The organism is Mesorhizobium escarrei, assembly GCF_935825525.1.
GTDB lineage: Bacteria > Pseudomonadota > Alphaproteobacteria > Rhizobiales > Rhizobiaceae > Mesorhizobium > Mesorhizobium escarrei.
In genome coordinates, this window is record NZ_CAKXZT010000140.1 from 155,600 (window position 1) to 213,270 (window position 57,671).

48 protein-coding genes and 1 pseudogene (1 of these 49 cut by a window edge) are annotated in these 57,671 nt (G+C 63.2%); 22 read left to right on the top strand and 27 right to left on the bottom strand.

Annotated elements, in window-relative coordinates:
• Nucleotides 1-3,234 (top strand): coiled-coil domain-containing protein (locus NMG80_RS37930; protein WP_495664011.1); only part of this gene is annotated, 3,234 nt, incomplete at its 5' end.
• Between the two features lie 147 nt (nt 3,235-3,381).
• On the opposite strand, the gene NMG80_RS22830 is transcribed toward NMG80_RS37930, so the two are convergent.
• From NMG80_RS22830 to NMG80_RS22845, 4 genes are all read right to left on the bottom strand, one after another.
• Entirely contained in the window at nt 3,382-3,996 is a 615-nt protein-coding gene (locus NMG80_RS22830; RefSeq protein ID WP_436798654.1) for an ABC-type transport auxiliary lipoprotein family protein, read from the bottom strand.
• Nucleotides 3,997-4,096: 100 nt separating this feature from the next.
• The gene (locus NMG80_RS22835; protein WP_254020199.1) at nt 4,097-5,470 is read right to left on the bottom strand and encodes an MlaD family protein; all 1,374 of its coding nucleotides are present in this window, start codon (nt 5,468-5,470) and stop codon (nt 4,097-4,099) included.
• A gap of 14 nt (nt 5,471-5,484) precedes the next feature.
• A complete protein-coding gene (locus tag NMG80_RS22840; RefSeq protein ID WP_254020200.1) occupies nt 5,485-6,303 on the bottom strand; it encodes an ABC transporter ATP-binding protein in 819 nt (272 codons plus the stop codon).
• Between the two features lies 1 nt (nt 6,304).
• Nucleotides 6,305-7,492, bottom strand: coding sequence for an MlaE family ABC transporter permease (locus tag NMG80_RS22845; RefSeq protein WP_254020249.1), 1,188 nt, complete (start codon nt 7,490-7,492; stop codon nt 6,305-6,307).
• Nucleotides 7,493-7,592: 100 nt separating this feature from the next.
• Between NMG80_RS22845 and dgcA the strand changes: the two genes are divergently transcribed.
• Entirely contained in the window at nt 7,593-8,576 is a 984-nt protein-coding gene (dgcA, locus tag NMG80_RS22850; protein ID WP_254020201.1) for an N-acetyl-D-Glu racemase DgcA, read from the top strand.
• On the opposite strand, the gene NMG80_RS22855 is transcribed toward dgcA, so the two are convergent.
• Both NMG80_RS22855 and NMG80_RS22860 read right to left on the bottom strand, forming a co-directional pair.
• The gene (locus NMG80_RS22855; RefSeq protein WP_254020202.1) at nt 8,547-9,764 is read right to left on the bottom strand and encodes an MFS transporter; all 1,218 of its coding nucleotides are present in this window, start codon (nt 9,762-9,764) and stop codon (nt 8,547-8,549) included. The two genes, dgcA and NMG80_RS22855, sit on opposite strands and share 30 nt — an antisense overlap.
• 110 nt (nt 9,765-9,874) lie before the next feature.
• Nucleotides 9,875-10,705, bottom strand: coding sequence for a UDP-2,3-diacylglucosamine diphosphatase (locus tag NMG80_RS22860; protein WP_254020203.1), 831 nt, complete (start codon nt 10,703-10,705; stop codon nt 9,875-9,877).
• Between the two features lie 119 nt (nt 10,706-10,824).
• On the opposite strand from NMG80_RS22860, the gene NMG80_RS22865 reads away from it, so the two are divergent.
• A complete protein-coding gene (locus tag NMG80_RS22865) occupies nt 10,825-11,604 on the top strand; it encodes an SDR family oxidoreductase (protein ID WP_254020204.1) in 780 nt (259 codons plus the stop codon).
• Nucleotides 11,605-11,722: 118 nt separating this feature from the next.
• Here the strand turns inward: NMG80_RS22865 and NMG80_RS22870 are convergent, their stop codons facing one another.
• The gene (locus tag NMG80_RS22870) at nt 11,723-12,691 is read right to left on the bottom strand and encodes an MBL fold metallo-hydrolase (protein ID WP_254020205.1); all 969 of its coding nucleotides are present in this window, start codon (nt 12,689-12,691) and stop codon (nt 11,723-11,725) included.
• A gap of 143 nt (nt 12,692-12,834) precedes the next feature.
• On the opposite strand from NMG80_RS22870, the gene NMG80_RS22875 reads away from it, so the two are divergent.
• Entirely contained in the window at nt 12,835-13,839 is a 1,005-nt protein-coding gene (locus NMG80_RS22875; RefSeq protein ID WP_254020206.1) for a LysR family transcriptional regulator, read from the top strand.
• A gap of 94 nt (nt 13,840-13,933) precedes the next feature.
• Here the strand turns inward: NMG80_RS22875 and NMG80_RS22880 are convergent, their stop codons facing one another.
• Nucleotides 13,934-15,007 carry an alpha/beta fold hydrolase gene (locus tag NMG80_RS22880; protein WP_254020207.1) on the bottom strand — a complete coding sequence of 358 codons (1,074 nt, stop codon included), beginning with the start codon at nt 15,005-15,007 and terminating at the stop codon, nt 13,934-13,936.
• A gap of 111 nt (nt 15,008-15,118) precedes the next feature.
• Between NMG80_RS22880 and NMG80_RS22885 the strand changes: the two genes are divergently transcribed.
• The 3 genes from NMG80_RS22885 (at nt 15,119) to NMG80_RS22895 (ending at nt 19,988) form a co-directional block, all read left to right on the top strand.
• On the top strand, nt 15,119-15,988 hold the full coding sequence (locus NMG80_RS22885; RefSeq protein ID WP_254020208.1) for a LysR family transcriptional regulator: 870 nt from the start codon (nt 15,119-15,121) through the stop codon (nt 15,986-15,988).
• Between the two features lie 212 nt (nt 15,989-16,200).
• On the top strand, nt 16,201-18,543 hold the full coding sequence (locus NMG80_RS22890; RefSeq protein WP_254020209.1) for an NADP-dependent malic enzyme: 2,343 nt from the start codon (nt 16,201-16,203) through the stop codon (nt 18,541-18,543).
• Nucleotides 18,544-18,608: 65 nt separating this feature from the next.
• Nucleotides 18,609-19,988, top strand: coding sequence for a DUF2865 domain-containing protein (locus tag NMG80_RS22895; RefSeq protein WP_254020210.1), 1,380 nt, complete (start codon nt 18,609-18,611; stop codon nt 19,986-19,988).
• On the opposite strand, the gene gltX is transcribed toward NMG80_RS22895, so the two are convergent.
• From gltX to NMG80_RS22915, 4 genes and pseudogenes are all read right to left on the bottom strand, one after another.
• On the bottom strand, nt 19,906-21,279 hold the full coding sequence (gltX, locus tag NMG80_RS22900) for a glutamate--tRNA ligase (protein ID WP_254020211.1): 1,374 nt from the start codon (nt 21,277-21,279) through the stop codon (nt 19,906-19,908). The two genes, NMG80_RS22895 and gltX, sit on opposite strands and share 83 nt — an antisense overlap.
• Before the next feature lie 309 nt (nt 21,280-21,588).
• A pseudogene (locus NMG80_RS22905) lies at nt 21,589-23,395 on the bottom strand (ABC transporter ATP-binding protein).
• A 522-nt stretch (nt 23,396-23,917) separates the two neighbouring features.
• On the bottom strand, nt 23,918-25,663 hold the full coding sequence (locus NMG80_RS22910; protein ID WP_254020212.1) for an NAD+ synthase: 1,746 nt from the start codon (nt 25,661-25,663) through the stop codon (nt 23,918-23,920).
• 148 nt (nt 25,664-25,811) lie between these two features.
• The gene (locus NMG80_RS22915; RefSeq protein ID WP_254020213.1) at nt 25,812-26,525 is read right to left on the bottom strand and encodes a DNA-3-methyladenine glycosylase I; all 714 of its coding nucleotides are present in this window, start codon (nt 26,523-26,525) and stop codon (nt 25,812-25,814) included.
• An 84-nt stretch (nt 26,526-26,609) separates the two neighbouring features.
• Here NMG80_RS22915 and NMG80_RS22920 point away from each other — a divergent pair, with 84 nt between their 5' ends.
• On the top strand, nt 26,610-27,173 hold the full coding sequence (locus NMG80_RS22920) for a DUF1003 domain-containing protein (RefSeq protein ID WP_254020214.1): 564 nt from the start codon (nt 26,610-26,612) through the stop codon (nt 27,171-27,173).
• On the top strand, nt 27,170-27,766 hold the full coding sequence (locus NMG80_RS22925; RefSeq protein WP_254020215.1) for a DedA family protein: 597 nt from the start codon (nt 27,170-27,172) through the stop codon (nt 27,764-27,766). The genes NMG80_RS22920 and NMG80_RS22925 overlap by 4 nt, the downstream gene beginning before the upstream one ends.
• 3 nt (nt 27,767-27,769) lie before the next feature.
• Here NMG80_RS22925 and NMG80_RS22930 read toward each other — a convergent pair whose 3' ends face one another.
• The 3 genes from NMG80_RS22930 to NMG80_RS22940 all read right to left on the bottom strand — a co-directional run bounded on the left by NMG80_RS22930 (nt 27,770) and on the right by NMG80_RS22940 (nt 29,323).
• Entirely contained in the window at nt 27,770-28,348 is a 579-nt protein-coding gene (locus NMG80_RS22930; RefSeq protein WP_254020216.1) for a hemerythrin domain-containing protein, read from the bottom strand.
• Nucleotides 28,349-28,446: 98 nt separating this feature from the next.
• Nucleotides 28,447-28,806 carry a diacylglycerol kinase gene (locus tag NMG80_RS22935; RefSeq protein ID WP_254020217.1) on the bottom strand — a complete coding sequence of 120 codons (360 nt, stop codon included), beginning with the start codon at nt 28,804-28,806 and terminating at the stop codon, nt 28,447-28,449.
• 100 nt (nt 28,807-28,906) lie between these two features.
• Complete coding sequence (locus NMG80_RS22940) at nt 28,907-29,323, bottom strand: GFA family protein (protein ID WP_254020218.1); 417 nt, start codon at nt 29,321-29,323, stop codon at nt 28,907-28,909.
• Between the two features lie 230 nt (nt 29,324-29,553).
• Between NMG80_RS22940 and NMG80_RS22945 the strand changes: the two genes are divergently transcribed.
• The 3 genes from NMG80_RS22945 (at nt 29,554) to NMG80_RS22955 (ending at nt 31,162) form a co-directional block, all read left to right on the top strand.
• Nucleotides 29,554-29,937, top strand: a complete 384-nt coding sequence (locus NMG80_RS22945) for an antitoxin Xre/MbcA/ParS toxin-binding domain-containing protein (protein ID WP_436798655.1) — start codon at nt 29,554-29,556, stop codon at nt 29,935-29,937.
• Nucleotides 29,897-30,685 (top strand): RES family NAD+ phosphorylase, encoded by a 789-nt coding sequence (locus NMG80_RS22950; RefSeq protein WP_254020220.1) that lies wholly within the window; start codon nt 29,897-29,899, stop codon nt 30,683-30,685. The genes NMG80_RS22945 and NMG80_RS22950 overlap by 41 nt, the downstream gene beginning before the upstream one ends.
• A 225-nt stretch (nt 30,686-30,910) precedes the next feature.
• Nucleotides 30,911-31,162: a type II toxin-antitoxin system ParD family antitoxin gene (locus NMG80_RS22955; protein ID WP_254020221.1), complete on the top strand. Its 252-nt coding sequence runs from the start codon at nt 30,911-30,913 to the stop codon at nt 31,160-31,162.
• Nucleotides 31,163-31,406: 244 nt separating this feature from the next.
• On the opposite strand, the gene NMG80_RS22960 is transcribed toward NMG80_RS22955, so the two are convergent.
• From NMG80_RS22960 to NMG80_RS22970, 3 genes are all read right to left on the bottom strand, one after another.
• On the bottom strand, nt 31,407-32,780 hold the full coding sequence (locus tag NMG80_RS22960; RefSeq protein WP_254020222.1) for a class II 3-deoxy-7-phosphoheptulonate synthase: 1,374 nt from the start codon (nt 32,778-32,780) through the stop codon (nt 31,407-31,409).
• Nucleotides 32,781-32,964: 184 nt separating this feature from the next.
• On the bottom strand, nt 32,965-36,462 hold the full coding sequence (gene mfd / locus NMG80_RS22965; protein ID WP_254020223.1) for a transcription-repair coupling factor: 3,498 nt from the start codon (nt 36,460-36,462) through the stop codon (nt 32,965-32,967).
• Between the two features lie 14 nt (nt 36,463-36,476).
• A complete protein-coding gene (locus NMG80_RS22970; protein WP_254020224.1) occupies nt 36,477-36,764 on the bottom strand; it encodes an FAD assembly factor SdhE in 288 nt (95 codons plus the stop codon).
• A 326-nt stretch (nt 36,765-37,090) separates the two neighbouring features.
• Between NMG80_RS22970 and recG the strand changes: the two genes are divergently transcribed.
• The gene (gene recG, locus NMG80_RS22975) at nt 37,091-39,199 is read left to right on the top strand and encodes an ATP-dependent DNA helicase RecG (RefSeq protein ID WP_254020225.1); all 2,109 of its coding nucleotides are present in this window, start codon (nt 37,091-37,093) and stop codon (nt 39,197-39,199) included.
• Here recG and NMG80_RS22980 read toward each other — a convergent pair.
• From NMG80_RS22980 to NMG80_RS23005, 6 genes are all read right to left on the bottom strand, one after another.
• Entirely contained in the window at nt 39,151-39,909 is a 759-nt protein-coding gene (locus NMG80_RS22980) for a DUF502 domain-containing protein (protein WP_254020226.1), read from the bottom strand. The two genes, recG and NMG80_RS22980, sit on opposite strands and share 49 nt — an antisense overlap.
• A gap of 80 nt (nt 39,910-39,989) precedes the next feature.
• Nucleotides 39,990-40,289: a HigA family addiction module antitoxin gene (locus NMG80_RS22985; protein ID WP_077383967.1), complete on the bottom strand. Its 300-nt coding sequence runs from the start codon at nt 40,287-40,289 to the stop codon at nt 39,990-39,992.
• A 38-nt stretch (nt 40,290-40,327) separates the two neighbouring features.
• On the bottom strand, nt 40,328-40,609 hold the full coding sequence (locus NMG80_RS22990) for a type II toxin-antitoxin system RelE/ParE family toxin (RefSeq protein ID WP_254020250.1): 282 nt from the start codon (nt 40,607-40,609) through the stop codon (nt 40,328-40,330).
• A gap of 121 nt (nt 40,610-40,730) precedes the next feature.
• The gene (gene glmS / locus NMG80_RS22995; RefSeq protein WP_254020227.1) at nt 40,731-42,554 is read right to left on the bottom strand and encodes a glutamine--fructose-6-phosphate transaminase (isomerizing); all 1,824 of its coding nucleotides are present in this window, start codon (nt 42,552-42,554) and stop codon (nt 40,731-40,733) included.
• Between the two features lie 157 nt (nt 42,555-42,711).
• Nucleotides 42,712-44,073: a bifunctional UDP-N-acetylglucosamine diphosphorylase/glucosamine-1-phosphate N-acetyltransferase GlmU gene (glmU, locus tag NMG80_RS23000; protein ID WP_254020228.1), complete on the bottom strand. Its 1,362-nt coding sequence runs from the start codon at nt 44,071-44,073 to the stop codon at nt 42,712-42,714.
• A 184-nt stretch (nt 44,074-44,257) separates the two neighbouring features.
• A complete protein-coding gene (locus tag NMG80_RS23005; protein ID WP_254020251.1) occupies nt 44,258-45,004 on the bottom strand; it encodes a cytochrome c biogenesis CcdA family protein in 747 nt (248 codons plus the stop codon).
• Between the two features lie 174 nt (nt 45,005-45,178).
• Between NMG80_RS23005 and NMG80_RS23010 the strand changes: the two genes are divergently transcribed.
• From NMG80_RS23010 to rpmG, 8 genes are all read left to right on the top strand, one after another.
• Nucleotides 45,179-45,556 (top strand): COG4315 family predicted lipoprotein, encoded by a 378-nt coding sequence (locus NMG80_RS23010; RefSeq protein ID WP_254020229.1) that lies wholly within the window; start codon nt 45,179-45,181, stop codon nt 45,554-45,556.
• Nucleotides 45,557-46,008: 452 nt separating this feature from the next.
• On the top strand, nt 46,009-48,648 hold the full coding sequence (gene topA / locus NMG80_RS23015) for a type I DNA topoisomerase (RefSeq protein ID WP_254020230.1): 2,640 nt from the start codon (nt 46,009-46,011) through the stop codon (nt 48,646-48,648).
• Nucleotides 48,649-48,654: 6 nt separating this feature from the next.
• Nucleotides 48,655-50,961, top strand: a complete 2,307-nt coding sequence (rnr, locus tag NMG80_RS23020) for a ribonuclease R (RefSeq protein ID WP_436798656.1) — start codon at nt 48,655-48,657, stop codon at nt 50,959-50,961.
• A complete protein-coding gene (locus NMG80_RS23025) occupies nt 50,961-51,413 on the top strand; it encodes a DUF983 domain-containing protein (protein ID WP_254020231.1) in 453 nt (150 codons plus the stop codon). The genes rnr and NMG80_RS23025 overlap by 1 nt, the downstream gene beginning before the upstream one ends.
• Before the next feature lie 73 nt (nt 51,414-51,486).
• Nucleotides 51,487-52,221, top strand: a complete 735-nt coding sequence (locus tag NMG80_RS23030) for an NUDIX hydrolase (protein WP_254020232.1) — start codon at nt 51,487-51,489, stop codon at nt 52,219-52,221.
• Between the two features lie 21 nt (nt 52,222-52,242).
• A complete protein-coding gene (locus NMG80_RS23035; protein WP_254020233.1) occupies nt 52,243-53,418 on the top strand; it encodes an MFS transporter in 1,176 nt (391 codons plus the stop codon).
• Nucleotides 53,419-53,523: 105 nt separating this feature from the next.
• Nucleotides 53,524-53,979, top strand: a complete 456-nt coding sequence (locus tag NMG80_RS23040; RefSeq protein ID WP_254020234.1) for a YqfO family protein — start codon at nt 53,524-53,526, stop codon at nt 53,977-53,979.
• 413 nt (nt 53,980-54,392) lie between these two features.
• Entirely contained in the window at nt 54,393-54,560 is a 168-nt protein-coding gene (gene rpmG / locus NMG80_RS23045; protein WP_006201775.1) for a 50S ribosomal protein L33, read from the top strand.
• 388 nt (nt 54,561-54,948) lie between these two features.
• On the opposite strand, the gene NMG80_RS23050 is transcribed toward rpmG, so the two are convergent.
• Together NMG80_RS23050 and NMG80_RS23055 are read right to left on the bottom strand one after the other, a co-directional pair.
• Complete coding sequence (locus NMG80_RS23050; RefSeq protein ID WP_254020235.1) at nt 54,949-56,322, bottom strand: PleD family two-component system response regulator; 1,374 nt, start codon at nt 56,320-56,322, stop codon at nt 54,949-54,951.
• A 33-nt stretch (nt 56,323-56,355) separates the two neighbouring features.
• Nucleotides 56,356-56,712: a response regulator gene (locus tag NMG80_RS23055; RefSeq protein ID WP_281035461.1), complete on the bottom strand. Its 357-nt coding sequence runs from the start codon at nt 56,710-56,712 to the stop codon at nt 56,356-56,358.
• A gap of 248 nt (nt 56,713-56,960) precedes the next feature.
• Between NMG80_RS23055 and NMG80_RS23060 the strand changes: the two genes are divergently transcribed.
• Complete coding sequence (locus tag NMG80_RS23060) at nt 56,961-57,260, top strand: DUF3572 domain-containing protein (protein WP_254020236.1); 300 nt, start codon at nt 56,961-56,963, stop codon at nt 57,258-57,260.
• A 24-nt stretch (nt 57,261-57,284) separates the two neighbouring features.
• Here NMG80_RS23060 and NMG80_RS23065 read toward each other — a convergent pair whose 3' ends face one another.
• A protein-coding gene (locus NMG80_RS23065; protein ID WP_367185991.1) for a hypothetical protein crosses the window boundary here: on the bottom strand, nt 57,285-57,671 show its end. 1,110 nt of this gene lie beyond the right edge of the window; only the last 387 of its 1,497 coding nucleotides appear in the window; its start codon lies beyond the right edge, outside the window; the stop codon is at nt 57,285-57,287.

Below are 57,671 nucleotides of genomic sequence, written 5' to 3' on the forward strand. Positions count from 1 at the left end.
CGCGCAGAGATTGAGCGGGCGCTGGAGACCGATCTCGGCAGCGTCAACGGTCTTGTAAACAGCCACGCCGCGAAGCTCATCCAGGACCGCTCGATCCTGTCCAAGGCGCTTGAAGACGATCTCGCCAAGTTGGCGGAAAGCCGGTCGAGCATCGACGGGCTGGTTGCCGGCCAGGTCGAGAAGCTGGCCGAGGGCCGCGACATTCTCAGACGTGCGCTGGAAGCAGACCTGCAGAAAATTGCGGCGAGCCGCAGCGACATAGACGACATCATCGCCGGGCACGTCGGCAAGCTGGCCGAAGGCCGCGACGCGCTGACCCGTGCGCTGGAGGACGATCTCTCCAGGCTCGCCGATACGCGCAAGGAAGTCGACCGGTCCCTGTCCGGCCATATCGACCAGATCGCCGCCAGAAGCACCGACATCTCGGACGCCATTGCCGCCGACGTCGAAAAGATCGAGCAGGCGTTCAGCCGCCAGACCGGCATCATCGAGGAGCGCGCCGGGACCATGGAGCGCGCGCTGTCGACCGGTGTCGACAACGTCCGCAACGTGCTCGAAAAGAGCGCCGTCTTCGTTGCCGGAGCGTTGCGCGAAAAAGTCATGGAAGTCACCAGTGCGCTGCATGAGCAGGCGGGTGCTGCGTTCAGCGACGCCGATCGCCAGATCGCCGAACGCGCCGAGCAGACCTCTGCTGCGCTGCTCGCCAGGGCGGAGGATATCGCACGCACCTTCGAGGAAGCGGATCGCCGCCTCGCCGCACGTGCCGAAGACACGTCGAGCGCGCTCGTTGCCCGCGCCGAGGATACATCGAGCGCAATCATGGCCCGCGTCGACGACACCTCGAACTCGTTGCTGGCGCGCGCCCAGGAAACGGCCGACCAACTGGCTGCCCGTGCCAGCGAGATCGCCGGTACATTCGATGCGGCGGACCAGAAGCTGGTTGCCCGCGCGGTCGAAACGGCGCAGTCGCTGGCGGCACGCGCCGGCGACATCCTGCGCAATTTCGAAGGCGCCGACGAACAGCTCAGCGTGCGCATCGGCGAATCGGCCGAAGCGCTCGCAGCGCGGGCATCGGACCTTGGCCGCATTTTCGATGCCGCCGACCAACAGCTGATCTCGCGCATCGCCGAAGGTTCGGAAGCGCTGTCGGCCCGCGCGTCCGAGATCGGCCGTATTTTCGAGGAGGCGGATCACCGCCTGGTGTCCCGTATCGCCGACAGCACGTCGACGATCGGAGAACATGCCGACAACATCGTCGGGGCGTTTGCCAGCACCGAGCAGCGGGTTGCCGAACGTGCGAGGCAGACCGGTCAGGAATTGGCCGTCCACGCCCGTGAAATCGAGCAGGCGCTCGCCGGCGCCGACGAGCGCCTGGCCTCCAGCGCGGCGGCTGCGGCGGCTCGCGTCGAGGAGCAGGTTGCCGGCGTCGAAAACCGTCTGGTCTACACCACCGAAACGATAGGCCAGAAGCTCAACGAGCAGGTTTCGAGTGCCGAGGCGCAGCTCATTTCGCGCGCCAACTCGATCGCCGAAACCTTCACTGCCGTCGGCCAGCATATCGGCCAGAGCACCAACGACGCGGCGAAGACCATCGGCACCAACACCCGCGAGCTCAACACCATGCTTGCGGCACGTTCGGCCGAGATCTCGAAAATCCTCGACGAAACGGCACGGCCTCTGGTCGAGCGCTTCGCCCTGGGCGGCTCGGAACTGCAAAAGAGCATGGAAGAGATGACCGAACGCGCCACCGAGAAGCTGCGCAGCGAAAACGCCGCACTGGTCGACGCGCTCGCCAGCCGCACGGCCGAAACATTGTCGGCCGTCGAAGGGGCGCGCTCGACGCTCGCCGACAGCGTCGCCGACCTCATCGGCCGCATGAGCACCTCGAGCGCACAGCTCGGCCAGCTTATCGAACAGGCGGCGGCCAATCTCGGCCAGGTCGACGAACGCCTGACCGGCAGCACGCAAAGCTTTGCGGCGACAACGGAAAAAGCCGCGCAGACGTTCGCCAGCTCGGCGCGTCTGGTCGATTCGAACACGACGCGGCTTACCGAGCTGTCATCCTCGACCTTGCGCGAGGTTGCCTCGATCGCCACCAAGTTCGACGAGCACAGCCGATTGCTGTCCAGTGCTTCGGACCTGTTGAGCTCGGCCCAGAGCAACCTCGAACACACGCTGGAAAGGCAGTCGTCGCTGGAGGACCTCGCCGTCGGCCTGGTCAAGAAGTCGGAGGATCTCGAAAAAGTCATGCGCTCGTTCGAGGATCTGGTCGGCCAGACGTTGCAGAACGCCGAAGGCAAGACGCTGGAGTCGGCGGACAAGATCCGAACCTCCATTGCCGACGTCGTCGATTCGGCAACCAAGCGCTTTGCCGACGCGACCGAGGAGATGCGACGCACCGCCAGCTCGATCAAGAGCGAACTCGACCTTACCCGCGCCGAGCTCAAGAAGGGTGTCATCGAGATGCCGGAAGAGGCAAAGGAGTCGACCACGGCCATCCGCCGTGCCGTTTCCGAGCAGATCAACGCGCTGAAGGAACTCTCTGAAATCGTTGCGAAATCTGGCCGCAGCACCGACTCCTCCGAGCCGCGCAACCTGCGTCCGGCACAGCAAACGCCTGCCCCGCGCGCCACTGAGCCGCTGCGTCGTCCTCCGGCCCCGGAACCGCTTGCCCCGCAGGCGCCGCCGGGTGACACCGCACTGCGCGGCACGCTCGACCTGGAACGCCCTTCGGAGACGGCGCCGCGCCAGCGCGACCCTAATGGCCGTACGCCGCAGGGCGGCTGGGTGCGCGATCTCTTGACCGGGGCGTCGCGCGAAGAGGCAGCCAAGCCCGCGGCACCTTCGGAAGCGCCACGCTCGGCGGCCCCTGCCCAGCGCTCGCCCCTTCATGTCGTGGAGTCGCTCAACTCGCTTTCCGTCGACATCGCCCGTGCCATCGATCACGACGCCTCGATCGAGTTGTGGAACCGCTACCGGAGCGGCGAGCGTGACGTGTTCACCCGGCGTCTCTACACGCTGAAGGGCCAGCAGACGTTCGACGAGATTCGCCGCAAATATCAGATGGAGGCGGAATTCCGCGCCGCCGTCGACCGTTACTGCGATGACTTCGAAAAGCTGCTCAAGGACGTGTCGCGCAACGATCGCGACAACATGATGGCGCAGACCTACCTGACGTCGGACACCGGCAAGGTCTATACGATGCTTGCCCATGCCAGTGGCCGCCTGCATTGATCAGCGTTGGCACTGCCCCTCACCCGCCTGCCACACCTTCTCCCCGTATAATGACAGTCACTATACGGGGAGAAATGCCCGGCAGGGCGATGAGGGGCAGCGCCGGCTGCGACAATTGAGTGCCGCGCCCGGCCGCTCCGGCTGTGGTCAGATCACCGAATCGGTCCAGCGGACGATGTCCTTGGCGGCAACGCCGAACGCCCTGTCGAGCGCGCCGACATAGGCCTGATTGCCGCTGCCCGAGACCGGTGCGGTCGCGGTAAAGCTCTTGGAGGCGCGCACCTCGCCATTGCGGTCGTTCAATATCCGCACGAACAGCTCGACTTCGGCATGTTCGCCACCGTCGACGCGGACTTCGAAGGAACGGACCTCGACGATCACCTGATAGTCGATCGCCAGGCCCTCGCCCGGCTTGCCGACGCCGGCGAAACTGCCCGAGCGCTGGAATGTCTCGGCCAACCGCGCCTGCACGATCAGCGGCAGCCGGTCGGCCCATTGCGCTCCCTTGAGGTACTGGATCGAGCGCACCGAAGGTTTGATGACGATGTTCTGGCTGTCCAGCGCCTTGAGCGCGGAAGGCTGGGCGATGAGGATCTGTTGGCGGCCGCGGCCGCGCGCGTCGAGCGACGGCGCCGACAGTTCGAATGTGTCCAGGGGCGCCGGGCCGCCGCCCGGCAAAAACGCGCAACCGGCCAGCGAAAGCGCAAGAAATGCCACACCCGCTTTGAGCCCGCCCGATTTGACCCCGCCCAATTTAAGCACGACCGACTTCACACGCGATCCCCGTTGTCCCCGAATCGAATGAGCAAATCGCGTCCGCAGCGTACTTGCCTGCCGTTCTTGGGGCCGGCGAAAGCCGAAGTCAACGCCGCACCCTGCCATCGAATTGCCGAACCTCGCCTTCGCCGCCTGACAGGATTCGCTGCGGATTGCGGCTGAGATCCGTCACCGCCTCTTCGATGCGGTTGATCGAACGACGGCTGTCCTGGACCAGCGCTTCGACGTCCTGCAGGCCCTGGCCGGAGAATCGCGCCAGATTGTCGGTGATGGTGCCGAGGCGGGCGTTCAGCGTGTCGGCGACCTGCTTGAACGATTTCAGTGTATTCCTGGCATCGGCTATCATGCCGTCGGCCTGGCCTGAGCCGAGCAATGTATCGACCTTGACGAGGATGCCGTCGACACGCACCGAAGCGTCGTTGAGGCGCTCCGCGAGCTGCTGCGCGTCCTTGATCGTCTGGTCGATATCGTCGGCCCGGTTGGCGAATTTGTTGGTCACCTTGGCGATGTCGGCGGCAGCCTCGTTGGCGTTTTCGCTGGCCTTCTGGATGTTGGCCAGCGCCGTGCGGACCTGTGCCGGATCGATGCCGTCGAGAACGCCGTCGACCTTGGCCAGCGTGCCTTGCGTCCGTTGCGCGAAATCGTTGATCGACCCCACCGCGGTGTCGACATTCCTGACGACCCTGTCGAACTGCTTGCTGGTTTCCTTCAGGTTCGTGGTCACGGTATCGACATTGGCGACGATGCTCTTGATCTGATCCTTGTCGACGGCGTTGAGCAGCCCTTCCGCCGCCTTCAGCGTGCCGTCGAGCTTGCCCGAGACGCCCCTCAGCTCCTCCGACAGCGAACTGACGCTGGCGAGGAATTTGTCGATGCCGTCGGAATTCTTGGCCAGCGCGTCGGAGAAGGTCTGCACATTGTTGACGGTCTGCGTCAGCGGCCCGCGAACGTCCCTGGTGAAGCCTTCGAGCTGGGTGAGAACCGTATCGGCGCGGGTGAAGATGTTTTGCGCCGTCTGCAACAGGTTGGTGACCGCCGACGGGTTGGCGACGATCTCGGCGACGCGGCCCTCCTGCTCCGCCTGGTCGAGAAGGTTTACCTCCTTGGGGTCAGCGCCCCTAAGTTCGATATTGGCCTGACCGGTGAGGGTAGCAAGGCCGATATCGGCCTGCGTCGATTTGGTGATCGGCGTGTTCCTGCCTATTTCGGCTTCGGCTATGGCGTCGTTCGGATTGGCGGGGTCGATATAGACGCGCCTGACATCCCCGACCCTGACGCCATTGAACAGCACGAAACTGCCGCGGCCGAGGCCGGAAGCCGATCCCGGAATGCGCACCTGCAGCATCGCCGTCTCACCCCTGTCGCCGATCGCGGCCGTCCAATAGACGAACGCGAATGCTGCCAGGATCGCGGCCAGCGTGAAAATGCCGACAATAACGTAGTTGGCTCTGGTTTCCATTTACCCACTTATGGCTATGCGCGGGCTGCAAGATCAAGTTGCCGCGCACGTTTTCCGCGAAAATAGGATTTCACCCAGGGTTCCTCGCTTTTGAGCATGTCGTCGATCGTGCCTTCGACCAGCACTTTCTTGTTGCCAAGCACGGCCACCCGGTCACAAGCGGTGAACAGCGTGTCGAGATCGTGCGTGACCATGTACACGGTCAGATCCATGGTATCGCGCAGTTTGACGACCAGTTCGTCGAACTCAGCCGCGCTGATCGGATCGAGGCCGGATGTCGGCTCGTCGAGGAACACGATGTCGGGGTCGAGCGCCAGCGCGCGCGCCAGCGCCGCACGCTTGATCATGCCGCCGGAAAGCTCGGACGGGAATTTCTGCGCCGCATCCGGCGGCAACCCGACCAGTTCGACCTTGAGCATGGCCAGCTCGTCCATCAGCTTTTTCGGCAGATCGAGATATTCGCGCATCGGCACCTGCACGTTTTCGAGGACCGTGAGCGCCGAGAAGAGCGCGCCGTGCTGAAACAGGACGCCAAGCCGCATGTCGATGCGAAGACGCTCCCTCTCGCTCGCCTTCTCGACATCGACGCCGAACAGCTTGATCGTCCCCGACTGCTTGTGCACCAGCCCGAGGATGGTGCGCAGGAGAACCGACTTGCCGGCGCCCGAGGCGCCGACGAAGCCGAGAATTTCGCCACGCCTTATATGGAGCGACAATTTGTCGAGAATGACCTTGTCGCCGAAGGAGACGGTGATGTCGTGCGCGGAAAGCACGATCTCGTCCTCTTCGGCCGTTTGCGTAGTCTTGGTCGGCTTTGTGCCAAGCAGCGCCATGTCAGAACTCGATCGCTGCATAGAACATTGCGAAAAGCCCGTCGAGAATGATCACCACGAAGATCGACTTCACCACCGAAGCAGTCACGTGCTGCCCGAGCGATTCGGCGCTGCCGCCGACCTTCATGCCTTCGACGGAGGCGATCGTGCCGATGATCATGGCCATGAACGGCGCCTTGATCAGCCCGGCAAAGATGGTGCTGAGATCGATGGCAACGCGCAGCCGGTCGATGAAGGCGGCCGGTGCGATGTCGGAATAGAGCCATGCCGCCGCGATGCCGCCGCCAAGTGCGGCGAAATTGGCGATGATCGTCAGGCAAGGCAGTGCGATCACCAGCGCGACCAGCCGCGGAAACACCAGAACGCCGATTGGATTAAGCCCGATGACCTTCAGCGCGTCGACCTCCTCGCGCATTTTCATCGAGCCGATTTCAGCCGTGATGGCGCTGCCCGAACGGCCGGCGATCATGATCGCAGTCATCAGCACGCCGAGCTCGCGCAGGATCAGCACGCCGACAAGGTCGACGACGAAGATATCGGCACCGAAATAGCTGAGCTGATAGGCGCCTTGCTGAGCGACGATCGCCCCAACGATGGCCGACATCAGCACGACCACCGGGATGGCGCCGACGCCCATGCGGTCCATCTGGTTGAAGATCGCTGCCGGATTGACCGCATGGCCGCGGCCAAGCTTCATCTGCGCGCCGCGTATCGTGGCGCCCAGTATGTTCATCGCGGCCAGGAAATCGTCACGCATCTCATAGACGCGCCGGCCAACCGCCTCGAGCCCGCGAATGACGATGTTCGGCGGCCCAACGCTGCCGGAATCAGGTTCGCGTCGAACGGCGTCACCCACAGCGCCGAGCAGGATCGAGGCAATCTCGCTTTGCCCCTGCATCGTGATTTTCACACCCTGCTTTTCGAAGGCGCTGACCAGACGGTCGATCACCCAGGCCCCGGCGGTATCCATCTTCTCGATATGCGAAAGGTCGAGCGCCAGCGTCTGAAAGCCGCTGCGTTGCTCGATCTTGCGCATCTCGGCATCGACGAGCGCCACGGTGCGTGTCGTCCAGGTCCCGGAGAAAGCGCAGCCGAGGACGCCGCCATCCTCGCCGACCACAACGCGCGGCTGGTGGTCGGCCTCCTTGGCGGTCGTGCCGCTTGCGTCGCGTTTGCGGATCGTCAACATGGCGTCCTGTTTAGCCTGACGGGCCAATCTGTTTACCCTGACAGAACCCACCTGTCGATTTGCCGACAAGTTAGTTGTCGCACAGCCGGAGCAGAAAAATATGGCGCGTGTCATTTCGGTCGAGTCCGAGCGCTTTCCCATCGCGGGTACCTTCACCATCTCGCGCGGTTCGAAAACCGAAGCCGAGGTCATCACAGTGACGATCCGCGAGGACGGCCAGAGCGGGCGCGGCGAATGCGTCCCCTACAAACGCTATGACGAAACCATCGACGGTGTGCGGGACGCGATCGGGGCGATGCGGGAGCAGATTCAAGGCGGCATCAGCCGGGCCGCGCTGCTCGACGCCATGCCGGCGGGCGCGGCGCGCAACGCCGTCGACTGCGCGCTATGGGACCTGGAGGCGAAGATCACAGGCAAGCCGGTGGCTTCCAGCATCTGTATGGCGCCGCCGAGGGCGCTTGAGACGGCCTACACGGTGTCGCTCGCGGAGCCCGAAGCAATGGCAGCCCAGGCCCGCGCCAACGCGCTGCGCCCGCTGCTCAAGGTCAAGATCGGCGGCGACAACGATATGGCTCGCATCCGCGCGGTCAGGGAGGCGGCACCGGCGAGCCGCATCATCCTGGACGCCAATGAGGGCTGGAGCGACGACAACATCGTTGCAAACCTAGCCTTTGCCGCCGAGCACGGCATCGCGCTGATCGAACAGCCGCTGCCGGCGGGCCGTGACGGCATCCTTCGCCAAATCGCGCATCCGCTGCCGATCTGCGCCGATGAAAGCGTGCATGAGGCACAGGGCCTTGCCTCGCTTGTCGGCCTTTACGATGCGGTCAACATCAAGCTCGACAAGTCGGGCGGCTTGACCGCTGCCCTTGTCCTTCGCGATCGCGCCCGTGAACTGGGTTTTGGCATCATGGTCGGCTGCATGGTCGGCACGTCATTGGCCATGGCGCCGGCGGTGCTGTTGGCCCAGGATGCCGATTTCGTCGATCTCGACGGTCCGCTGCTGCTTGCCCGCGACCGTGCGCCTGGCCTTGTCTACCAGGGTTCGCTGGTGTCACCGCCCGATCCGGCGCTGTGGGGCTGAACGCGCCGCAAGCCCGATCAGCACAAGGCCGACCAGGGCGATCGGGATCATGGCAAAAAAGCCGTCCACGCCGAAGCGGTCGTAAAGCGGGCCGGACAGGAGCGTCACCACGGCGGTGAAAAAGCCGTTGGAGGAATAGGCGATGCCTTGCGCGGCCCCGGTGCGTTCCTCCGCGACCGTCTCACCGATCATTTTCTGCAGGCCGATCAGCACCAGCGCCACCGAAACCCCGTGCAGCGTCTGGACTGCGAAAAACCCGCCAACGCCAAGGCCAAGCGGCCAGATCAAGGGAAAGGCAATCCAGCGCACGATCGCGCCTATTCCCGCCATCACCATGATCGACACGACCGAGAAGGAACCGAAAACCCGGGTGAAGATCATGAACATGCCGATCTCGGCCAGGACACCCCAACCCCAAAGCAGCCCGACCACGGAATCGCCGATGCCGATCGATTTCCAGTAGATCGACACAAAACCGTAGAGAAACGCGTGGCTTGCGGTGATGACGCCGACGCCGATGGAGAAATACAGGAAATAGCCGTTGAGGAGTTTTGGCGCCGAGTGCTGGATGTCGGCAGCCGAAAGCGGCGAGGCACGGCGGGGACGGCCGAGCCGCGGCGCGATCAGTGCGACGACAAGTGCGGCGCCAAAGGCCACGAAGATGATCACCGGAACAGCCTGGGCGCCGGTCGCCGACAGGATGAAACCGCCGGCAAGATTTGCGCACAGATAGGAGATCGATCCCCATTTGCGCATGTTTGCATAGTTCGAGCCGAAGCGGCGCACCCCCGACAGCGCCAGCGAATCGGCGATCGGCGAATGCGGCGTCCAGGCGACAGTAAGCGCCAGCGAAACTGCCAGCACCATGGCATAGCTCGGCGTCAAGAAATAACCGGCGGACAGCGCCAGCGATGCGGCCATCAGCGCGACATAGACATGGGCGCGGTCGCTCGCCCTGTCGGCCAGTGCCGTAAGCAATGGCGTCGTCACCACGCGCAGGAACATCGGTGCCGCGAGAACCACCGCTATCTGCTCGGCATCAAAACCGTTTGCCTGCAGCCACAGAGGAAAGTATGGCAAATGTATCCCGAGCGGCACGAAAAGCGTGAAGAAGATCAGGCCCATGCGCAGTTCGAAATGACGCGGCTTGACGAGCTGTTCGGGTGAAAGCGGCGGCAGGGAGGACATCAACAGGCAATCCGTCGCGCAGCATTCGACCGGCCGGCCAGCCAACGCACGCCGATCCCATAACATGGCGAAAAAAGCGATGAAACCGCCTGGACTAACGCTTCATCGCGTCAGGCAGCCTGAACTGCCCTGCCCTTGATGGCGACGATGTCGATCGGCACCAGCACTTCGCTGCCGACCGGAGCCTCCGGCAGGACGTGCGACCAGTGCAGGATCTCCATCTGGCCGTCGAAATGCTCGACCACCGCGGTGCAGCTCTCCACCCAGTCGCCGGTGTTGATGTATTGCACGTCCTCGTAGCTCTCGATCGCGGCATGGTGGATGTGACCGCAGATCACGCCGTCGACATGCGAGCGGCGCGCTTCCTCGGTCAGCATGGTCTGGAACGAGCCGATGAAATTCACCGCCTTCTTGACGTTGACCTTGGCCCAGGACGAAAACGACCAGTATGGCAGGCCAAGCACCTGGCGGAGCCGCGTCACCACGCGGTTGACCAGCATCGCCGCGTCATAGGCGTAGTCGCCGAGATAGGCCAGCCAGCGCGCATTGTGGACGACGGTGTCGAACTGGTCGCCATGGATGACAAGAAAGCGTTTCCCGTCGGCGGTCTCGTGGATGACGCGGTCGGCGACGACGATGCCGCCGAAATGCACGCCCTGAAACTGGCGCGCGAATTCGTCGTGATTGCCGGCGATGTAGGTGATGCTGGCGCCCTTTCGCGCCTTGCGCAGCAATTTCTGGACGACGTCATTGTGGCTTTGCGGCCAGTGCCAGTTCCGTCTCAGCCGCCAGCCGTCGACGATGTCGCCGACGAGATAGATGATATCGGCGTCGTGATGGCGCAGGAAATCGATCAGGAACTCGGCCTTCGCCGCCTTCGAACCGAGATGGACGTCGGAGATGAACATGCTGCGGAATGTGCGGGGCTCTGCGCCAGGCATTGGATTCTCACCGTTGCTCTCGTGCAGCCTATGCCCCGATTCATGCAACAACCGTATGACGGTTGCGATTGGTCCAGCCCCAAGAGTAGGTTGCGACCCCAATCAGTGGAGAAATCGCCATGGATCTCGGTATTCGCGGAAAAAAGGCCATCGTCTGTGCTTCGAGCAAGGGCCTTGGGCGCGGTTGCGCCATGGCGCTGGCCGAGGCCGGCTGTGATCTGGTCGTCAACGGGCGCAACGCCGACCAACTGGCCAAGACCGCCGCCGAACTGCGCGAAAGATTTGGCGTTGAGGTGACCGAGATCGTCGGCGACGTGTCGAAGCCCGAGGTGCAGAAGGCGCTGCTTGCCGCCTGTCCCGATCCCGATATCCTCGTCAACAACAATGGCGGACCGCCGCTTCGCGATTTCCGCGAGCTCGACCGCGAAAAAATCCTCGAAGGCGTCACCCAGAACATGGTGACCCCGGTCGAACTGGTTCAGGCTGTGATCGACGGCATGGCCAAGCGCGGCTTCGGCCGCATCGTCAACATCACCTCGCTGTCAGTCTATGTTCCCATTCCAGGGCTCGATCTGTCGTCCGGCGCGCGCGCCGGCCTGACCTCGTTCCTTGCCGGCGTCGCGCGGACGGTGATCGACCGCAACGTGACGATCAACAACATGCTGCCGGGCAAGCTAGACACCGACCGGCTGCGCCCCGCGCGCGAAGCGGGCACACCGGAAGATCCGGCTGCCGCCGCCGCACGCAAGACCCAGGCAGCAGCCAACGTTCCGGCCAAGCGGCTCGGCACGCCGGAGGAATTCGGCCAGATCTGCGCCTTCCTGTGCTCGGTTCATGCCGGCTACCTGACCGGTCAGAACATACCGGTCGATGGTGGCCTCTACGTCAGCGCGTTCTAGTCCCTAACGCTTGGTACCCGCTGGGAACGCCGGGAGACGATCCATCTCGGCCGTTCTTGTCAGGAAGCGACGGCCCTGAAAGCAGGGATATGATGGCCCCTTCCCGCGCTGGCCGCCGCTACAGTGAATAGGGCCATTCGTCCGGCACGAAGCGATAGGCGTCGCCATCGCGCGCCACATGGCCGATGCCGGGGAACGGCAAATGCATGCCGGCGATCAGCATCCGGTCAGCAGCGACCCGGTCGAGCGTCCGCTTGCGCGTTTCGGCAGCCAGCTTGGAATCGACATCGAAGGCGATGCTCCAGTCCGGGCGCGCGAACTGGTAGCTCGCCATGTGCACGACATCGCCCCAGACGAACAGCGCCTCGCCGTCCGATTCGACGATGAAGCCGGCATGGCCCGGCGTGTGGCCGGGCAATGGTACGGTGCGGATCGAGCCGACCGCCTCGCGCTCGCCGTCCACTTGCCGCAGGCGGTCCGCATAAGCGGCGGCAGCCCGGCGTGCCCCGATAAAGAACGGCTTTGCCTCGTCCGGCGCTTGGTTCATGTTCGCGTCGTCATGCCAGAAGGCGTAATCGGCGGCGGTGACGATGAGCTCGGCATTGGGAAACAGCGCCTGGCCGGCGGGAGTCAGCACGCCGTTGATATGGTCGGGATGCATGTGGGTAATCAGCAATGTGTCGATTTGGTCCGGAGAGACGCCGGCCGCCTCGATAGCGGCCGGAAGTCGGCCGAGTGACGGGCCCATGCTGTCCGACGTACCGGCGTCGACGAGCACCAGACGGTCGCCCAGATTGATGAGATATGCATTGACGGGTGCGCGGCGCGGTCCGGGCTTCTGGAAGCTGGCCTCAGCCAGCCGCTCCGCATCGGCCTCAGCGAGCCCGATGACCAACTCGGAACCAATGTCGATATAGCCGTCCAGCAGCGCCGTGACCTCGATCGAACCCACCTTGCGGCGCAGCGCGCCAAGGGTCGGGGCGTGAGCCAGCGGCGCGCGGGCCAGTGCCGGAACGGAGGCGCCGGCTAGAAGGGCGCCGCCGGCTAGGCCGGCACTGGCGAGAAAATGACGGCGGGAAAGCGTCATGGCATCATCTCCGGTTGGGGGGATCGTAGAGGCTCCAGGTCAGAGCAAGACGGGTCTACTTCATGGGTTCAGCTTTTCGAACTTGCCTGAATCTTATATTGGCTATTACCCTTGCTTATTAATCACGTCGGGGAGTTGCTATCATGGACCGCCTGACCGAGCTGACCAGCTTCATACGCGCCTCCGAGACCGGCAGCTTCTCGGCGGCAGCGCGCGAGCTGGGCTTGAGCCAGCCGGCCGTCAGCCAGCAGATCCGCGCATTGGAAAAGCGCCTCGGCGTCCGACTCTTTGACCGTACGACGCGGTATGTTTCTCCGACGGACGCCGGCCGACGCTATCTGCAGCGTGCCCGCGACATCGTCGAGCGCCTCGAGGAGGCGGACCGCAGCGTCGGTTGTCTCGAATCAAAGATGTGCGGACGTCTTGCCGTCGGCGCGCCGGCCAGCTTCGGCGCAGGTGTGCTCGGCAACTATCTGATCGAGTTCAAGCGCGCCTATCCGGAACTGATGCTCGACGTGGCACTGACCGACAGTTTCGTCGACGTAATCGCAGAGCGGCTCGACGTTGTGATCCGCATGGGGACCATCGATGACGATCGGCTGATCGTGCGCAAGCTGGGTGTGATGGAGCGACGCCTCGCGGCAACGCCGGACTATCTCGACCGGATGGGCAGGCCGCGGCGGCCTGAGGATCTTGCCGAGCATGACTACCTGCTTTACGCCCACATCACGACGCGCGACATCGTTCCGCTCACCGGCCCAGGCGGCCAAAAGGCCGAGGTGCGGATCCGGCCGGCCATGTGCTCCAACAATTCGCTCCTTAACCAGCAGGCACTGCTGTCTGGCATCGGCATCGGCCTCGGGCACAAGGTTATACTCGACCCGCTCGTCGCCCAAGAGCGGCTCGAATATGTGCTGCCTGACTGGCACTACGCACCGCATCACGTGCATGCGGTCTATCCGTCGAACCGCTTCATACCATTGAAGGTCAGGCGGTTCGTTGACGGCTTCACCGAGCACCTCGCCGCGATGGGTGCGCTCATCGATGACAAAAAAAGCATGTATATGCGCAGGGAAATGGCGGAGACGGGAGAGTCGAGATGTGGCGCGGCGGAGATAGGCGTAGCCCCGCAACCGCGCGGTGAGTAGCTGTCGGGTGGACGGAGCCGCAAAGCCTGGAGGCGGACGACCTGACACCGTTGCGGCTGCTGCTCCCGCAGGACCCATGAACTACCCTTCCTGGTCATTCCTCCTGCCGATCGAGAAACCGCTTCACGGCGTCGAGGAACACACCGCGCCCTGCGGCCTCGCGGTCGAGATGCATGAAGTGCGTAGCGTCCGGGATGTCCAGGCGTTCCGCTTTTGGTGCTTCGTCTACGATTGTCTTCGCATCCTCCGGTCGGCTCCAGAAATCCCGTCCGGAGCGGATGACGAGCACCGGCATGGTGAGCGCCGCCGCCGACCATTGCCGGCGATCGAACGCGAGTTCGAAACTGTCGGCCATGGCGCCGCTCGGTGACCGGAAACTCGGCGGCTGGCGCGTCGACGCCGTCTCGTCGGAGGCGAGTGCCGCATCACCATAGGCCGCGGCCACCGCGGGATCGCGCCACTGAGCCTTGTCCGCGACCGGGATGCTGTCGTCCCAGGCGGTGAACAGGCTTGGACGTGTACTCAGCCGATAACCGCCGAACGCATGGACATTGAACGTCCCGGGCCGGTCGGGATTTTCAAGCGGTGAGCCGGTGCCAAGGGTGGGGTGCTGGTCTGAGCCTCCATATAGGGTGTTGTAGAGGATGAGCCGATCAACCGTCTGCGGAAACCGGCTGGCATAGGCGCCGGCCCAATGCCCGCCGGTGGCCCAGCCGACAAGGCTGACCCTCGAGACGTCGCTCCATTTCGCGATGGCGTCGACCGCTGCGGAAATATCCGCCACGACGTCTTCGGTGCGCATCAGGGGAGCGGACTTGTCCGGCGGCCTGTCCATGGCCGCAGGGCGGCTCGATGCGCCGTAGCCGCGAAGATCCAGGACATAGACAAGGTGCCCGTCCGCCGCGAGGTCGGCGGCAAGCGATCCGCCCGCAACAGGCAGATCGAAGGACGCAACGCCGGGCACGCGTGCGCCATGGATCAGGAGGACGGAGGAGTTGGCTTCGGTCGCTGCGCCAGGACGGCGCACCTCCCGGACGAAGAGGCGCTCGCCCGTCGATAGTTCGACGAACCTGTCGGCCCGGACAAGATCCGGCTCTCCTGCCGGAACTGGAGCCGCGGCCATCATGGCTGCTGCGAGCACAAGAGGAAAGGCGGTGAAATGGGACATGGTCATATCTCCGACCGTAATCGCGTTTCGCAAAGACTGTCAGCTATTCGATATCTTTTCGATGACCTATTTGAGCGCGTTTGATATCGTCAAGATATGGAACTTCGGCACTTGCGACATTTCCTCGCCGTTGCGGAGGAATTGCATATGGGGCGTGCCGCACTGCGGCTGGCCATGGCGCAGCCTCCGCTTAGTCAATCGATCGGTCGACTGGAGAAAGAACTCGGCGTCAAGCTGTTCGAGCGGGCCAACCGCCGCCTGACCTTGACCCGCGCCGGCGCGGCCTTCGTGGAGGAGGCGCGGGCATCGGTACTGCACGCCGATGCGGCGCTTCACGTCGCCCGCGCAGCGCATGACGGCGAAGCTGGCGAGATCAGGATCGGCTTCGTGTCGGCGGCTCTCTACGAACATCTGCCGCATCTCCTATCCCGGCTTCGCCAAAAATATCCGGACATCCATCCAAAGCTCATCGAGGTGTCCACCAATGAGCAGATTGCGGCGCTGTCGAGGAGTGAGATCGACATCGGTTTCGTGCATCCGCCGCTCGGGACTGACGAACGTCTCGACGTCCATGACTTTCCTGCTGAAGATCTTATCGCGGTTCTGCCTGATGACCGGCGGACGCATGGGGTGACGCTGACGGACATCGCCCGCCACGGGCTCATCATGTTTCCGGCTGCACAAGGCCCGGCGCTCCATGCCCGCATCATGGACACGTTCACCAAGGCTGGTCTCGAGGTGCGGATCATACAGGAGGCAACGCGGGCACTGACCATGCTCTCGCTCGTAGCCGCCGGCTTGGGCGCGGCCCTGCTGCCACGATCGACGCAGCACCTTGTGTTTCAGGGCGTCCGCTATGCAGCGATCGCCGACGTATCGCTGCCCGCCTGGCCACTTGCCGTGATCGCGAAACGGCGGCCACGGCCGGCGATTGTCGATAGCGTCTGGAAACTGCTTGAGGCTCGTCCAGACGTGAGTTGACCGCCCGCGACTCGACACGCCCGGCCGCGCGACGCGCTCGATGACATCCGCACCGGCCGCGACAAGGCAGGTGAGGATTTCAGCGCAACGATCTGACATGGTATGGTTTTCCACGATCCTTCCCCCTATTTGGCGGTTGCGTCATTTGGCACCGTGAAAAACCAACGCTGCATGCTAAAAGGGCTTCAAGGCAGGATCGCAGGGAGGCCCGTATGCAAGGCGAAAACAAAAAAGCAGCCCGGTCGGACCTCGACGAAGCAGCCCTCTATTTCCACAAGCATCCACGCCCTGGAAAGCTTGAAATCCAGGCGACAAAGCCGCTCGGCAACCAGCGCGACCTGGCGCTTGCCTATTCGCCCGGGGTCGCGGCGCCCTGTCTGGAAATCCGCGACAATCCGGCAGCCGCCGCCGACTACACGGCGCGGGCCAATCTGGTTGGCGTCGTCTCCAATGGTACGGCGGTGCTCGGCTTGGGCAATATCGGCCCGCTGGCCTCCAAGCCGGTGATGGAAGGCAAGGCCGTGCTGTTCAAGAAATTCGCCGGCATCGACGTCTTCGACATCGAGATCGACGCGCCTGACATCGAGCGGATGGTCGAGACGATCTCGGCGCTGGAGCCGACCTTCGGCGGCATCAACCTCGAGGACATCAAGGCGCCCGAATGTTTTGAGGTCGAGGAACGGCTGAAGGCCCGCATGGCCATACCGGTGTTCCACGACGACCAGCACGGCACCGCGATCATCGTCGCCGCCGCGGTGCTCAACGGGCTGGAATTTGCCGGCAAGACGATCGCCGACATCAAGATCGTCACCTCCGGCGCCGGGGCAGCGGCCCTCGCCTGCCTCAACTTGCTGGTTTTGCTCGGCGCGCGCATCGAAAACATCTGGGTGACCGACCGTTTTGGCGTCGCCTACAAGGGCCGCGTCGATGAAATGGATCGCTGGAAGGACCCCTATGTGAAGGACACCGAGGCGCGCACGCTGGCTGATGTGCTGCCGGGCGCCGACGTGTTCCTGGGGCTTTCGGCCGCCGGCGTGCTGAAACCGGAATTGCTCCAGCACATGGCACCAAAACCGCTGATCCTGGCGCTGGCCAACCCCAACCCCGAGATCATGCCGGAAGCGGCACGGGCGGCGCGACCCGACGCGATGATCTGCACCGGCCGCTCCGATTTCCCCAACCAGGTCAACAACGTACTTTGTTTTCCTTACATTTTCCGTGGTGCGCTGGACTGCGGCGCCAGCGCCATCAACGAAGAGATGAAAATGGCTGCGGTGCGGGCGATCGCAGCCCTTGCCCGCGAGGAACCGTCGGATGTCGCCGCCCGCGCCTATTCCGGCGAAACGCCGATCTTCGGGCCGGATTTCCTGATCCCCTCGCCCTTCGATCCCAGGCTGATCCTGCGCATCGCGCCGGCGGTGGCCAAGGCCGCCTGCGACACCGGCGTCGCGACACGGCCGATCACCGACTTTGCCGCTTATATCGACACGCTCAACCGCTTCGTCTTCCGCTCCGGCCTGGTCATGAAGCCGGTGTTCACGATGGCCAAGACGTCGAGCGCCAAGCGCGTCATCTATGCCGACGGCGAGGACGAGCGCGTGCTGCGCGCCGCCCAAGTGGTGCTGGAGGAAGGTATCGCCGAGCCGATCCTGATCGGCCGCCCGCATGTCATCGAAGTCCGGCTGAAACGCTACGGGCTGCGCATCAAGCCGGGCGTCGATTTCGGCCTGATCAATCCCGAGGACGATCCGCGTTATCGCCACTATGTCGACCTTTTGATCGAGCTCGCTGGCCGACGTGGCGTGACGACGGAAGCCGCGCGCACCATGGTGCGCACCGACAACACGGTGATCGCCGCACTTGCCCTCAAGCGTGGCGACGCCGACGCCATGGTCTGCGGCCTGGAAGGACGTTTCGAGCGGCATTTGCGCAATGTCACCCTGATCATCGGCCCGCGCGCCGGCATCAAGGATCACGACCTGTCGACGCTTTCCATGCTGATCTCGCAGCGCGGCATCATTTTCCTCACCGACACCCATGTCACCGTCGATCCGACGGCCGAGGAAATCGCCGAGATGACGGTGCTGGCAGCCGAAGAAATCCAGCGCTTCGGCATCGAGCCCAAGGCCGCCCTGCTGTCGCATTCGGATTTCGGCTCACGCGACTCGCCAAGCGCGCTCAAGATGCGGCAGGCAGCGGCGATCCTGGCGCGCATCGCGCCAGACCTGCAATGCGACGGCGAGATGCATGCCGACTCGGCTCTGTCGGAGCCGCTGCGCCAGCGGGTCTATCCGCATTCGCGGCTGAAGGGCGAAGCCAATCTGCTGGTCTTCCCCAATCTCGATTCGGCGAACATCACGCTCACCGCGCTACGCGCGATGATGGACGCGCTGCATGTCGGCCCAATCCTGCTCGGCACCGACAGGCCGGCGCATATATTGACGCCGTCGGTGACATCGCGCGGCGTCGTCAACATGACGGCGCTCGCCGTGGTCGAAGCGGCCCATAAGGCGCAGGCGGTCGTAACTCTGGGTGAAACCGGCCTTTCGCGGTAAGCTAAATGAACAGTTAACCGCAGACGCGGTAACCTTCGCAATGGACGAGGCGGGCGGAGTTCCGGATGGGCGGGAGGTGGAAGCTGACGCATGCCGCCGCATCAACTGTCCAGGTCGGCGCCGCCCCTCATCGCCCTGCCGGGCACTTCTCCCCGAATAGTGACGGGGAGAAGGGGGCAGGCCGCAGCCTCGGCGCCCTGGCTGCGACGCTGGTGATTGGCGAAACCGTCGATGACAGCGCCCCTCTCCCCGTCCCTATACGGGGAGAGGATGCCGGCAGGCAGGTGAGGGGCAGCGCCAACGACCGGGGCGAGAAACCGCTAAAGCTGACGCGTGCCGCAGCGCTGCTCGGTGCCCTGGCGCTGTCAGGCTTTGCCGCCACCGAACTACAGGCCGCCTCCGGTGTTTGCCGGCAGCTGGAAGCCGATCTCGCGGCCGCTTCGCGCGGTGGCGGCAGCAAGCCGGACCTGCTCAGGAAATATGATGATGCAATCGTGCGGCAGCGCCAGCAGATTTCAAAGGCCGTCAGCCAATCCAGCCGCGCCGGCTGCGGCTTTTCGCTGTCGCGCCGTAACGCCAACGCATGCGCCACACTCGACGCCACCATCGATCGCATGGCCGCCAATCTCGACAGTTTGCAAGCCAAGCGCGCTGAACTCGCCGGCGGCGGCTCCCGCCGCGATCGCGCACGCATTTTGGCCTCGCTTGACGCCAATGGCTGTCGCGATGATGCGGCGCCGCCAAAGCCGGCAACGGGCCGCAACGCCAGCCGTGGAACCGGCGACCGAAACTTGCTCGACCGGCTTTTGGGCAGCGACGCAATTGGACCCGGCGCGCCCGACCGGCCTGAAGAGCCCAATCAAGCCGTAGGCCCGCGCGACATCCGCACCATGCTCGATAATGCCGACGACATGGGCCAGCCGCACGGCGAATTCCGCACCATGTGCGTGCGCACCTGCGACGGCTATTTCTTCCCGATGTCGAATGCTGCCTCGCTGAGCGATTTCGAGCGCGACCAGAAGAACTGCGATTCGAGTTGCCCCGGCACCGAGATGCAGGTGTTTTATACGCGCGGCTTTGGCGCGGACTCGGGCGGCATGACGTCTTCGGTAACCGGCCGGCCCTACAGCGAACTTCCGACCGCCTATCTCTACAAGCAGCCCGCGCGCCCGCCGGCCTGCGGCTGCAACGCTGCACAGAATTTCGAAATCATTGCCGGCAACCCGCCAAGCCCGAAACAGGCTGACCCCGCCGATCTCGAGAGTTTGGCCAATGTCGAAGGCCGGCTCGATCGCGAAGCCATCGAGCGCCTCGCCGTCAAGCCCGCGCCGACGACCTTGCCGCCGCCGGAACAGCGCAGGATCAGGGTCGTCGGGCCAACGTTCCTTCCCGACCCAGCAGCGGCAACAGATCTGCAAGCTCCGGTCCCGAGGGCTGCCCGGTAAGCGCCAGCCTGAGCGGCATGAACAGCGTCTTGCCCTTGCGGCCGGTCGCTTCCCTGATCCTGCCGGTCCACTCCTTCCAGACCGACCCGTTCCAGGGGTCCTCCGGCAAAAGATCGAACGCCTGGTGAAGGAAATCGCGGTCGACGTCGGAAAAGTCCGGCTGCTCCTGCGGACCGTCGCGAAGTGTGCGCCACCAGATTGCGGCGTTGGCCAGCCTGTCGAGATTGCCGCGCACCGCCAGCCAGAAGGGCTCAGCCTGTTCGCCGGAAATGCCGAGCACGATCAGCCGGTCGCGCGCCTCGGAAAACGGCATATGGTGCAGCAGCGTGCGGTTGAGCACGAAGAGCTCGTCCGGATCGAATTTGGCGGCGGATTTCGATGTCGCCGCCGGATCGAAGCGCTCGGCAAGCTCAGTCATCGTCTGCACCGCGACGACGTTTTCCGAGGTGCCGACAAGCACCGCCAGCGAAGCGACGGCCATCGGCTCGATGCCGGTCTCGCGCAGGCTTTCGATGGACAGCGCCCCGCTCCGCTTCGACAGGCCCTCGCCCGACGCGGTGGTCAACAGATTGTGGTGACCGAACACCGGCGGCTCGGCACCCAACGCCTGGAACAAGGCTAACTGCACGCCGGTATTGGTGACGTGGTCGTCGCCGCGGATGACATGGCTGATCCCCATCTCGATGTCGTCGGCCACCGAAGGCAGAGTATAGAGATAGGTGCCGTCCTCGCGCATGAGAACCGGGTCGGAAAGCGAGGCGAGGTCGACGGTTTCCTCGCCGCGCACCAGATCCTTCCAGTGGATTTCGGTGCGCTCCGGCTGCAACGGGTCGCTGGTGAAATTGGGCAGGAGAAAGCGCCAATGCGGCCGGCGGCCATCTGACTGGTATTCGGCGATCTCCTCAGCCGTCAGTGTCAATGCCTCCCGGCCGTAGACCGGCGGCAGGCCGCGCGTGCGGCGCACCTTGCGCCTGAGATCGAGCTCTTCCGGTGTTTCATAGCAAGCATAGAGAAGGCGCGCCGCCTTCAATTTCTCCACCGCCGCATCGTAGATCTCGAAGCGCCGCGACTGGTATTCCGTGGCGTCGGGAAAGATGCCCAGCCAATGCAGGTCGTAGAGGATGGCGTCGGAGAATTCCTGCGTCGAGCGCGCGATGTCGGTGTCGTCGAAGCGCTGGATGAAGCGGCCCTTGTTGTTCATGGCGAACAGCCAGTTGAACAGCGCAGTGCGCGCATTGCCGATATGAATGCGGCCGGTGGGTGATGGGGCGAAACGGACGGTAACTGTCATGAACGCGGCGTACCGGATGGTTTTGCTGTTGACAAGACACGCCCCCGCGCTTGGCCGCAGACATAGAACATGACGAAGGCGATGAAAAGGCGGCAGCGCTGTGCGGAATTCGGTCCAGCGAAGCCTAAATCAAAACCCCACCGCGACAGGCGGGGCCTTCAAGGCGCGCATCAACACCATGAATAAATTCCTAGCATAACTGCCGCCATCTGTCAAGTTGGCAAAAGCCGACGCGCATCCATCCCCGCAAGGGAGAGATCGGCGGCGTCACCGACGGCGCCTGGTCAGGCGGATGACATGCACCACCCATCAGATCGCCAGCCCCTTGGTCAATTCGAGCGCCTGGCGCTCGAACAGCCGGCGGTAGATGCCGCCTTGCAGCCGGATCAGTTGATCATGCGAGCCCTCCTCGACGATGCGGCCGCGATCGAACCACCAGAAGCCTGTCCAGCGCCCGCACCGTCGAAAGCCGGTGCGCGATGACCAGCGTCGTGCGGCCGACCATCAACCGCTCCATCGCCTGCTGGATCAGCACCTCCGATTCCGAATCGAGGCTCGACGTCGCCTCGTCCAGAATGAGGATCCGCGCATCGGCGAGGAAGGCCCGCGCGATCGCCACCCGCTGGCGCTCGCCGCCCGATAGTTTCACACCGCGCTCGCCGACCAGCGTGCGATAGCCTTTCGGCAGATCGACGATGAAGTCGTGCGCGCTTGCCAGCCGTGCGGCATGCTCGATCTCGGCTTGCGTCGCGCTCGGCCGGGCATAGGCGATGTTTTCGGCCAGCGACCGGTGGAACAGGATCGGCTCCTGCTGGACGATGGCAATCTGCCCGCGCAGCGATTCCTGCGCCACCCCGGAGATGTCCTGGCCGTCGATCAGGATCGTTCCCGCGTTCACGTCGTAAAGCCGCTGGATCAGCTTGACGAAGGTCGTCTTGCCCGAGCCCGAATGGCCGACCAGCCCGACGCGCTCCCCCGGCGCGATGTCCACCGAAAAGTCGCGATACAGCGGCAGTCGGTGGCTGCCGTAATGGAAGGTGACGTTGTCGAAGCTGATGCGGCCGTCGGTGATGCGGATCGGTTTGGCGCCGGGCACATCCTCGATGCCGAGCGGCTCGGACTGGAAGTCGACCAGTTCCTCCATGTCGTTGATCGAGCGCTGCAGATTGCGGATATGCGTACCGATATCGCGCAAATAGCCTTGCAGCACGAAGAACGAGGTCAGCACGAAGGTGACATCGCCGGCGCTCGCCTGCCCCCACGACCACAAAAGCAGGGAAAATCCGACCACCGCTGTTCGCAGAAGCAGCAGCATCGACCCTTGCGTGGTGCCGTTGATGGTGCCGCGCACCCAGGTGCGGCGCGTGCGGGCGCGCCATCTGGCGACGACTTTGGCGAGGCGCCTTTCCTCGCGTTCCTCAGCGCCAAAACCCTTGACCACGGCGTTGCAGCTCACCGCATCGGCCAGCGAGCCGCCCAGGCGCGTGTCCCATGCATTGGCAAGCCTTGCCGCGGGCGCGACATAGCCAAGCGACAGCAGCGCCGACACCGCGATGAACAGCACCGAGCCTGCGGCGACCACAGCACCCATCAGCGGCCAGAACCAGCCAAGCAGCAGCGTCGAGCCGACGAGCATGACGACGGACGGCAGCAGCGCGATCAGGATCGTGTCGTTGAGCAGGTCGAGCGCCCACATGCCACGGGTTATCTTGCGCACCGTCGATCCGGCGAAGCTGTTGGCGTGCCAGTCGGTGGAGAAGCGCTGGACGCGGTGGAAGGCGTCGGCGGCGATATCCGCCATCATCTTCAGGGTCAGTTCGACGATGGCCATGAAGGCGAGGTTGCGCAGCACGACACCGGTAAGCGCCAGCGCCACCAGCATCGAAAAGGCCGCCATCGCCGCGTTCCAGGCGACATCGTCGGCCGCAGCACTGCTGGCGACGGCGTCGACCAGCCGTCCGGAATAGAGCGGCGTCAGCACGTCGGCCAAGGTCGACAGCAGCAACGTGCCCATGATGAGCGAAAGCCGCCACGGCTGGCGCCGCCAATGACTGAGCGTGAAGCCAAGGACGCTGCGAAAGGCGCCGGCGCGCAAATCGATCTGAAAACGAGCCATGATGTCATTCGGGCGCAAACGAGCCCGGTCCCGGTAAGGTCGAATTGAGAAAACCGCGTTAGGCGCGTTAGTGCCCAGGGAATGCGGAAGGTTCGGCATATTTGGCGGCTCGCCCAAATACGGGCGGCGACCGGCATCGACGAACGCCTGTTGTCAGATGGGCCTGGCCATTAAGGTGAAAACCTTCCAGCGCGCCATCTGAGGCCTAGGCTTCGCGGCCTCGCATAACGATGTCAAATCCTGGCATTCGGTCCTCCCATTAGAGCGACGTGCGTCCATTTGGACGCACAAAGTACGCTCTAACATCTTGATCTGCGCATCGCGCTTTCTGAAAATCGATCCCGATTTTCAGGCCGATGCGTAGAGATCGCGGAAAAGGCGTTTATAGAGATGCGTCAACGTGTCGCCAAGCCAGCAGCTTGCCGAAAGCGCATCTGGTCCAACTGGTGAGGCGATTTTGCAACAATCGCGGGTTGTGCACTTCCTCGCGGCAGCCATTTCACAAGAGCGAGAAACGGCGATCTATCCGCCATCCCTGAATCGGTTGGTGACGGGATAACGGCGGTCGCGGCCGAAATTCTTTTTGGTGATCTTCACGCCCGGCGCCGCCTGCCGGCGCTTGTATTCGGCGATGTAGAGCAGGTGCTCGATGCGCGTCACCGTTGCCCGATCGTGGCCGCGGGCAACGATCTCGTCGACACCCATCTCGTTCTCGACCAGACACTCCAATATGTCGTCCAGCACCGGATAGGGCGGCAGCGAATCCTGATCCGTCTGGTTCTCGCGCAGTTCCGCCGACGGCGCCTTGTCGATGATGTTGTTCGGGATCACCTCGCCGGAAGGGCCCAGCGCACCCGGCGGCACATGCGTATTGCGCCAGCGCGCCAGCGCATAGACCTGCATCTTGTAGAGGTCCTTGATCGGGTTGAAGCCACCATTCATGTCGCCGTAGAGCGTGGCGTAGCCAACCGACATCTCGCTCTTGTTGCCGGTGGTGACCACCATCGAGCCGAACTTGTTGGAGATTGCCATCAAAATGGTGCCGCGCGCGCGGCTCTGCAGGTTTTCTTCAGTGATGCCTTCCTTGGTGCCCTCGAAAAGCTGCGTCAGCGTATGCAGGAATCCCTCGACCGGCTCGAAGATCGGCACGATGTCGTAGCGGCAGCCGAGCGCGCGGGCGCAGTCCTCGGCGTCTGTAAGCGAGTCCTTTGAGGTATAGCGGTATGGCATCATCACGGCGCGCAGCCGCTCCTCGCCGAGCGCATCGACGGCAAGCGCTGCGCAAATCGCCGAATCGATGCCGCCGGAGAGGCCGAGCACGACGTTCCTAAAACCGTTCTTGTTGACGTAGTCGCGCAGGCCCAGCATGCAGGCGCGGTAATCGGCCTCCTCCTTTTCCGGGATTTTCGACATTGGTCCTTCGGAGCAGACCCAGCCCTCGGAATTATTTCCATTTTGCGCGCCTGCGGCGGCATTATTTCTATTTTGCGCGCCTGCGGCGGTGCGGTTGCGCTTCCAGGTAGTTACGTTGACCGCTTCCTCGAACTGGCTCATCTGGAAGGCCAGCGTCTTGTCGGAACCTATGGCAAACGACGCGCCGTCGAAGATCAGCTCGTCCTGGCCGCCGAGCTGGTTGGCGTAGATGATCGGCAGACCGCATTCGATGACCTGGCGTATGACAACCTGGTGGCGAACATCGACCTTGCCGCGATAATAGGGCGAGCCGTTCGGCACCAGCAGGATTTCCGCGCCGCTTTCGGCCAGCGTCTCGCAGACCCCGGCATCGCCCCAAATGTCTTCGCAGATCGGAATTCCCAGGCGCACGCCGCGGAAATTGACGGGCCCCTGGATTTCCGGGCCGGCCTGGAAGACGCGCTTCTCGTCGAATTCGCCGTAGTTCGGCAAATCGAGCTTGTAGCGCTCGGCAAGGATCTTGCCGCCATCGGCAAAGATGATCGAATTGTGCGTGCCGCTCTTGCGCTTCAGCGGCGTCCCGATGATGACGCCCGGCCCGCCATCGGCAGTGTCGCCAGCGAAGTCCTGCGCCGCCCGCTCGCAGGCCTTCAGGAACGCCGGCTTCAGCACCAGGTCTTCGGGCGGATAACCGGCGAGGAAAAGCTCGGTGAACAGCACGAGGTCGGCGCCTTGTCGGGCGGCATCCGCCCTCGCCTCGCGCGCCTTGACGAGATTGCCGGCGACATCGCCAACCGTTGGATTGAGCTGGGCGACGGCGATGCGCAATATGTCGGAAGCGGTCTTGTCGGTCATGCCTGCTGACTTAGCGCGACAGAATTCGCCGGGCAATGGCGTTTTTGCTTGGACCACCCCAGACTGAATGACCTATGTCATTCGTGTTTGACCGAATGACCCAGGTCATTCGTGTCAGACCGATCGGACCACCGATACCGATCGCGTCCTATTCGCCCATATATTCGCGCAGTGCCTGCGGCGAGTGGTTTTCGCCGATCGACATCGCCAGGATGCGCGAAATATGCCGGCGCGGCAGCCCGGTATCCGCCGCCCAGGCATTGATCTGATTCTGGATCTTGTCGAGATCCCGCTTCGAGGTCGGGTGTTCGGCGACGTCCAGGCCAGCGTCGCGAAGTGCGGCCGCCATGTCGCTTGAGACGATGAAGGCGTCCCACTCCAGCCACCTCAGAAAATACTGGCCGGTATTGCCGCCGAGCCGGCTGCCATGCTTGGCGAGATAGGCCATCAGCCCAACCTGGTCGTCTTCTGGCCAGTCGGCGAGGAACCTGCCAAAGCCGCCATGCTCCTTCGACACAAGCTCGACGAAGGCCGCGTTTTCGCGAACCGACTTGATCTTCTGCGGATTGCGCACGATGCGCTCGTCGGCCGTCAAATCGTGCCAGAAATCGTCAGGCTGGAACAACAGCCGTTTCGGCTCAAAGCCGAGAAACGCTTGTTCGAAACCCGGCCATTTCTGCTCGATGACCCGCCAGACGAAGCCGGCGGCAAAAACACGCTCGGCCATCGTCGACAGGATGCGGTCGTCGGTAATGTCAGCCACCGCGGCATTGTCGGGCATCGGCCCCAGCAGCGACGCCAGCACCGCTTCCCCGCCCTTGCGTTTGGCCGCGCGGGCGCGGATTTTCTGAAAATCCATCATTGTTTCCTCACCCTGTCGCGTCAATCTACCACTTCCCGTGCGAACCGGCAGCCTCTACGTCTATCGCTGACGACGGAAGCGACAATGAACAAGACGATCGAAGATTTGGCAAAGCGCTGGTTGAGGCGAAGGCCAGATGGCCTAAGCCAGGTCGAGAACCAGGTGCTGCAAAGCACGCTCGAACGCACCACGATCGCGAAGGACACCAACAAAGCCGTCGCATTTCACCAGACGTTTGGCGACCGCCTCGCCGACACCATCGCCCGGATCGGCGGCTCGTGGTCCTTCATCCTTGGCTTCCTCGCCTTCCTGATCCTGTGGACGTCAGGCAATGCCTGGCTGTTGTCGCGCGATGCCTTCGATCCCTATCCCTTCATCTTCCTCAACCTTATCCTCTCGATGGTCGCTGCGCTGCAGGCGCCGGTGATCATGATGGCGCAGAACCGCCAGGCCGAGCGCGACCGCATCGACGCCGCCCACGACTACGAGGTCAATCTCAAGGCCGAGATCGAGATCATGGCGCTGCATGAGAAGCTGGACGAATTGCGCCACAGCCAGATCATTGGCATGCGCGACGAGATCGCGCAGTTGGCCGAGCAGGTGAAGCGGATCGACGAGATTCTGTCGAAGCAGCGGACGCGCTCATGACGGATGCCATTCATAATCTCATCGAGCAATATGGGCTGATTGCCGTCTTTCTGGGCTGTGTCGCCGAGGGCGAAAGTGCCGCCCTCCTCGGCGGGTTTTTCGCGCATCAGCATGTTTTCGTCCTGTGGCAGGCGTTTCTGGCGGCAGCCATCGGCGCCTTTCTCGGCGACACTTTCTTCTTCACCCTCGGACGAAGCTTCGCCGATCATCCGCTCGTGATCAAATTGAGAGGTCGGCCAGGCTTCAGCCACGCCTATCGTCTCGTCTCCAACCATCCCGATATTTTCGTGCTGTCGAACCGCTTCATTTACGGCCTGCGCCTGGTCGGCGGCATCGCGGCCGGATTCTCCGGCATTGCCGTGACGCGCTTTGTCATTCTCAACGCCATTTCATCGATGATCTGGGCCGGACTGTTCACCACCATCGGCTATGTGTTCGGGCTGGGCGCGGAGCGCATCGTCGGCGAGGCGTTGGTCCGTCACGAGCGATTGCTGATCGCCCTGGCGATTGGCCTGGGCGTGGCCGTCCTTGCCTGGTTCGCCGCTCATCATGTCGCTAAGAAAGAACGTGCCAAGGACGCTAAGGAGACGTGAGGATCAGCCGACACCGAGCGCGCGGCCACGATCGAGTATCAGCGGGATGATCAGGTCTTCCTCGTCGGCAAGGTGCCGGGTCAGCATGGCGATCAGCCGGCTGTTCTCGTCGGCATAGGCATCGGCGGCAAAGCGCTGCTTGTCCTCGCTCTCCTGAAGCGTGCGGATGAAAGCGTTTGCGGCCTCGGCATTGCGCTCCAGCCCTTCATGGATCGTATGATGATCGGCATCGAGAATCTCGAAGCCGCGCCTCAGCCGGGTCTCGGCCTTGGCGAAGACCGGAAAATAATGGATATCCTCGACATTGTGGTGGCCGTCGAGATGCCCAAGAAAATGGTTGAGGCGCGGCGCGAACCAGCGCGCGAATTCCGTCGCCGTCAGCCTGCCCTCGCGATAGTCGCCAATGCCGTTGGTCAGCATGCCGCCGAGCTCGCGAAACATGTCGTGCCGCTGCAGCCACATAGTGGCGATGCCGTGGATGTTGGCGTGGCCCTGCCAGACCTCGCGCGGGTATTTATCGGTCAGCCAGCGCAAATCGTCCGGCAGGCCCGCGCGTTCGAGCAGCAGGGAATCGACGGTCATATCGGTCTCCTCAGACCATGATCCCGGAAAGTGGATACCGGTTTTCGGAACAGATCATGGGATCAGGTCGTGGTGACCGGCATGTAGGGATTTGATGGCTAGATCGGTAGCCCCAAGATTCGCTCGATGATGGCGATGCCCCAGACGCCGGCAACGATCACCACCGAAATCAGCACCGCCAGCGAACCGCAGTCCTTGGCGAGCTGGATATCGACGTTGAATTCCCGGCTGAACGCATCGCATGCGGCCTCGATGCCAGTGTTCAGCACTTCGACCAGGATCAGCAGCAGCACCGCGCCGATCAGCAGCGCATAGCCGCGCCACGACACCGAAACTACCCAGCCGAGCGGCAGGGCCAGCACGAGCAGCATCAGTTCCTGCTGGAAGGCTTTTTCGCTGGAAGCCAATTTGCGAAATGCCCGCACTGAATTGTAAAAAGCATCGATCAGCCGCTGCATGCCAAACCTTTTCCGAATCACCGGCAGGGGATAGCGCAATGGCCGGATCAAGGGAATAAGGCGATCGCTGCAAAAAATCAGTCGCCGGCGAGCTTGTCACTCATCCGGCGACCTTGATCGACGGCGTCGACTTCTCGAACTGCGGCAGCTCATCGTCGATCGTGTAATAGTCGCCCTTGTCGCCGACGAAGATGTGGCATTGGCCCTGAAGTCCGGTGGGCTTGTCGAACAGTCCGGCCAGAACCGAGATATATTCATCATCCTGCTGCTTCCAGAACAGCAGCGAGCCGCATGTCTTGCAGAAACCGCGCCTGGCAAACGAAGATGCTTCGTACCAGGTGACGCTTTCCGCGCCCATAATTGTGATGTCTGCGTCGGGAACATTGGTTGCAGCGTAGAAATGCCCGCTCTGCTTCCGGCACTGCGAGCAGTGGCAGTAGACGATGCCGCGCAAGGCCCCTCGCGTCTTGAACCGCACAGCCCCGCACAGGCATGATCCGCTATGAGTGCCGTCCATCTCGCCTCCACACGCAGTCGTCATCCTTGGCGTCGCTTGCCAGGATTCCAGTTTTGCAGCGCCTGCGCCCAAGCAAATGCGACATTCGACGGGCGTGTTCCGCACAGCACGTTTGGACAAAGCGCGATGGGGAGCCCCGCGAGCAGCCTCTCGGCAGTGCACAAATTGTTTAAGGCCAGCGTCTTTCCATATGAATTTTCACGGGCTATATTTTCATCAGAAAGGAGAAGATGCCGACAATGCAACCCCATCCCGCCGCCAATACGGCCGAAAATGCAGTCCTGACCAAGGCCACGCTGCGCGCCGCCGACCTGCTGGACATTACCGCCAGGATTCTGGCCTCCATCATCGGGGTTTCCGAAGCCACGGTTTCTCGCATGCGCAGGCACGAGTTCCTGCTGGAGCGTGGAACCAAGCCGTTCGAGCTTGCCGTGCTGTTCGTCCGCCTGTTTCGCTCGCTCGACGCCATTGTCGGCGGCGACGAGACCGTCGCCCGGGCATGGCTGAAGAACGCCAACACGGCCTTCGATGGCACCCCGCTCGAAAAAATCGTGACGATAGCAGGACTAGTCGATGTCATCGCCTATCTGGACTCCCGACGCGCTCTCGTCTGAGGCCGCCAAACTTTATGGTAAATATTGGCTCGATGGCAAATACTGGCGCATAGTCGAGGCGCAGCACCGCGTCTCGACATTGAAAGTCGTCGACACGCTCGACGAGCAGGCCGTCCTCGAAGACCTGATCGAGGAAACCAAGCCGCAAGTTCCCTTGGAATGCCGGCATCTGCACTATCTCCTGGCAACACCCTTCCGCTACGGCTCGATCTACCCGCACGGTTCACGCTTCCGCCGCGCCGGCAGGACCAAGGGCGTCTACTATGCGGCGGAAACCGTGATGACCGCAGTTTCCGAAATGGCTTTTTACCGCCTGCTGTTCTTCGCGGAATCGCCGAATACGCCGTGGCCGCACGACGCCGCCGAATACACCGCCTTCGCCGCCGCGATACGCAGCACAAAAATGATCGACCTGACGCGGCCGCCGCTCGACCGCGACGCGGCGGCGTGGACGCACCCGACCGACTATGCGGCCTGCCAAAATGTTGCTGATGTCGCGCGCGAAGCCGGGCTGGAGGCGATCCGCTATCGCTCCGTGCGCGACCCGAAAGGCGCCAATGTGGCGCTGCTGGCATGTAGCGGCTTTGCCAAGCCGAAACCGCTGGAACCCCATACCTGGCGCATCCGGCTGGGCGCCTTCGGCGTGCAGGCGATCTGTGAGTTCCCGGAAAAGCGGATCGAGTTTTCCAGGACGGCCTTTGCTGCCGATCCCCGGCTCAACGCACTGCGCTGGGAGCGCGGGCGCTAACTGGATCCTGGCTAAAAACGACGTTGGGTTGCGCCTCAACCGGCAGGTGCGTAGCGCAGCAGCGTCACGCAATAGGTAAGGCTTTCCTTACCAAGCGGCCTCAAGGTCAGCGACAGGCCGGACTGGAAGTACGGCTTGCCGCGTCCCCATTTCAGATTTCATGCCATTGACAAGGATTGCCAAACTCTCATTTCTCGGGCGAAGCCCAGAGGCAGAGGAAGCGACATGGCGACGATGAACGTAAGCCTTCCAAGCGATATGGTCGAATTCGTGGAGCATGAAGTCTCCCAAGGCGGGTACGGCTCCTCAAGTGAAGTCGTCAGAGAAGCGCTGCGCTTGCTGCGACACGAAAAGGCCCAACAGGCGGAGAAACTCGCCATCCTTCGGCGTGAAATCAGTATTGGGGTGGAAGCCGCCGACGCAAGACGCTTCTCCACGAAAAGCGTAAGTGAAATGCTCGAATCGCCCAGGAGATGATGCACGAGCTTATCGAACCCGCCGAACGCGACATCAGGGACATCTTGCGAAGCACGATGCAGATGTTCGGTCCGCAGCAAGTCCGGCCCGCATCATCGAACTTGGTATCCAGCTAGTCGCGGAAGACCCGGATCGGCAAGAGCCAAGGTCGGCAGCCCGGACATACCCGACGGTGATGAGCCGTCCGGTGGTCCGGGTTCCTCAGGGAATTTCTCTGGCGCTTCTTGACCGATGGCGACTGAAATCAGCCGTTGACGGCCTGCTTGTGCTGGACCGGGTGGCTTTTCTTGAGCAGGTCCGAGACCAGGAAGGCCAGTTCGATCGCCTGGTCGGCGTTGAGGCGCGGGTCGCAATGGGTGTGGTAGCGATCCTGCAATTCCTCGGCGGTGATGGCGCGGGCGCCGCCGGTGCATTCGGTGACGTTCTTGCCGGTCATCTCGATATGAATGCCGCCCGGATGCGTGCCTTCGGCGCGATGCACCTCGAAGAAGCTCTGAACTTCCTTCAGGATGCGATCGAACGGCCGTGTCTTGTAGCCGGCGGCCTCGATCGTGTTGCCATGCATCGGATCCGACGACCACACCACGCTGCGACCTTCCTTCTGCACCGCGCGGACCAGCTTCGGCAGATGCTCGGCGACCTTGTCGGAGCCGAAGCGCGCGATCAGCGTCAGCCGGCCGGGGTCGTTTTCCGGATTGAGGAGGTCGATGAGCTGCAGCAAGCCGTCCGGCGTCAGCGACGGGCCGCATTTCAGGCCGAGCGGGTTCTTGATGCCACGGCAGTATTCGACATGGGCATGGTCGGGCTGGCGGGTGCGATCGCCGATCCAGATCATGTGGCCGGATGTTGCATACCAGTCGCCCGAGGTCGAATCGACGCGGGTCAGCGCCTCCTCATAGCCGAGCAGCAGCGCCTCGTGGCTGGTGTAGAAGTCGGTCTCGCGCAGCGCGTAATTGGTCTCCGAGGTGATGCCGACAGCCTTCATGAAGTCCATCGTCTCGGTGATGCGGTTGGCGAGCGACTCGTATTTCTCGCCCTGCGGGCTGTCGGACACGAAGCCCAGCATCCATTGATGCACGTTCTCCAGGCTGGCGTAGCCGCCCTGCGCAAAAGCGCGCAACAAGTTGAGCGTCGCCGCCGACTGGCGGTACGCCATCTCCTGGCGTGCAGGATCGGGCATACGCGACTTGGCGTCGAACTCGATGCCGTTGATGATGTCGCCGCGATAGCTTGGCAACGTCACGCCGCCCTTCGTCTCGTTGTCGGACGAGCGCGGCTTGGCGAACTGGCCGGCGACACGGCCGACCTTCACCACCGGCTGCGCGCCGGCGAAGGTCAGCACCACAGACATCTGCAGGAAGACGCGGAAGAAGTCGCGGATGTTGTCCGCGCCATGCTCGGCAAAACTCTCTGCGCAGTCGCCGCCCTGCAGAAGGAATGCGTCACCGGCAGCGACGGTCGCAAGCTGCTTCTTCAGCTTGCGTGCCTCACCTGCAAAAACCAGCGGTGGAAACGTGGCGAGCTGGGCTTCCGTGTTCTTCAGTGCGGCAAGATCCGGATAGGCAGGAACCTGCTGGATCGGCTTTGCTCTCCACGAATTCGGCGACCATTTCGTCATCGTTGCACCCAAAATTCTTTCCAGCGGGTGCTATCGCCCGCCATTTCGCCCCCAATATGGGGATTGCGGCTCCATACACGAAGCCGATTTCCTATTCTAGACCGGATTTGGACGTGTGGCGAATGGCCGTGATGCCCCAGGAACTGCCGGCGTAGTCATTGGCCAAAGCACTAGCAACGCCTTGCTACGCGGCCTTCTCCACCAGCCGAGCCAATTGCGTCATGACGACGGCGGCCCCGGCCAGCCGCTTTTCAGGTGTCGGCCAGTCGCGGACGAAAACGACGCTGTGGTCCGGCCTGATCTTGGCCAGCGAGCCCTGCTCGCCGATCAAGGTGACCAGTCCGACGGGGTTAGAGAACTCCCGCTTGCGGAAGTGGATGACGACGCCCTTTGGCCCGGCATCGAGCTTTTCGACATTGGCCTTGCGGCACAGCGCCTTGATGAAGACGATCTTCAACAGATGCTTCACTTCCTCCGGCAAAGCTCCGAAGCGGTCGATCAGCTCGGCGCCGAAAGCGTCGATCTCCTCGGTGTTTTCGAGATCGCCGAGGCGGCGATAGAGCGCCAGCCGCAGTTGCAGGTCCGGAACGTAGCTTTCGGGGATCATCACCGCGGTGCCGACGGCGATCTGCGGCGACCAGCCGCCATCCTGCACCTCGCCGGAATCCTTGACCTCGGCGACGGCCTCTTCCAGCATCTGCTGGTAGAGCTCGAAGCCGACCTCCTTGATGTGGCCAGACTGCTCCTCGCCGAGAAGATTGCCGGCGCCGCGGATATCGAGATCGTGGCTGGCGAGTTGAAAGCCGGCGCCCAGCGTGTCTAGCGACTGCAGCACCTTCAGCCGGCGCTCGGCGGTGTCGGTCAGCTTGCGGTTGGCCGGCAGCGTGAACAGCGCATAGGCGCGCACCTTGGAGCGGCCGACGCGGCCGCGCAGCTGGTAGAGTTGCGACAGGCCGAACACGTCGGCGCGATGCACGATCAGCGTGTTGGCGGTCGGGATATCGAGGCCGGATTCGACGATGGTGGTCGACAGCAGCACGTCGTACTGGCCGTCGTAGAAGGCATTCATGATGTCGTCGAGCTCGCCGGGCGGCATCTGGCCGTGAGCGACAGCCACCTTCAGCTCGGGCACGGATTCACGAAGGAAATCATGGACTTCCGCCAGATCGCTGATGCGTGGCACGACATAGAAGGAATGGCCGCCGCGGTAGCGTTCCCGTAGCAGGGTCTCGCGGATGACCAGCGGGTCGAAAGGCGAAATGAAGGTGCGGACCGCCAGGCGGTCGACCGGCGGCGTTGCGATCAGCGACAGTTCGCGCACCCCGGTCAGCGCCAGTTGCAGCGTGCGCGGGATCGGCGTCGCCGACAGCGTCAGCACATGCACGTCGCTCTTCAGGTCCTTCAGCCGCTCCTTGTGCTTGACGCCAAAATGCTGCTCCTCGTCGATGATCAACAGGCCGAGATTCTTGAACGAGATCGACGAGCCGAGCAGCGCGTGAGTGCCGACGACGATGTCGACGGTGCCTTCGGCGATGCCCTTTTTCGTCTCGGCCAGTTCCTTGGCGCCGACCAGCCGCGAGGCCTGGGCGACGCGGATCGGCAGGCCGGAGAAGCGCTGCGAGAAGGTCTTGAGATGCTGGCGCGACAGAAGCGTCGTCGGCACCACCACCGCGACTTGAAAACCTTCCATCGCCGCGATGAAGGCGGCGCGAAGTGCAACTTCGGTCTTGCCGAAGCCGACATCGCCGCAGATCAGCCGGTCCATCGGCTTTCCGGCGCCCAGATCGCCCATGACCGAATCGATCGCCGTCTGCTGGTCGTCGGTCTCCTCATAAGGAAACCGCGCGGCGAATTCGTCATAGAGACCGTCCGCCGGCACCAGCGCAGGGGCGGTGCGCATCTGCCGCTCGGCGGCGATGCGGATCAACTGCCCGGCCATGTCGAGCAGGCGTTTCTTCAGCCGCGCTTTTCTGGACTGCCAGGCGCCGCCGCCAAGCTTGTCCAATGTCGCTTCGGCCGAATCCGAGCCATAGCGCGACAGCAGCTCGATGTTCTCCACCGGCAGGAACAGCCGGTCGTCGCCGGCATAGTGGATTTCGAGGCAATCATGCGGCGCGCCGACCGCCTCGATGGTGCGCAGCCCGATGAAGCGGCCGATACCGTGGTCGCTATGGACGACGATGTCGCCGGAGGACAACGCCGAGGCCTCGGCGATGAAATCGGAAGGACGCTTCTTGCGCTTCGAGCGACGGATGAGCCGGTCGCCCAGAATGTCCTGCTCGGCGACGACGACCAGTTTCTCGGTCTCGAAGCCGGATTCGAGCGGCAGCACGGCAAGTCCCGCCTGCCCCGGTTCGAGCTTTTCCGCCTCGGCCAGCGTGGCGACCGGCTCGAGATTGCCGAGATGATGCTCGGCCAGGATCTGGCCGAGCCGGTCGAGCGAACCTTCGGTCCAGCCGGCGACGACGACGCTGCGGCGGGCGGCGCGCTCGTCGGCAATGTGTTTTACGACGACGTCGAAGACGTTGATGTTGGGGTCGGCGCGTTCCTCGACGAAGCTGCGGCCATGCCGCGAGCCGGCATGGAAGATTTTCTTGGCGCCGGCGTCGGGCGCGTCGAAGGGCGTGAAGTCGATCGCTTCGCGCGGGCCAAGCGAGGCGATGAGGTTTTCGGGCGACAGATATAGCAGGTCGGGCGGCACCGGCTTGTAGGGGACGGCGTCCTTCAGCGCACCGTCGGCTTGCTTCCTGCGTGCCTCGTAATGGTCGAGGATCAGCGCATGGCGCTCCGCCAGCGCCTCATGCGCCAGATGGTCGAACACGACAGGCGTGTCGGGCAGATAGTCGAACACCGTCTCCAGCCGCTCGTAGAAGAACGGCAGCCAATGTTCCATGCCGGCGAAACGCCGTCCCTCGCTGACCGCCGCATACAGCCCATCGTCGCGCGAGGGCGCGCCAAAAGCTTCGATATAGGAGCGGCGGAAACGGCTGATGGTCTCCGGCGTCAGCGCCACTTCGCTCATCGCCTGCAGCGCCATCGACTTGCGCTGGCCGGTGGTGCGCTGCGTGGCGGCGTCGAAGACGCGGATCGATTCCAGTGTATCGCCGAAGAAATCGAGCCGCAGCGCTTCCGTCCAGCCCGGCGCGAACAGGTCCAGAATGCCGCCGCGCACGGCGAACTCGCCGACGCCGCGCACGGTCGGCACCCGTTCGAAGCCTGATATGTCCAGTCGCGACGCCAGTGCGTTCATGTCGATCTGGTTGCCGGGTTTGGCGTGAAATGTCTGCGCCTCGACAAGGCTTGCCGGCGGAATGCGCTGCAGCAGCGCGTTGGCGGTGGTCAGGATGACGGCGCGGTGTGGGTTTTTTGCCAGCGCGATCATCGCGGTGAGCGCGTCGAGCCGCCGCGCGGCTGCATCCGAGCCGGGCGAAACGCGGTCATAGGGCAGACAATCCCAGGCCGGCAGCTCGAGCACCGGCAGGCCAGGAGCGGCGAATGAAAGCGCCTCGACGATCGAAGGCAGGCGCTGGCCGTCGCGTGCCACGAACAGCACCGGCTTGTCGGGCGCGATCTCGTGCGCGGCCTGCACCAGCGCGAAGGCTTCGTAACCGTCGGCAACGCCGTCGACGATGAACTGGCCGGCGCGGCCTTTCGGCAGGCCGATCGAGGGAATGAGGCTCATGGATTACACGTCGTTCAGAATGTCATCGTCTGGCGCGACGCCAGGATTTTTTGCAGGACGGCACAGTCGATGTCAGCCGGAATCGGCCGCTCGCCGGTGATCACGGGCAGGAACTCGGTGTCGGCAACGTCGAGGAGCCTCTCATATTGGTCGAGTTCGTCGCCGGTCAAGGCGCCGATCTCGGCGTCGGCGAAACTGCCGAGAATAAGGTCCATTTCGCGCATGCCGCGATGCCAGGATCGAAACAGAAGCTTGCGGCGGCGGGCGTCGAGCCCCTCGCTTGATCGTCTCGTTCCCGTCATCGTCCAGCATCCTTGCCTGAAGCGGCGCATATAGCGTGGATAGAGCGCGGTGTCAGCCTTGCAAGGCACCTTGCAAGGCAATGTAAGACGCCCGACAATCAACTTGTAATGATTGCATTCCTTCGCGCCCCCCTCTGTCCTGCCGGACATCTCCCCCACAGGGGGGGAGATTGGCAGCTTCGGCGCCCTGCCTCTTCTCCGTCGTTGGCGATTGGCGAAAGTGGAAGCACAGTCCGATCTTCCCCCTTGTGGGGGAGATGTCCGGCAGGACAGAGGGGGGCGCGAAGGAACTCGGCCCCAACAAAGTCCCGGTTGGCGCGGCGCAAATGAGACCTTCCCTCCTCGATCCGCTGTTTGTCCCGATCACCTCGCTTGCCGGCGTCGGGCCGAAGGTCGGCCCACTGATTGAGAAAGTCGTTCCGGCCGATCTCGGCGACCGAGCGGCGCGTGCCGGCGATCTTCTGTTCGTGCTGCCGCATTCGGTGATCGACCGCCGGAACCGGCCGGGCATCGCCGGTTCGGCCGAGGGCGCGATCGTCACACTGGAAGTACGCATCGATCGCCACCAGCCGCCGCCGCGCGGCAACCGATCGGTGCCGTACCGGGTCTATGCTCATGACGATACCGGCGAGATCGCACTGACCTTCTTCCATGCGCACGCCGCCTATCTCGAAAAAGCGATGCCGGAGGGCGAGCGCGTCGTGGTCTCCGGCCGCATGGAATGGTTCAACGGCCGCCCAACCATGGTTCATCCCGACCACATCGCACTGGCCAGTGAGGCGGAAAACCTGCCGCTGGTCGAGCCGGTCTATCCGCTCACCGCCGGGCTGTCGGGAAAAGTGCTGCGCCGGGCAATCGGCCAGGCGCTCGCTCGCTTGCCGGTGCTGCCGGAATGGCAGGAGGATGAGTTTCTGCGCCGCCGCACCTTTCCCGCCTTCGGCGACGCGCTCGCCCGCATCCACAATCCCGCCGACCCGATCGACGTGTCGGTCGACGGCGCAGCCTGGCGGCGTCTCGCGTATGACGAGTTTCTGGCAGGCCAGGTGTCGCTGGCGCTGGTGCGCGCAAGAGTCCGCCGCCTGTCCGGACGACCGTTGGTCGGGGACGGCCGCTTCGTCGAAAAGCTGCGCGCCGCCCTCCCCTATTTGCTGACCAATTCGCAGGAAATGGCGCTTGCCGAAATCAATGCCGATCTCGGTGACCCCGAACGCATGCTGCGCCTGCTGCAGGGTGATGTCGGCTCCGGCAAGACGGTTGTGGCGCTGCTCGCCATGGCGCGCGCCGTCGAGGCCGGCGGCCAGGCGGCGTTGATGGCGCCGACCGAAATCCTGGCGCGCCAGCATCTTGCGACGATTGCGCCGTTGGCGGAACAAGCCGGCCTCCGCATCGCCATCCTCACCGGCCGCGAAAAGGGCCGCGAGCGCACCGAGACGCTGGCCGGCCTGGCCAAGGGCGGGATCGACATCGTCGTCGGCACCCACGCCCTGTTCCAGCAAACGGTGACGTTCCACGACCTCGTCCTCGCCGTCATCGACGAACAGCACCGTTTTGGCGTCCACCAGCGGCTCGCCATCACCGCCAAGGGCGACGCACCCGACATGCTGGTGATGACGGCGACGCCGATCCCGCGCACACTGGTGCTGACCGCTTTCGGCGACATGGATGTGTCGAAGCTGACGGAAAAGCCGGCCGGGCGCCAGCCGATCCGCACCGTCACCCTGCCCCTCGAGCGGCTCGACGAACTGGTCGGCCGCATGCGCGACGCCGTCGCCGACGGCCAGAAGATCTATTGGATCTGTCCGCTGGTCGAGGAGTCCGAAGAGATCAAGCTGATGTCGGCGGAGGACCGTTTTGCCTCCTTGAAGCCCCTGTTCGGCGACCGGATCGGCCTGGTGCACGGCCGCATGAAGGGCACCGAAAAAGACGAGGCGATGCGCGCCTTCAAGGCCGGCGAGACACGCATCCTGATCGCCACCACGGTCATCGAGGTCGGCGTCGATGTGCCCGATGCGACGATCATGGTCATCGAGCATGCCGAGCGCTTCGGCCTCGCTCAGCTGCACCAGTTGCGCGGCCGGGTCGGTCGCGGCGAAAAACCGTCGTCCTGCGTGCTGCTCTACAAGAATCCGCTCGGCGAGACGGCAACGCGCCGGCTGTCGGTGATGCGCGAGACCGAGGACGGCTTTCGCATCGCCGAGGAGGATCTGAAGCTGCGTGGCGAAGGCGAGTTGCTCGGCACCCGCCAGTCCGGCACGCCGGGCTTCCAGGTGGCGCGCATCGAGGCGCATGCCGACCTGCTCGAAGCCGCCCGCGACGACGCGCGGCTGATCCTGTCGCGCGATCCGGAGTTGCAATCCGAACGCGGCGCCGCCCTTCGCATGCTGCTTTATTTGTTCGGCCGCGACGAGGCGGTGCGGCTCTTGCGCGCCGGTTGAGGCCCGGCATCCACCGGCGGATTGCCGATCTGGCCGCCGATCGATTTGCCGTTCAAGGTTACCATATTCGTCTTGACCGCCGGCGCCACCAGGCCTGCCGAAACGATCAGCTTGGCGCCGTCCTCGATCGTCATGTCGAGCAGCACGATATCGGATTTCGGCACATACATCAGGAACCCAGTGGTCGGGTTGGGGGTGCACGGCATGAAAACCGCGATCAGCGGATCACCTTCCTGGTCGAGCTTCTGGTTGATCTCGGTTTCCTTCTCGCTGGCAACGAAGACCAGCGACCAGACGCCCTTGCGCGGGTATTCGACCAGCCCGACCTGGCGGAACATGTCGCCCTTGTTCGACAGTACGGTCTCGAAGATCTGCTTCAGCGAGCCGTAGATGCCGCGCACCAGCGGCATACGGCCGAGCAGGCGCTCGCCGAACAGGACGATGGCGCGGCCGACGATATTGGCGGTCATGAAACCGATCAGGGTGATCAGGATCAAGGCAACGATCAGGCCGAATCCCGGAACCGGCGCCGGCAGATAGCTATCGGGGTTGTAGCGCGCCGGAATATAGGGTTTTACCCAGGAATCGACCCAGCCGATGAACGACCAGGCGATGTAGGCGGTGATCGCCAGCGGCGCGCAGACGACAAAACCTGTCAGGAAGTAATTCCGCAGCCGGGTCATGCCTGAGGTCTTGGGAGCATCGGACATGGTTCACCGCAGCACTGGTTGCGGCGCAACATTAATGAACCGCATTCGGCTTTGGAACTGCGAATTTTTTAAAAGTTCAACTATGCCGCGACTTCCAGCGGTTCGATCTTCTCGAGCTCGGGTGCGAGTTTCCTTGCCTCGGTTTCGAGCTCATAGGCCTGCTGAAAATTCATCCAGAATTCGGGCGTGGTGTTGAAGAACCTGGCGAGGCGAAGAGCGGTATCGGGAGTCAAGCCGATCTCTTCCTTGGCAATGCGTTCGATACGGGTGCGAGGAAGATTGAGCTTCTTCGCCAGCGCACCAGCACTCATGCCAAGCGGGAGGAGATATTCCTCGCGCAGGAATTCTCCGGGGTGAATGGGACGTGCGAACTTGAGCATAGTTCGGATACCTTTTGTGGTTGTGGGCAAGTGCCCGCTCAATGGTAGTCGACAATCTCCACATCCTCGGCGCCAGCATCGGTCCATTTGAAGCAGATGCGCCATTGGTCGTTGATACGGATAGAATGCTGCCCAGCTCTGCTCCCTTTCAGGGCTTCAAGGTAGTTTCCGGGTGGCGACCGGAGGTCATTCAGTTGGGCGGCATTGGCGATGGCACGAAGACGACGTTCGCCACGGGTAACCAAATCGGGTGGAAAACCTTTCGGCGCCTTCCCCTCGGCAACCGCTTCCACCGCCTTGCCTTTGTACGAAACAATCAATTTCTGCCCCTCGTCACGTATCATACATTGATACACGAGGGGCGCGCAAGAAATACGTATCAATAACTGATACTAACTATCACCGGGAACCTATCGGTAGCTGGTCGAAACTTGCCAGTCCCTATTCCACAGTCACCGATTTCGCCAGGTTGCGCGGCTGGTCGACGTCGGTGCCCATGAACACCGCGGTGAAATAGGCCAGCATCTGGATCGGCAGCGCGTAAATGATCGGCGAGATGATTTCCGGCACGTCCGGCAGCACGATCGTCTCCATCGTCTTCACGGTGGCGTGCGCGGCACCCTTGCTGTCGGTGATCAGGATGATCTTGCCGCCGCGCGCCGCCACTTCCTGCATATTCGACACGGTTTTCTCAAAAATGCGGTCATGCGGGGCAATGACGATCACCGGCATGTTCTCGTCGACCAGCGCGATCGGCCCGTGCTTCAGCTCGCCGGCAGCATAGCCCTCGGCATGGATATAGGAGATTTCCTTGAGCTTCAGCGCGCCTTCCATGGCCAGCGGGAAATTGGTGTCACGGCCAAGATAGAGCACGTTCTTGTAGTGCGAGAGGTCGCGCGCAACCTTCTCGATCTGGCCGTCGAGTTTCAGGACCTGGTTGGCGTAGCGTGGCGCTTCCGACAGCTGGCGGACCAGCGTCGTTTCCTGTTCCGGCGAAATCGTTCTGCGCGCCACCCCGGCCCGCACGGCAAGCGAGGCCAGCACCGACAATTGACAGGTGAAGGCCTTGGTCGAGGCGACACCGATCTCCGGCCCGGCCAGCGTCGGCAGGATGACGTCGGATTCGCGCGCCATCGTCGATTCGCGGACATTGACGACCGCGCCGATCTTCATCCCGGCCTTGCGGCAATAGCGCAGCGAGGCCAGCGTGTCGGCGGTCTCGCCCGATTGCGAGATGAAGAAGGCAGCGTCTGTCTTCGACAGCGGCATCTCGCGGTAGCGGAATTCCGAAGCGACATCGATGTCGACCGGCAGCCGCGCATAGCGCTCGAACCAGTATTTGCTGATCAGGCCGGCCAGATAGGCAGTGCCGCAGGCCGAAATCGCCAGCCGGTCGATTTTGGCGAAATCGAACGGCAGGTCGAGCGGCTTCGAGACGCCGCCAACGAAATCCACATAATGCGCCAGCGTGTGCGAGATCACTTCGGGCTGTTCATGGATTTCCTTCTCCATGAAATGGCGCCGGTTGCCCTTGTCGACCATGAAGCTGGTGCTGAGCGACTGCTGGCGCTTGCGGTCGACCTTGTTGCCGTCCATATCGAAGATGGCGACGTCGTTGCGGCGCACAACCGCCCAGTCGCCGTCCTCCAGATAGGTGATCGAATTGGTGAAGGGGGCAAGCGCGATGGCATCGGAGCCCAAAAACATCTCGCCATCGCCATGGCCGACGGCCAGCGGCGGGCCGTTGCGCGCGCCGACGATGAGATCCTCGTCTCCCCTGAACATGATGGCCAGCGCAAAGGCGCCTTCCAGCCGCTTCAACGCCTGGTGCGCGGCCTCGACCGGCTGCAGGCCGCTGGCCAGTTCGCGCCCCACCAGATGTGCGACGACCTCAGTATCGGTCTGCGATGAAAATGTGTAGCCGTCGCGCATCAGCTCGTCGCGCAATTCGGCGAAATTCTCGATGATGCCGTTGTGGACGATGGCGACGCCGTCGGAAAAATGCGGATGCGCATTGGTCTCGTTGGGCACGCCATGCGTCGCCCAGCGCGTGTGGCCGATGCCGATCATGCCGTCGAGCGGTTCGTCCTTCAGCCGGCGTTCGAGATTGATCAGCTTGCCCTCGGCGCGGCGACGCGCCAGCTTGCCGTTCTCGACGGTGGCGACGCCGGCCGAATCATAACCGCGATATTCGAGCCTTTTCAGCGCATCGACGATCCGTGGCGCGACCGGCGAGTGACTGACAATTCCGACGATACCGCACATAGACGTTGCCCCGATTCCGGCATGAAAACCCAGCGCCATTTAGGGTTGGCCGGGCTGCCGCGAAAATCACATTGCGTTTCGTTCCGTATCAGCCGGAACGGTTCTGCACAGATGCACCATGACAGGGCGCGCTTGCAATCCGGTTACCGCAATCAGGCTAGCCTTTTTTCCGGGCCGCCGCGGCCGAAGCAAAACGCTCGCGCAATTCCTTGCCCTTGCCGGGCAGCGTCCTCTGGCGGGCACGGCCGAAGGCCAGCCCATCGTCGGGCACGCTTTCAGTGATCACACTGCCCGAAGCGACGTAGCCGCCCTTGCCGATTGTGACAGGCGCCACCAGCGACGAATTCGAGCCGACGAAGGCGCCCTCGCCGATATCGGTGAAGAACTTCGAGTACCCGTCATAGTTGCAGGTGATGGTTCCAGCGCCGATATTGGCGCCGGCGCCGACACGGGCATCGCCGATATAGGTCAGGTGATTGACCTTGGCGCCCTCTTCGATAACAGCCTGCTTGACCTCGCAGAAATTGCCGACCTTGGCCTTTTGCCGGAGATCGGAACCCGGCCGCAGCCGCGCGTATGGGCCGACATCACAGTTGGAGGCGATAGTAGCGCCTTCAATATGGCTGAAGGCATGAATCTTGGCGCCCGTGGCGATTGTCACGCCCGGCCCGAACCAGACATTGGGCTCGACGATCGTATCGGCGCCGATCTCAGTATCGTATGAAAAGTACACGGTTTCCGGCGCGATCAGCGTTACCCCGGAGAGCATGGCTTCGCGCCGCCGGCGCCCCTGCCAGATGCCTTCGGCCGCGGCGAGTTCGGCACGGTTGTTGATGCCGAGCACATTCTCGAAGCCGGCTTCTGCGGCGATGACGTCAAGGCCTTGCCCGCCGGCGATCTCGACGATGTCGGTGAGGTAATATTCGCGCTTGGCGTTGTTGTTGCCGACCTGATCGAGCAGCGTCAGAGCGTGCTTGCCGGCAACCGCCATCAGACCGCCATTGCACAAGGTGATTTTCGTCTCCTCGTCGGTGCAGTCCTTTTCCTCGCGGATGGCGATGAGCTTGCCGCCCTTTTCGATCAGCCGGCCATAGCCGGACGGATTTGAGGTGCGGAAGCCGACCACAACGACGGCAGCGCCTTCAGCCAGCTTCAGGCGCGCAGCAACCAGCACCTCCGGATCGATCAGCGGCGTATCGCCGAACATCACCAGGATGTCGTCGTAGCCCTTTGAGATCGCATCGCGAGCCGCCAGAACGGCATGCGCCGTGCCGAGCCGCTTGTCCTGGACGAAAATCTCCGCCTTCGGCGCGAACTTTTGCGTGGCCTTGCGCATCTCGTCCGCGCCATGGCCGATCACCAGCGCCAGATCACCGCTGCCTGCGGCTTCCGCAGCTTTGACGACATGAGCGACCATCGGCAGGCCGGCGATCGGGTGCAGCACTTTTGGCACAGCGCTTTTCATGCGCGTGCCCTCGCCGGCGGCGAGGATGACGGACAGGCAGGTTCTCTGGCTCATGGAATGCGACCATATGAAAAGGGTTGGGGATCAAGGCATGTCTAGCCCGGAATCTCACTAGCACTGGCGCCATGCTGCACCAATGCGGTTAAATTCCGGTGAGACGGTTGTGCTGCTGACTCTTAATCAGCGGGTCCACAGTTCGATCCTGTGCATGTGCTTCGGCTTCTGAACAGGCAGCACGCTAACCCAGTTGCCCAAGCACCGGAAAGGTCTCCAGCAGCCAGTAGGACGCGGCCTGCACGCCACCGGTCAGGAAAAACACGCCGGCGACGACCAGCAGCGCGCCCATCGCCTTTTCGACACGGCCGAGATGGACGCGGAATTTTGCGAGAAAGCGCATGAAGGCGCCGGAAAACAGCGCCGCGATCAGGAACGGTATGCCGAGGCCGAGCGAATAGGCGGCGAGCAGAGCCGCGCCCTCGCCCACCGTCTCGCGGCCGCCGGCCAGCGTCAGGATCGGTCCCAGCACCGGTCCGATACAGGGCGTCCAGCCGAAGGCGAAGGCCAGTCCCATGACGTATGCGGCAACGATACTGGCCGGCTTGCCCTGCGACTGGAAGCGCGCCTCACGCGACAGCAGCGGGATGCGCAATATGCCGAGGAAATTCAGCCCCATCAGGATGATGAGCACGCCGGCGGCCATCGCCAGCGGCTCCTGCCAGACGCGCAGCAGCCGGCCGATGGTCGAGGCGCCGGCGCCCAGCGCCACGAAGACGGTCGAGAAGCCGAGAACGAAGGCGATCGAGGCATAGAGCAGCGCGCTGCGTGCGTCGGCCTTGGCCGCGACGCCGGCATTGCCGCGGAAATCCTCGACCGACACGCCGGCCATGTAGCAGAGATAGGGCGGCACCAGCGGCAGCACGCAAGGCGACAGGAACGAGATCGCCCCCGCCCCGACCGCGCTGACATAGCCGATATCCAATGCCATTTCCCGAACCCCAACTGTATCGGCGCCGATATAGCGGCGCGCGGGCTTGTCCGCCAATCACCATTGCGTGGCAAGTTGCCGCCTCGCATCGAGGAAGAAACGACACGCCAAGCGCGTTGATGCAACGAGGCCGCGGCTTTCCGCGCGCTTCTCGATCATATCAGGGAGAGCGTCATGAAATCGATCACAGTTGGGCTGGCGGTGCTTTTGCTCGGCACCGCCACCTCCTATGCCGCCGAAGCGTGGAAAGAAGCCGATGTCGGCGGCACCAAGATATACACCGATGCCAACGGCATGACCCTTTACACCTACGACAAGGACGAGATGGGCAAGTCGAACTGCTACGACAAATGCGCCGCCAATTGGCCGCCGCTGAAGGCTGAGGCCGACGCCAAGCCCGAGGGCGAATGGACAATCGTCGACCGCACCGACGGCACCAAGATGTGGGCCTATGAAGGCAAGCCGCTCTACACATTCATCAAGGACAAGAAGGCCGGCGATGTGACCGGCGACGGCGTTGGCGGCGTCTGGCACATCGCCAAGGCCGACTAGCCCCGAACCTCATCCCCGCCTTGACCGGCGGGAAATCCCTGGCTGCCGCGTAGCCCTGCAGGCCTCCCGGCGGCCAGCTTCTGGTGCTGTCCCGCTGGACACACGAGCCCCACTCGCCACGCCAGTCTCGCCCGCCAGCGTCGTCTCATCATGCCGGGCGTCCCTCAGCTGGGGCTGGCGCGTGATCGATGTTTCTCTTATATCCGCAGAAGATTTTGTCCCGTTTTCCGGGAATCATGCCGGCTTGTCCAACGAGAGGGCAGCCGCTCCCCTTATCTGGGATTACGGATATCACATGATGCGCCCTTGGGTTGCGCGCTCAATGCAGGACTGCATTTTGGCCGCTTCCCCTTGACCGGACGCAAAAGCGCGGCCATGTGAGCGACAATTATACGAGATTTCGTCGCGCGCAGCGGAATTCTTCTGCCGCACCACAGCTGATATGAGACCTCATGGACGTCGTCGTCGTCGAATCGCCGGCCAAAGCGAAGACAATCAACAAGTATCTTGGAAAGAACTACAAGGTCCTGGCCTCGTTCGGCCACGTCCGCGATCTGCCGGCCAAGGATGGCTCGGTGCGTCCGGACGAGGATTTTGCCATGTCCTGGGCTGTCGACACCGCCTCGAGCAAACGTCTTGCCGACATCGCCAAGGCGGTTAAGGACGCCGACGGCCTGATCCTCGCCACCGATCCGGACCGTGAGGGCGAAGCCATTTCCTGGCATGTCCTGGAAGTGCTGAAGCAGAAGCGCGCGCTGAAGGACAAGCCAGTCAGCCGCGTCGTCTTCAACGCCATCACCAAATCGTCGGTGCTGGAAGCGATGGCCAATCCGCGCCAGATCGATGCGCCGCTGGTCGACGCCTATCTCGCCCGCCGCGCGCTCGACTATCTCGTCGGCTTCACCCTGTCGCCCGTGCTGTGGCGCAAGCTGCCGGGCGCCCGCTCCGCCGGCCGCGTCCAGTCGGTGGCACTGCGCCTCGTCTGCGACCGCGAATTGGAAATCGAGCGCTTCATCCGCGAGGAATACTGGCAGATCGCTGCAATTCTCGGCACGCCGCGCAAGGAAAATTTCGAGGCGCGGCTGACCGCCTTCGATCGCAGGAAGCTGCAAAAGCTCGACATTGCGAATAAGGCGCAGGCCGAGGACATCAAGGCGATGCTCGAAGGCGCGACCTTCAAGGCGCTGTCGGTCGAAGCCAAGCCGACCAGGCGCAATCCCGGCCCGCCCTTCACCACCTCGACGCTGCAGCAGGCCGCCTCCTCGCGCCTCGGCTTTTCGGCCACTCGCACCATGCAGGTGGCGCAGCGGCTCTATGAAGGCATGGACATCGGCGGCGAGACCACCGGCCTGATCACCTATATGCGAACCGACGGCGTGCAGATGGCGCCCGAGGCGATATCAGCCGCGCGCGATGCGATCGCCAAGGAGTTCGGCCCAAAATACCTGCCAGAAAAGCCGCGCCAATACACCACCAAGGCCAAAAACGCCCAGGAAGCGCACGAAGCGATCCGCCCGACCGATTTCATGCGCACGCCGGCTTCGGTCAGGCAATATCTCGATGCCGACCAGGCGCGGCTTTACGAGGTAGTGTGGAAACGCGCCATCGCCAGCCAGATGCAGCCGGCCGAGATCGAGCGCACCACCGTCGAGATCGAGGCAGTCAACGGCGCCCGCACCGCGGAACTCCGCGCCGTCGGTTCGGTCGTTCGCTTTGACGGTTTCATTGCCGCCTACACCGACCAGAAGGACGAGGATGCGGAAGACGAGGAAGACCGCCGTCTGCCCGAGATCCGTGCCGGCGAACAACTCGACCGTGAGGCGATCAACGCCACCCAGCACACCACCGAACCGCCGCCGCGCTATTCGGAAGCCTCGCTGATCAAGAAGCTGGAAGAGCTCGGCATCGGCCGGCCGTCGACCTACACGGCGATCCTGAAGACGCTCGAGGATCGCGACTACGTCACCCTGGACAAGCGCAAGCTGTTGCCGCAGGCCAAGGGCCGGCTGTTGTCGGCCTTCCTCGAAAGCTTCTTCGAGCGCTATGTCGAATATGATTTCACCGCCTCGCTCGAGGAAAAGCTCGACGAGATTTCCGACGGCAAGCTCGCCTGGAAGGATGTGCTGCGCGATTTCTGGAAGGATTTTTCCGGCGCCGTCGCCGACATCAAGGAGTTGCGCGTCACCGACGTGCTCGACGCCCTCAACGAGGAACTGGCGCCGCTGGTGTTTCCCGCGCGCGAGGACGGTTCGAACCCCCGGATCTGCCCGAAATGCGGCACCGGCAACCTGTCGCTGAAGCTCGGCAAATTCGGCGCCTTTGTCGGCTGCTCGAACTATCCCGAATGCTCCTTCACCCGCCAGCTCGGCGACGCCGCCAACCCCAATGCCGAAAACGGCAATGGCGAGGACGGCACCAAGGTGCTGGGCAAAGACCCCTACACGGCGGAGGAAATCACGCTACGCAGCGGTCGTTTCGGCCCCTATATCCAGCGCGGCGACGGTAAGGAAGCCAAGCGTTCAAGCCTGCCCAAGGGCTGGACAGTCGATTCGATCGACCACGAAAAAGCCCTCGCCCTGCTGTCGCTGCCGCGCGACGTGGGCAAGCATCCGGAATCCGGCAAGATGATCTCGGCCGGGCTGGGGCGCTACGGCCCGTTCGTGCTGCATGACGGCACCTACGCCAATCTCGACAATGTCGAGGACGTGTTCTCGATCGGTCTCAACCGCGCCGTGTCGGTGATCGCCGAGAAGCAGTTGAAAGGGCCCGGCGGTCGCAATGGCGGCACGCCCGCCGCCTTGAAGGAACTTGGCGAGCATCCGGCGGGCGGCGGCAAGATCGTCGTGCGTGACGGCAAATACGGGCCCTATGTCAATTTCGGCAAGGTCAATGCGACGCTGCCTAAGGGCAAGGACCCTCAGTCGGTGACGATTGAAGACGCGGTGGCGCTGATTGCCGAGAAGGAAGCCAAGGGCGGCAATGGCGGCAGAAAGCCCTTCCGCAAAGCGGCCGCACCTGCCAAAACGCCTGCGGCCAAAAAACCGGCGGCCCAGAAAGTGGCGGCCAAGAAAGTGGTTAACAAAAAGGGATAGTGCATCGTGGCGCGCAGGGTATCCGGAAGAAGTCATGGCGATCTGCGCACCGCCGACACCAGGGCCAAGGTTAAGGACGATTACCGGCCGTCCCGCGACGAGATCCTGCGCTACATCGCCGAAAATCCGGATCGCTCGGGCAAACGCGACATCGCCAAGGCGTTTGCGCTGCGCGGCGACGACCGTATCTGGCTGAAGGACGTTTTGCACGACTTGCAGGATGAGGGCCTGCTGACCAAGGAGCGCAAGCGGCTCGCCCGCGTCGGCGCCCTCGCCCATGTCGCCGTGCTCGACATCTTTGGCCGCGACGCCGACGGCGTGCTGCTGGCGCACCCAACCGAAGCGGTGGGCAACGGCGAGCCTCCTGTAATAGCGATCCGCGTGTCGCGCGGCGGCGGCGGCCCGACACCGGGCATTGGCGACCGCGTGCTGGCCAAGACCTTTCCAACCGATGACCCGTCCGGCCCTGCCTATACCGGGCGGGTGATGAAGATCTTCGAGAAGCGCACCGATGCCGTCCTCGGCGTTTTTCGCGTGCTGCAGGACGGTACCTTCCGCATCGAGCCTGTCGAAAGACGCCAGCCGGAGCTGGTCGTCGACAAGGAATTCCAGAACGGCGCCAAGAACGGCGATCTGGTCGAGGTCGAGCCGGCGCGGGCCTCCCGCTACGGGCTGCCCAGGGCCAAGGTGCTGGCGGTGCTGGGTTCGCTAACCAGCGAAAAAGCGGTCTCGATGATCGCCATCCACGCGCACGACATTCCGCATATTTTCCCGGCAGACGTCATCGCCGAGGCGGAAGCGGTCAAACCGGCGACGCTGGCCGGCCGCGAAGATTGGCGCGAGCTGCCGCTGGTCACCATCGATCCGGCCGACGCCAAGGACCATGACGACGCCGTGTTCGCGACATCGGATCCGGACGAGAAGAACCCCGGCGGCGTGGTCGTTACTGTGGCGATTGCCGATGTGGCCGCCTATGTGCGCTATGGCACCGCGCTCGACCGCGAGGCGCTGAAGCGCGGCAATTCGGTCTATTTCCCGGATCGCGTCGTGCCGATGCTGCCGGAGCGCATCTCCAACGACCTTTGTTCGCTGCGTGAAGGCCAGGACCGCCCGGCGCTTGCGGTCCGCATGACCTTCTCGGCCGATGGCCGCAAGCTCAGGCATTCGTTCCACCGCATCATGATGAAATCGGCGGCAAAGCTAGCCTATCCCCAGGCGCAAGCCGCGATCGACGGCGCGCCGGACGACAAGACCGGTCCGATCCTCGACACGGTGCTGAAGCCGTTATGGGATGCCTACGCCGTCGTGAAGCGCGGTCGTGAGACGCGCCAACCGCTCGAGCTCGAACTGCCGGAGCGGAAAATCCTGCTCAAGCAGGACGGCACCGTCGACCGCGTCGTCGTGCCGGAGCGGCTCGACGCGCACAAGCTGATCGAAGAATTCATGATCCAGGCCAATGTCGCGGCCGCCGAGACGCTGGAGGCGAAACGACAGGCGCTGGTCTACCGCATCCATGACGCACCTTCGCTCGCCAAGCAGGAATCGCTGCGTGAATTCCTGCAGACGCTTGGCCTGTCGCTGGCGCGCGGCGCGCAGATGCGGCCGGACCAGTTCAACGGCATTCTGGATCGCGTCCGCGGCGCCGACCATGAGGGGCTGGTCAACGAGGTGGTGCTGCGCACGCAGATGCAGGCCGAATATTCGCCCAGCAATATCGGCCATTTCGGCCTCAACCTGAAGCGCTATGCGCACTTCACCTCGCCGATCCGCAGATATGCCGACCTGATCGTGCATCGCGGGCTGATTGCCGCGCTCGGCTTCGGTGCAGGCGGACTGACGCAGGATGAAGCGGAGCGGCTGGAAGAAGTTTCTGCGCTGATCTCAGCCACCGAGCGCCGCGCCATGGCCGCCGAGCGCGACACGGTCGACCGGCTGATCGCCGCCTATCTCGCAGAGCGTGTCGACGAGCATTTCGATGCACGCATTTCGGGCGTCACCAAATCGGGACTATTTGTCCAATTGCCGCAGTATGGCGCAGATGGTTTCATTCCGGTGTCAAGTCTCGAGGGCGATTACTATATATACGACGAAACTGCCCGATCGCTTTTCGGAGAACGCACCGGCAAGGGCTATCAGCTTGCCGACCGCGTCGAGGTTCGCCTGATCGAGGTGGCGCCTATGGCCGGCGCGATGCGTTTCGAGATGCTGACCGACCCAAAGCCGCTACCCGGCTCCAAACGGTCGTTTCACAAGGCCAAGGGCCGCGCCCGTGCGTCGCAATCGCGTCCAGGCTCGCGCGGCAGGAGACGGTAATGCCAAGCGATCTGAAAGTGAACGAACAGGTTTTCGGCGGCGAACATCAGTCGGGCCGGATCGCCCGCCCGCTGTGGACGGCGATGAAGCGTGGCGCGCTTGGCCGCTGCCCGCATTGCGGCGAGGGAAAGCTGTTTCGCGCCTTCGTCAAGACCGTCGATAAATGCGATCATTGCGGCGAGGAGCTTCATCACCACCGCGCCGACGACCTGCCGGCCTACCTGGTGGTGGTCATCGTCGGCCACATCGTGCTCGGCGCCTTCATGGGTGTCGAAGCGACCTCCACTCTGTCCACCTGGCAGCACATCGCCATCTGGGTGCCGCTGACCATCCTCATGGCGATCGTCTTGCTGCAGCCGGTCAAGGGTGCCGTCATCGGCCTGCAATGGGCGTTCTATATGCACGGCTTCGGCGGGGAAGAAGATCTGATCGAGTCGCATCCCGAGGCTTGAAACCGAGGCTGGCGCAAATCGGCATGGCTGAACGCCACTTTCGCATCGGAGAAGATTCCGCTAGGTCGTGCGCATGGACCTTATGACCAAGGCGGAAGTCGACAAGGTTGAGCCGATCGCGCTCGACGCCAAGCCCATACGCCCGCGCGACGCCGCGACGCTGATCCTGCTCGACCGCAAGGGCGCCGAGTTCCTGGTGCTGATGGGCAGGCGCCACGCCCGTCACGCCTTCATGCCGGGGAAATTCGTCTTTCCCGGTGGCCGTACCGATCCGGCCGACAGCCGAATTCCCGTCGCTACAGCGCTGCACCCTGAGGAACAGGCGAGGCTGACCGCCGGCGTCGGCCGCACCAGCCCGGCCCGCGCCCGCGCCATCGCCCTGTCGGCGCTTCGCGAGACCTATGAAGAAGCCGGCCTGCTGATCGGCCAAAAGGGCGCCTTCGCCACGACCAGGCGCGATTGGCGGGGTTTTGCCGAGCACGGCGTAAGACCCTCGCTGGAAGCGCTGCGCTTCATCGCGCGCGCCATCACGCCGCCCAACCGGGTGCGGCGCTTCGACACGCGCTTCTTCAGCGCCTGGCGCGAAGACGTCGCCGTGGAGCTGCCGGACGGCGGTCCGACCAACGAGCTGGAAGAACTGGTCTGGCTGCCGCTCGCCAAGGCCAGAGAAGCTGATGTGCCCGACATCACCAGGGCTATCCTGGAGGAGCTGGAAAAGCGGCTCGTCGACGATCCGCTGCTGCGCCCAGGTGGTTCCGTGCCGTTCTACCGGCTTGTCCGAAATCGCTTCGTTCGCGAAATTCTGTAGAGCATAGAGTATTCAGATCCCATGACGGTCGATACCCAGCAAGAGATCGAGGAACGCGTCCATTGGCTGCCGATGATCGCGGCGATCTCGTCGATAAGCGTCGTCGGCATCGCCATCGGCCTCGGCATGCCGCTGCTCAGCGTCATTCTCGAAACGCGCGGCCATTCGGCGTCGATGATCGGCTTCAACACCGCTGTCGCCGGTCTCGCCTCGATCGCCGGCGCACCGCTCGCCACCCCGCTCGCGATGCGGTTCGGCGTCGCCAGGACGATGCTCGCCATGATCGCCACGGGAGTGCTGGCCTTTGTCGGCTTCCATTTCGCACCGGACTTCTGGATGTGGTTTCCGCTGCGCGTCCTGCTGCACATCGCGCTGACGGTGCTTTTCATCCTGTCGGAATTCTGGATCAGCACATCAGCGCCGCCGCGCCGGCGCGGTCTCGTCCTCGGCATCTATGCCACGGTGCTGTCGCTCGGCTTTGCCGCCGGGCCGTGGCTGTTCGCCCAACTCGGCAGCGCCGGCTTCCTGCCCTTCGGCGTCATCATGGCGCTGGTGACGCTGGCCGCCATTCCAGTTCTGGCGGCACGCAACGAGAGCCCGACGATCGTCTCCAACGGCGAAACCAGCAACTTCCTGCGCTACATCTGGTTGGTGCCGACGGCGACCGCTGCGGTGCTGGTGTTCGGCGCGGTCGAGACCGGCGGCTTTGCGTTGTTTCCCGTCTATGGCAACCGCATCGGCTACTCCGAGGCCGATGCCGCCCTCCTGCTCACCATGATCGGCCTCGGCAACGTACTGCTGCAGATCCCGCTCGGCATGGTCAGCGACCGTGTCAGCGACCGCCGTTATCTGCTTCTGGCATGTGCAATCATCGGGCTTGCCGGCACCATCTTCATGCCGCACTTCGCGCAGGACTGGCATCTGATGGCGGCGCTTCTGTTCGTCTGGGGCGGCGTCGTCGCTGCCATGTACACGATCGGGCTGGCCCATCTCGGCTCGAAGCTTTCCGGCCACGACTTGGCCTCGGCCAACGCTGCCTTCGTGCTCTGCTATGGTGTCGGCATGGTGCTCGGCCCGCAGGCGATCGGCATCGGCATGGACCTTTTCGGCCCCTCCGGCTTCGGCTGGGCGCTCGGCATGTTCTTCGCCTTCTATATCGCGCTGGTCGGCGCCAGGCTCGTCCGAAAAATCCTGTAGAAAGACCCGATCGATGCCTCAGGTGGCGCAAGGCTGCTGACATAACCGTGTCAGCAGCACCTGGGTAGATTGTCAGCAACACGCCACGAATGTGAGGATGCCACCATGATCGACTCCGGGTTTGAAACGAAATCGCTGCGGATGGAATTGCTGCTGCTTGTGACCTTCCAGGCGCCGGCTTCCGATGTCGACCGTATCATGGAAGCGGTGGTCGCGATCGCCCCGCTCACCATGGGCAAATACGACAGCAATGCCTACCAATCGGCGCACGGCATCGAGCGCTACCGGGCGCTCGAAGGTGCGGCTGCAGGCGCCGAGACGGAATTGCGCCGACGGCCGGGCACGGTGGAAGTGTCGTTCGAACTGCCCGACGACCAGGCGTTGGCCGCCCGCATTGTCGAGGCGATCTTCCAGGCCCACAGCTACCAGGAGCCGGTGATCCGCATTCAGCCGATCCTCGCCAGCCGTTCCAAGGGATTGGACGACCGCTCCAACCCGAACCGCTGGTGGAACACCACGGGGGACTGGAAGAAGGTCGCCCCAGTTAAGGAAGATGCATAGAATCGCCCTGCCTTTCGGCGTTGGTGTTTGGCGAAAGCCGCCATGACGGCCAATCTCCCCCCTTGCGGGGGAGATGTCCGCCAGGACAGAGGGGGTGGGAAGGATCGCCAACTTTGACTTGACCCCATTCCCAACCGGAGACCTGCCTGAGGGTTTGGCTGTGATTGGTTGACAGGTTGGAGGGACAGTCCCCCCTCTGCCCTGCCCGGCATCTCCCCCGCAAGGGGGGAGATCGACAGATTCGCCGGCGGCGCCACGATCGGCAGCGGGTCTGAAGCGATTGCCCCGATAACGAACCTTCACGGCCTTGACTTTCCGGGTGCGTTGTTTATGTGTCGCGCCAAGTTTCCCGCGTCCGGGTGTTTTCCCGTGCTCCAGCGGCCAAGACTCCACGAACACAATGGACTGATACAATGGCCAAAGCCGCAAACATCAAGATCAAGCTTCTGTCGACCGCCGACACCGGTTTCTTCTACGTCACCAGCAAGAACAGCCGCACCAAGACCGACAAGCTGTCGTTCCGCAAATACGATCCGGTCGCCAAGAAGCACGTCGAATTCAAGGAAACCAAGATCAAGTAATCTGCTTTCCTGCTCTAAACAAAAACGCCGCCCCTGTGGGCGGCGTTTTTGTTTTCAAAGGTTCAAAGAATTCAGAGTTTCCAATGCTTGGCGCAGAGTCTTGATGTCATTTTGAGAAGGGGGCCGGTCGGCGTTTGGCAGCGGTACGAGGAGGCCACTATGTGCCAGCGCCGGCCGGCCGACCCCACGGACCCAGGAGATGCGGCGGACCTGAATCATGGGGTATTCTTCGGATCGACCCGGCGATCTACCCTCGCGCCGGTTCCGTCATTGGCCTGCACATTTGCGCAACGGCCTGTGAAAATCAACAATTTCTTAACCAAGCCCGGCGAATCGCTTGCGTTAAGGTAAATTCATAACCCTGTCACATCGACTGGATAATCGGACCTTACGCCGCCTTGGCGACGACCCGGTTGCGGCCGGCGCTCTTGGCTTCGTAGAGCGCGAGGTCGGCCCGCTTCATCAGCCCGGCAACCGAGTCGACGCCCTTCAGCACCGACGACACGCCGACGCTGACGGTAACCTCGATCGTCTTGCCGTCGTCACCGACGGCAAACGGCATATGGGCGATCTCGGCGCGAATACGCTCTGCGACCTTTTCGGCGACCGCGCCGTCCGTGTCCGGCATCACCACGACGAACTCCTCGCCACCGAAGCGGCAGGCGAGATCGATGCCGCGCACATTCTTGCGTAGCCGTCGCGCGAATTCGCGCAGCACCTCGTCGCCGCCGTCATGGCCATGCGCGTCGTTGATGGTCTTGAAGCGGTCGAGATCGGTGATCATCACCGACAGAGGGCGCCGCCGCGCTACGGCGCGGTCGAACAATGTCTGCAGATGGCTGTCGAGGTAACGGCGATTTTGCAATCCCGTCAGCGCGTCGGTGACCGCCATCTCGATGGTCTGGGTGACGCTGGCGCGCAGCTGGTCGTTGTAACGCTTGCGGCGCACCTGCGTGCGCAGCCGAGCGGTTAGCTCCTGCTGGTCGATCGGCCGCATCAGGAAATCGTTGATGCCGAGCTCGAGGCCGCGGACGATGCGCCCCTCCTCACCCTGCTCCGCCAGAAGGATGATCGGCACGAAACGGGTGCGATCGAGCGAACGCAGTTGCGAGCAGAGCCTGAGCGGATCGAAATCGGCAAAACCCGTCGAGATCATCACGCATTCATAAGGCGTCTCGGCGGCCTGGAAGAAGCCGGCATGCGGATCGGTGGCGATGTCGAGGTCGGCGCTGCCGCGCAGCATTTTCTGGACGCGCTCAAAGGAGGATTTGCGCTCGTCGATCAGCAGAACCTTCGGCGTGGTGTCCGCGGATGCGAAGTTGCGGCTCAACAGCTCCTCGATGCCGATATTGCGCGTGGTCGAGGCGCGCAGGCGCAGCTCATCGGTCAAAGTCTTCAGCCTGACCAGGCTTTTGACGCGCGTCATCAATTGCAGATCGTTGACTGGCTTGGTCAGAAAATCGTCCGCACCGGCCTCAAGGCCGCGCACCCGGTCCGAAACCTGGTCGAGCGCGGTGATCATGACGACAGGGATGTGCGACGTCGCCGGATCGCTCTTCAGCCGGCGGCAGACCTCGAGCCCGTCCATATCAGGCATCATCACGTCGAGCAGCACGACATCGACCTTGCCGTTTTCGCAGGTCTCGATCGCGTCAGGCCCGTTGGTGGCGGTCAGCACCTCGAAATATTCGGCAAGCAGCCGGACCTCGAGCAGCCTGACATTGGCAGGGATGTCGTCGACGACGAGGATCCGTGCAGTCATCTCATAAAGCTCCGGCTCGGCTGGAAGGGCGCATCAGGCGTCGCCCAGGTAGGATTTGATGGTTTCGATGAAACGCGGCACCGAGATCGGCTTGGAAATATAGGCTTCGCAGCCACCCTGGCGGATACGCTCCTCATCGCCCTTCATCGCGAATGCGGTGACGGCAATGACCGGGATGACATGGAGGTCGTCGTCCTCCTTCAGCCATTTGGTCACTTCCAACCCCGACACTTCGGGCAGCTGGATGTCCATCAAAATGAGGTCCGGCCTGTGCAGTCGCGCCAGATCCAGCGCTTCCAGACCGTTGCGCGTGCGTACCGTCTCGTAACCGCTCGCTTCGATGAGGTCCCGAAAGAGCTTCATGTTGAGCTCATTGTCCTCGACGATCATGACCTTCTTAGGCATCAAATTCCCGTCCCGGCATGCCCTCCGCTCGAAGGATGCCGCCATGCGCCCTCGCCGGTACGCACCAAACCCTGCTCGACTCTACCGCGAGATCATTGACGAAACGGAAACCGGCTGCCGGAAAAGCTTCGGATTTCACCGCGAACTCCGCATTGCAGAGACAGATGGCTTGCCGCAGGCGACGCTTGCGATTACTGCCAAAAGAGACTCATTCCACCCACAAGAAGGTAGTGATGGCAAACCCAGGGTCAATGCGCGAGGAAGCGGAAACCATTGCCGTGAAGGCATTGGCCTTCGTCGCCGCCGATCCGGAACTTCTGCCCCGCTTCCTGGCGATCACCGGCATCGAGGCGCATTCGATTCGCCAGGCGGCTGGCGAGCCGGGATTCCTGGCCGGCGTGCTGCAGTTCATCCTCGCCCACGAGCCGACGCTCATGCGGTTCGCCGCGGAAACCGGCACGCCGCCGGCTTCCGTCGGCAGGGCGCTGCGGGCGCTGCCGCTTGGCGACGACGATCATGAGCATTCGATATGAGCGACGATCGGGTCGCCAAAGCGCCTACGGCGTCGTTTCTTCTTCGCTGTCGTCGCCGTCATCATTCGCAACCGGATCGGCCGGCTTCACCATGACACCATTGACGGTGACCGAACCGTCCGGCTTGCCGTTGACGACCCATTCGATGCGGCCGTCCGGCAGCGTCTTGCCGAATCCCTTGATCGCAAGCGCCACCGGCACATATTGCGCGGCTTCCGGCTCCGACTTCGCTGCAGCCTGCAGGCTTTCCACAATCTTATCATAGCCTGCGATATCGATGGTCACATGGGCCTCGGGCTTCATGCCGGCGAACGTCATCTCGCCTTCCATCGCGATTTCCATGTCGCCGCTTTTCACCGTGCTGTGGCCGATGACAAATTTCGGCATCTTGATCTTGGCCATGAAATCGGC

Excerpts from the sequence above, each read along its gene's own strand:
- NMG80_RS22855 (WP_254020202.1), bottom strand. The coding sequence starts at position 9,764 with ATGTCCTCCCTGCCGCCGCTTTCACCCGAACAGCTCGTCAAGCCGCGT.
- NMG80_RS23025 (WP_254020231.1), top strand. The coding sequence starts at position 50,961 with ATGCCAAGCGATCTGAAAGTGAACGAACAGGTTTTCGGCGGCGAACAT.
- NMG80_RS22835 (WP_254020199.1), bottom strand. The coding sequence starts at position 5,470 with ATGGAAACCAGAGCCAACTACGTTATTGTCGGCATTTTCACGCTGGCC.
- NMG80_RS22870 (WP_254020205.1), bottom strand. The coding sequence starts at position 12,691 with ATGACGCTTTCCCGCCGTCATTTTCTCGCCAGTGCCGGCCTAGCCGGC.
- NMG80_RS22930 (WP_254020216.1), bottom strand. The coding sequence starts at position 28,348 with ATGACCGTCGATTCCCTGCTGCTCGAACGCGCGGGCCTGCCGGACGAT.
- NMG80_RS22895 (WP_254020210.1), top strand. The coding sequence starts at position 18,609 with ATGGGCGGGAGGTGGAAGCTGACGCATGCCGCCGCATCAACTGTCCAG.
- NMG80_RS22860 (WP_254020203.1), bottom strand. The coding sequence starts at position 10,705 with ATGCCTGGCGCAGAGCCCCGCACATTCCGCAGCATGTTCATCTCCGAC.
- dgcA (WP_254020201.1), top strand. The coding sequence starts at position 7,593 with ATGGCGCGTGTCATTTCGGTCGAGTCCGAGCGCTTTCCCATCGCGGGT.
- NMG80_RS22915 (WP_254020213.1), bottom strand. The coding sequence starts at position 26,525 with ATGATGGATTTTCAGAAAATCCGCGCCCGCGCGGCCAAACGCAAGGGC.
- NMG80_RS22960 (WP_254020222.1), bottom strand. The coding sequence starts at position 32,780 with ATGACGAAATGGTCGCCGAATTCGTGGAGAGCAAAGCCGATCCAGCAG.
- NMG80_RS22980 (WP_254020226.1), bottom strand. The coding sequence starts at position 39,909 with ATGTCCGATGCTCCCAAGACCTCAGGCATGACCCGGCTGCGGAATTAC.
- topA (WP_254020230.1), top strand. The coding sequence starts at position 46,009 with ATGGACGTCGTCGTCGTCGAATCGCCGGCCAAAGCGAAGACAATCAAC.
- mfd (WP_254020223.1), bottom strand. The coding sequence starts at position 36,462 with ATGAGCCTCATTCCCTCGATCGGCCTGCCGAAAGGCCGCGCCGGCCAG.
- NMG80_RS22925 (WP_254020215.1), top strand. The coding sequence starts at position 27,170 with ATGACGGATGCCATTCATAATCTCATCGAGCAATATGGGCTGATTGCC.
- NMG80_RS23060 (WP_254020236.1), top strand. The coding sequence starts at position 56,961 with ATGGCAAACCCAGGGTCAATGCGCGAGGAAGCGGAAACCATTGCCGTG.
- NMG80_RS23035 (WP_254020233.1), top strand. The coding sequence starts at position 52,243 with ATGACGGTCGATACCCAGCAAGAGATCGAGGAACGCGTCCATTGGCTG.
- rpmG (WP_006201775.1), top strand. The coding sequence starts at position 54,393 with ATGGCCAAAGCCGCAAACATCAAGATCAAGCTTCTGTCGACCGCCGAC.
- NMG80_RS22950 (WP_254020220.1), top strand. The coding sequence starts at position 29,897 with ATGTCATCGCCTATCTGGACTCCCGACGCGCTCTCGTCTGAGGCCGCC.
- NMG80_RS22910 (WP_254020212.1), bottom strand. The coding sequence starts at position 25,663 with ATGACCGACAAGACCGCTTCCGACATATTGCGCATCGCCGTCGCCCAG.
- NMG80_RS22970 (WP_254020224.1), bottom strand. The coding sequence starts at position 36,764 with ATGACGGGAACGAGACGATCAAGCGAGGGGCTCGACGCCCGCCGCCGC.
- NMG80_RS23005 (WP_254020251.1), bottom strand. The coding sequence starts at position 45,004 with ATGGCATTGGATATCGGCTATGTCAGCGCGGTCGGGGCGGGGGCGATC.
- NMG80_RS23010 (WP_254020229.1), top strand. The coding sequence starts at position 45,179 with ATGAAATCGATCACAGTTGGGCTGGCGGTGCTTTTGCTCGGCACCGCC.
- NMG80_RS22840 (WP_254020200.1), bottom strand. The coding sequence starts at position 6,303 with ATGGCGCTGCTTGGCACAAAGCCGACCAAGACTACGCAAACGGCCGAA.
- NMG80_RS22940 (WP_254020218.1), bottom strand. The coding sequence starts at position 29,323 with ATGGACGGCACTCATAGCGGATCATGCCTGTGCGGGGCTGTGCGGTTC.
- NMG80_RS23055 (WP_281035461.1), bottom strand. The coding sequence starts at position 56,712 with ATGATCGTCGAGGACAATGAGCTCAACATGAAGCTCTTTCGGGACCTC.
- NMG80_RS23030 (WP_254020232.1), top strand. The coding sequence starts at position 51,487 with ATGGACCTTATGACCAAGGCGGAAGTCGACAAGGTTGAGCCGATCGCG.
- NMG80_RS22985 (WP_077383967.1), bottom strand. The coding sequence starts at position 40,289 with ATGCTCAAGTTCGCACGTCCCATTCACCCCGGAGAATTCCTGCGCGAG.
- recG (WP_254020225.1), top strand. The coding sequence starts at position 37,091 with ATGAGACCTTCCCTCCTCGATCCGCTGTTTGTCCCGATCACCTCGCTT.
- glmU (WP_254020228.1), bottom strand. The coding sequence starts at position 44,073 with ATGAGCCAGAGAACCTGCCTGTCCGTCATCCTCGCCGCCGGCGAGGGC.
- NMG80_RS22945 (WP_436798655.1), top strand. The coding sequence starts at position 29,554 with ATGCCGACAATGCAACCCCATCCCGCCGCCAATACGGCCGAAAATGCA.
- NMG80_RS22845 (WP_254020249.1), bottom strand. The coding sequence starts at position 7,492 with ATGTTGACGATCCGCAAACGCGACGCAAGCGGCACGACCGCCAAGGAG.
- NMG80_RS22880 (WP_254020207.1), bottom strand. The coding sequence starts at position 15,007 with ATGTCCCATTTCACCGCCTTTCCTCTTGTGCTCGCAGCAGCCATGATG.
- NMG80_RS22865 (WP_254020204.1), top strand. The coding sequence starts at position 10,825 with ATGGATCTCGGTATTCGCGGAAAAAAGGCCATCGTCTGTGCTTCGAGC.
- NMG80_RS22955 (WP_254020221.1), top strand. The coding sequence starts at position 30,911 with ATGGCGACGATGAACGTAAGCCTTCCAAGCGATATGGTCGAATTCGTG.
- NMG80_RS23050 (WP_254020235.1), bottom strand. The coding sequence starts at position 56,322 with ATGACTGCACGGATCCTCGTCGTCGACGACATCCCTGCCAATGTCAGG.
- NMG80_RS22890 (WP_254020209.1), top strand. The coding sequence starts at position 16,201 with ATGCAAGGCGAAAACAAAAAAGCAGCCCGGTCGGACCTCGACGAAGCA.
- NMG80_RS22935 (WP_254020217.1), bottom strand. The coding sequence starts at position 28,806 with ATGCAGCGGCTGATCGATGCTTTTTACAATTCAGTGCGGGCATTTCGC.
- NMG80_RS23040 (WP_254020234.1), top strand. The coding sequence starts at position 53,524 with ATGATCGACTCCGGGTTTGAAACGAAATCGCTGCGGATGGAATTGCTG.
- NMG80_RS22920 (WP_254020214.1), top strand. The coding sequence starts at position 26,610 with ATGAACAAGACGATCGAAGATTTGGCAAAGCGCTGGTTGAGGCGAAGG.
- NMG80_RS22875 (WP_254020206.1), top strand. The coding sequence starts at position 12,835 with ATGGACCGCCTGACCGAGCTGACCAGCTTCATACGCGCCTCCGAGACC.
- glmS (WP_254020227.1), bottom strand. The coding sequence starts at position 42,554 with ATGTGCGGTATCGTCGGAATTGTCAGTCACTCGCCGGTCGCGCCACGG.
- gltX (WP_254020211.1), bottom strand. The coding sequence starts at position 21,279 with ATGACAGTTACCGTCCGTTTCGCCCCATCACCCACCGGCCGCATTCAT.